The organism is Pseudomonas sp. NPDC086251, from assembly GCF_044746405.1.
In the GTDB taxonomy this organism is placed as follows: Bacteria; Pseudomonadota; Gammaproteobacteria; order Pseudomonadales; family Pseudomonadaceae; genus Aquipseudomonas.
This window is the reverse complement of sequence record NZ_JBIVBY010000041.1, coordinates 1-51,848: the sequence shown is the minus strand read 5'-3', so window position 1 is coordinate 51,848 and position 51,848 is coordinate 1. Positions and strand designations below refer to the sequence as shown.

Annotated in this window: 46 protein-coding genes; 13 read left to right on the top strand and 33 right to left on the bottom strand. The window is 62.0% G+C overall.

All coding sequences use genetic code 11. The features are described from left to right. Nucleotides 1-394 precede the first annotated feature (394 nt). From ACIPL2_RS31105 to ACIPL2_RS31010, 20 genes are all read right to left on the bottom strand, one after another. Nucleotides 395-1,261: a CsgG/HfaB family protein gene (locus ACIPL2_RS31105; RefSeq protein WP_401363499.1), complete on the bottom strand. Its 867-nt coding sequence runs from the start codon at nucleotides 1,259-1,261 to the stop codon at nucleotides 395-397. 31 nt (nucleotides 1,262-1,292) lie between these two features. Then, nucleotides 1,293-1,712, bottom strand: coding sequence for a curli assembly protein CsgF (locus tag ACIPL2_RS31100; protein WP_059408192.1), 420 nt, complete (start codon nucleotides 1,710-1,712; stop codon nucleotides 1,293-1,295). Next, a complete protein-coding gene (gene csgE, locus ACIPL2_RS31095; RefSeq protein ID WP_401363494.1) occupies nucleotides 1,709-2,101 on the bottom strand; it encodes a curli production assembly/transport protein CsgE in 393 nt (130 codons plus the stop codon). Before csgE ends, ACIPL2_RS31100 begins: the two co-directional genes overlap by 4 nt. Nucleotides 2,102-2,105: 4 nt before the next feature. Continuing rightward, nucleotides 2,106-2,645 (bottom strand): type II secretion system protein, encoded by a 540-nt coding sequence (locus ACIPL2_RS31090; protein ID WP_401363491.1) that lies wholly within the window; start codon nucleotides 2,643-2,645, stop codon nucleotides 2,106-2,108. Further along, nucleotides 2,620-2,994 (bottom strand): type II secretion system protein, encoded by a 375-nt coding sequence (locus ACIPL2_RS31085; RefSeq protein ID WP_401363489.1) that lies wholly within the window; start codon nucleotides 2,992-2,994, stop codon nucleotides 2,620-2,622. The genes ACIPL2_RS31090 and ACIPL2_RS31085 overlap by 26 nt, the downstream gene beginning before the upstream one ends. A 4-nt stretch (nucleotides 2,995-2,998) precedes the next feature. Further along, nucleotides 2,999-3,472: a type II secretion system protein gene (locus ACIPL2_RS31080; protein ID WP_401363486.1), complete on the bottom strand. Its 474-nt coding sequence runs from the start codon at nucleotides 3,470-3,472 to the stop codon at nucleotides 2,999-3,001. A 2-nt stretch (nucleotides 3,473-3,474) separates the two neighbouring features. Then, on the bottom strand, nucleotides 3,475-5,313 hold the full coding sequence (locus tag ACIPL2_RS31075; RefSeq protein ID WP_401363484.1) for a secretin N-terminal domain-containing protein: 1,839 nt from the start codon (nucleotides 5,311-5,313) through the stop codon (nucleotides 3,475-3,477). Then, the gene (locus ACIPL2_RS31070) at nucleotides 5,310-5,828 is read right to left on the bottom strand and encodes a hypothetical protein (RefSeq protein WP_401363481.1); all 519 of its coding nucleotides are present in this window, start codon (nucleotides 5,826-5,828) and stop codon (nucleotides 5,310-5,312) included. Before ACIPL2_RS31070 ends, ACIPL2_RS31075 begins: the two co-directional genes overlap by 4 nt. Next, nucleotides 5,828-6,376 carry a GspMb/PilO family protein gene (locus tag ACIPL2_RS31065; RefSeq protein ID WP_401363478.1) on the bottom strand — a complete coding sequence of 183 codons (549 nt, stop codon included), beginning with the start codon at nucleotides 6,374-6,376 and terminating at the stop codon, nucleotides 5,828-5,830. Before ACIPL2_RS31065 ends, ACIPL2_RS31070 begins: the two co-directional genes overlap by 1 nt. Continuing rightward, nucleotides 6,363-6,908 carry a PilN domain-containing protein gene (locus ACIPL2_RS31060; RefSeq protein WP_401363475.1) on the bottom strand — a complete coding sequence of 182 codons (546 nt, stop codon included), beginning with the start codon at nucleotides 6,906-6,908 and terminating at the stop codon, nucleotides 6,363-6,365. The genes ACIPL2_RS31065 and ACIPL2_RS31060 overlap by 14 nt, the downstream gene beginning before the upstream one ends. Before the next feature lies 1 nt (nucleotide 6,909). Then, nucleotides 6,910-7,713 carry a hypothetical protein gene (locus ACIPL2_RS31055; RefSeq protein WP_401363472.1) on the bottom strand — a complete coding sequence of 268 codons (804 nt, stop codon included), beginning with the start codon at nucleotides 7,711-7,713 and terminating at the stop codon, nucleotides 6,910-6,912. Continuing rightward, complete coding sequence (locus ACIPL2_RS31050) at nucleotides 7,694-9,400, bottom strand: GspE/PulE family protein (protein ID WP_401363470.1); 1,707 nt, start codon at nucleotides 9,398-9,400, stop codon at nucleotides 7,694-7,696. Before ACIPL2_RS31050 ends, ACIPL2_RS31055 begins: the two co-directional genes overlap by 20 nt. Before the next feature lie 83 nt (nucleotides 9,401-9,483). Beyond that, nucleotides 9,484-10,017 carry a response regulator gene (locus tag ACIPL2_RS31045; protein WP_401363468.1) on the bottom strand — a complete coding sequence of 178 codons (534 nt, stop codon included), beginning with the start codon at nucleotides 10,015-10,017 and terminating at the stop codon, nucleotides 9,484-9,486. 221 nt (nucleotides 10,018-10,238) lie between these two features. Then, on the bottom strand, nucleotides 10,239-11,192 hold the full coding sequence (locus ACIPL2_RS31040; protein ID WP_401363466.1) for a peptidylprolyl isomerase: 954 nt from the start codon (nucleotides 11,190-11,192) through the stop codon (nucleotides 10,239-10,241). A 13-nt stretch (nucleotides 11,193-11,205) separates the two neighbouring features. After that, nucleotides 11,206-12,756, bottom strand: a complete 1,551-nt coding sequence (locus ACIPL2_RS31035) for an ABC transporter substrate-binding protein (protein WP_401363464.1) — start codon at nucleotides 12,754-12,756, stop codon at nucleotides 11,206-11,208. 8 nt (nucleotides 12,757-12,764) lie between these two features. Next, nucleotides 12,765-13,385 carry an SCO family protein gene (locus ACIPL2_RS31030; protein WP_401363462.1) on the bottom strand — a complete coding sequence of 207 codons (621 nt, stop codon included), beginning with the start codon at nucleotides 13,383-13,385 and terminating at the stop codon, nucleotides 12,765-12,767. After that, nucleotides 13,382-14,038 carry an SCO family protein gene (locus ACIPL2_RS31025; protein WP_401363460.1) on the bottom strand — a complete coding sequence of 219 codons (657 nt, stop codon included), beginning with the start codon at nucleotides 14,036-14,038 and terminating at the stop codon, nucleotides 13,382-13,384. Before ACIPL2_RS31025 ends, ACIPL2_RS31030 begins: the two co-directional genes overlap by 4 nt. Nucleotides 14,039-14,051: 13 nt before the next feature. Next, nucleotides 14,052-16,004, bottom strand: a complete 1,953-nt coding sequence (locus ACIPL2_RS31020) for a YncE family protein (RefSeq protein WP_401363457.1) — start codon at nucleotides 16,002-16,004, stop codon at nucleotides 14,052-14,054. 154 nt (nucleotides 16,005-16,158) lie between these two features. Further along, nucleotides 16,159-21,990: a manganese-oxidizing multicopper oxidase MnxG gene (gene mnxG / locus ACIPL2_RS31015; RefSeq protein WP_401363454.1), complete on the bottom strand. Its 5,832-nt coding sequence runs from the start codon at nucleotides 21,988-21,990 to the stop codon at nucleotides 16,159-16,161. Between the two features lie 391 nt (nucleotides 21,991-22,381). Further along, on the bottom strand, nucleotides 22,382-22,990 hold the full coding sequence (locus ACIPL2_RS31010; protein WP_401363451.1) for a lytic transglycosylase domain-containing protein: 609 nt from the start codon (nucleotides 22,988-22,990) through the stop codon (nucleotides 22,382-22,384). Between the two features lie 195 nt (nucleotides 22,991-23,185). On the opposite strand from ACIPL2_RS31010, the gene gspG reads away from it, so the two are divergent. The 3 genes from gspG to ACIPL2_RS30995 all read left to right on the top strand — a co-directional run bounded on the left by gspG (nucleotide 23,186) and on the right by ACIPL2_RS30995 (nucleotide 25,660). Next, entirely contained in the window at nucleotides 23,186-23,620 is a 435-nt protein-coding gene (gene gspG, locus ACIPL2_RS31005) for a type II secretion system major pseudopilin GspG (RefSeq protein ID WP_401363449.1), read from the top strand. A 14-nt stretch (nucleotides 23,621-23,634) separates the two neighbouring features. Then, nucleotides 23,635-24,822, top strand: coding sequence for a type II secretion system F family protein (locus ACIPL2_RS31000; RefSeq protein ID WP_401363446.1), 1,188 nt, complete (start codon nucleotides 23,635-23,637; stop codon nucleotides 24,820-24,822). A 160-nt stretch (nucleotides 24,823-24,982) separates the two neighbouring features. After that, entirely contained in the window at nucleotides 24,983-25,660 is a 678-nt protein-coding gene (locus tag ACIPL2_RS30995; protein WP_401363443.1) for a hypothetical protein, read from the top strand. A 154-nt stretch (nucleotides 25,661-25,814) separates the two neighbouring features. On the opposite strand, the gene ACIPL2_RS30990 is transcribed toward ACIPL2_RS30995, so the two are convergent. From ACIPL2_RS30990 to ACIPL2_RS30965, 6 genes are all read right to left on the bottom strand, one after another. After that, a complete protein-coding gene (locus ACIPL2_RS30990; RefSeq protein ID WP_401363440.1) occupies nucleotides 25,815-26,711 on the bottom strand; it encodes a LysR family transcriptional regulator in 897 nt (298 codons plus the stop codon). 194 nt (nucleotides 26,712-26,905) lie between these two features. Next, a complete protein-coding gene (gene ycaC / locus ACIPL2_RS30985; RefSeq protein ID WP_008032694.1) occupies nucleotides 26,906-27,532 on the bottom strand; it encodes an isochorismate family cysteine hydrolase YcaC in 627 nt (208 codons plus the stop codon). Nucleotides 27,533-27,602: 70 nt separating this feature from the next. After that, nucleotides 27,603-29,441 carry an amidohydrolase gene (locus ACIPL2_RS30980; RefSeq protein ID WP_401363437.1) on the bottom strand — a complete coding sequence of 613 codons (1,839 nt, stop codon included), beginning with the start codon at nucleotides 29,439-29,441 and terminating at the stop codon, nucleotides 27,603-27,605. Further along, the gene (locus tag ACIPL2_RS30975) at nucleotides 29,438-30,049 is read right to left on the bottom strand and encodes an antibiotic biosynthesis monooxygenase (protein ID WP_401363434.1); all 612 of its coding nucleotides are present in this window, start codon (nucleotides 30,047-30,049) and stop codon (nucleotides 29,438-29,440) included. The genes ACIPL2_RS30980 and ACIPL2_RS30975 overlap by 4 nt, the downstream gene beginning before the upstream one ends. Next, nucleotides 30,042-30,458, bottom strand: a complete 417-nt coding sequence (locus ACIPL2_RS30970; RefSeq protein ID WP_401363431.1) for a DoxX family protein — start codon at nucleotides 30,456-30,458, stop codon at nucleotides 30,042-30,044. Before ACIPL2_RS30970 ends, ACIPL2_RS30975 begins: the two co-directional genes overlap by 8 nt. Nucleotides 30,459-31,579: 1,121 nt before the next feature. Beyond that, nucleotides 31,580-32,503 (bottom strand): LysR substrate-binding domain-containing protein, encoded by a 924-nt coding sequence (locus tag ACIPL2_RS30965; RefSeq protein ID WP_401363428.1) that lies wholly within the window; start codon nucleotides 32,501-32,503, stop codon nucleotides 31,580-31,582. 159 nt (nucleotides 32,504-32,662) lie between these two features. Here ACIPL2_RS30965 and ACIPL2_RS30960 point away from each other — a divergent pair, with 159 nt between their 5' ends. Beyond that, nucleotides 32,663-33,103: a helix-turn-helix domain-containing protein gene (locus ACIPL2_RS30960; RefSeq protein ID WP_401363425.1), complete on the top strand. Its 441-nt coding sequence runs from the start codon at nucleotides 32,663-32,665 to the stop codon at nucleotides 33,101-33,103. Nucleotides 33,104-33,361: 258 nt separating this feature from the next. Here ACIPL2_RS30960 and ACIPL2_RS30955 read toward each other — a convergent pair whose 3' ends face one another. Beyond that, nucleotides 33,362-34,186, bottom strand: a complete 825-nt coding sequence (locus tag ACIPL2_RS30955; RefSeq protein ID WP_401363422.1) for an alpha/beta fold hydrolase — start codon at nucleotides 34,184-34,186, stop codon at nucleotides 33,362-33,364. A gap of 31 nt (nucleotides 34,187-34,217) precedes the next feature. Beyond that, the gene (locus ACIPL2_RS30950) at nucleotides 34,218-34,793 is read right to left on the bottom strand and encodes a flavodoxin family protein (protein WP_401363419.1); all 576 of its coding nucleotides are present in this window, start codon (nucleotides 34,791-34,793) and stop codon (nucleotides 34,218-34,220) included. Between the two features lie 373 nt (nucleotides 34,794-35,166). Between ACIPL2_RS30950 and ACIPL2_RS30945 the strand changes: the two genes are divergently transcribed. After that, entirely contained in the window at nucleotides 35,167-37,971 is a 2,805-nt protein-coding gene (locus ACIPL2_RS30945; RefSeq protein WP_401363416.1) for an ATP-binding protein, read from the top strand. Here ACIPL2_RS30945 and ACIPL2_RS30940 read toward each other — a convergent pair. Further along, a complete protein-coding gene (locus ACIPL2_RS30940) occupies nucleotides 37,936-39,414 on the bottom strand; it encodes an ATP-binding protein (RefSeq protein WP_401363413.1) in 1,479 nt (492 codons plus the stop codon). The two genes, ACIPL2_RS30945 and ACIPL2_RS30940, sit on opposite strands and share 36 nt — an antisense overlap. 184 nt (nucleotides 39,415-39,598) lie before the next feature. Further along, a complete protein-coding gene (locus ACIPL2_RS30935; RefSeq protein WP_401363411.1) occupies nucleotides 39,599-40,549 on the bottom strand; it encodes a GlxA family transcriptional regulator in 951 nt (316 codons plus the stop codon). 280 nt (nucleotides 40,550-40,829) lie between these two features. On the opposite strand from ACIPL2_RS30935, the gene ACIPL2_RS30930 reads away from it, so the two are divergent. Next, nucleotides 40,830-41,552 carry a pirin family protein gene (locus ACIPL2_RS30930; RefSeq protein ID WP_401363408.1) on the top strand — a complete coding sequence of 241 codons (723 nt, stop codon included), beginning with the start codon at nucleotides 40,830-40,832 and terminating at the stop codon, nucleotides 41,550-41,552. A gap of 101 nt (nucleotides 41,553-41,653) precedes the next feature. Here ACIPL2_RS30930 and ACIPL2_RS30925 read toward each other — a convergent pair whose 3' ends face one another. Then, nucleotides 41,654-42,529 (bottom strand): LysR family transcriptional regulator, encoded by an 876-nt coding sequence (locus tag ACIPL2_RS30925; protein ID WP_401363405.1) that lies wholly within the window; start codon nucleotides 42,527-42,529, stop codon nucleotides 41,654-41,656. 112 nt (nucleotides 42,530-42,641) lie between these two features. On the opposite strand from ACIPL2_RS30925, the gene ACIPL2_RS30920 reads away from it, so the two are divergent. The 3 genes from ACIPL2_RS30920 to ACIPL2_RS30910 all read left to right on the top strand — a co-directional run bounded on the left by ACIPL2_RS30920 (nucleotide 42,642) and on the right by ACIPL2_RS30910 (nucleotide 46,175). Further along, nucleotides 42,642-43,871 (top strand): YbfB/YjiJ family MFS transporter, encoded by a 1,230-nt coding sequence (locus tag ACIPL2_RS30920; RefSeq protein ID WP_401363402.1) that lies wholly within the window; start codon nucleotides 42,642-42,644, stop codon nucleotides 43,869-43,871. Nucleotides 43,872-44,027: 156 nt separating this feature from the next. After that, a complete protein-coding gene (locus tag ACIPL2_RS30915) occupies nucleotides 44,028-45,026 on the top strand; it encodes an NAD(P)H-quinone oxidoreductase (RefSeq protein ID WP_401363399.1) in 999 nt (332 codons plus the stop codon). Between the two features lie 195 nt (nucleotides 45,027-45,221). Continuing rightward, nucleotides 45,222-46,175: an alpha/beta hydrolase gene (locus ACIPL2_RS30910; RefSeq protein ID WP_401363396.1), complete on the top strand. Its 954-nt coding sequence runs from the start codon at nucleotides 45,222-45,224 to the stop codon at nucleotides 46,173-46,175. On the opposite strand, the gene ACIPL2_RS30905 is transcribed toward ACIPL2_RS30910, so the two are convergent. Both ACIPL2_RS30905 and ACIPL2_RS30900 read right to left on the bottom strand, forming a co-directional pair. Continuing rightward, nucleotides 46,147-47,961, bottom strand: coding sequence for an ABC transporter ATP-binding protein (locus ACIPL2_RS30905; RefSeq protein ID WP_401363393.1), 1,815 nt, complete (start codon nucleotides 47,959-47,961; stop codon nucleotides 46,147-46,149). The genes ACIPL2_RS30910 and ACIPL2_RS30905 overlap by 29 nt on opposite strands. Continuing rightward, nucleotides 47,958-48,992, bottom strand: coding sequence for an AraC family transcriptional regulator (locus ACIPL2_RS30900; RefSeq protein WP_401363390.1), 1,035 nt, complete (start codon nucleotides 48,990-48,992; stop codon nucleotides 47,958-47,960). Before ACIPL2_RS30900 ends, ACIPL2_RS30905 begins: the two co-directional genes overlap by 4 nt. Before the next feature lie 180 nt (nucleotides 48,993-49,172). On the opposite strand from ACIPL2_RS30900, the gene ACIPL2_RS30895 reads away from it, so the two are divergent. From ACIPL2_RS30895 to ACIPL2_RS30880, 4 genes are all read left to right on the top strand, one after another. Further along, on the top strand, nucleotides 49,173-50,024 hold the full coding sequence (locus ACIPL2_RS30895; RefSeq protein ID WP_401363387.1) for a 3-hydroxybutyryl-CoA dehydrogenase: 852 nt from the start codon (nucleotides 49,173-49,175) through the stop codon (nucleotides 50,022-50,024). Next, nucleotides 50,011-50,670, top strand: a complete 660-nt coding sequence (locus tag ACIPL2_RS30890) for a TetR/AcrR family transcriptional regulator (protein WP_401363384.1) — start codon at nucleotides 50,011-50,013, stop codon at nucleotides 50,668-50,670. The genes ACIPL2_RS30895 and ACIPL2_RS30890 overlap by 14 nt, the downstream gene beginning before the upstream one ends. Nucleotides 50,671-50,760: 90 nt before the next feature. Beyond that, nucleotides 50,761-51,174: a VOC family protein gene (locus ACIPL2_RS30885; protein WP_401363381.1), complete on the top strand. Its 414-nt coding sequence runs from the start codon at nucleotides 50,761-50,763 to the stop codon at nucleotides 51,172-51,174. A 133-nt stretch (nucleotides 51,175-51,307) separates the two neighbouring features. Next, on the top strand, nucleotides 51,308-51,736 hold the full coding sequence (locus ACIPL2_RS30880) for a hypothetical protein (RefSeq protein WP_401363378.1): 429 nt from the start codon (nucleotides 51,308-51,310) through the stop codon (nucleotides 51,734-51,736). The last annotated feature ends 112 nt before the right edge of the window (nucleotides 51,737-51,848 follow it).

The window sequence follows — 51,848 nt, the reverse complement described above, 5'->3', positions numbered from 1 at the left end:
CCTTGGTTACTTGGGGCTTTTCCAAGTGACACGCCGTAAGGGCGTAACCCATAGCCGCCGTTACCGCAGAAATGGATATGTACACCTGAAAGAGATTGGTCGGCTACCAGGCCGCCATCGCGAGCAGGCTCGCTCCCACAGTTTGATCGGAGTACACCTGTGGGAGATTGGTTGGCTGTCAGGCCGTCTTCGCGAGCAAGCCCGCTCCCACATTTTTGAACGGGGTAGATCTGTGGGAGATTGGTTGGCTGTCAGGCCGCCATCGCGAGCAGGCTCGCTCCCACAGTTTGATCCGGGTACATCTGTGGGAGATTGGTCGGCTGCCTTCGCGGGCAAGCCTTGCTCCTACAAAGGCAGAACGCAGACACCAGGTCGGCCCGAAGGCCGCCTCGGTTCACTCTTCCTCGCCCTCAGGCACAACCTTGTTCTGCGTCAGATACCGATCCAGCGTCTCATTCTGCGGTGGCGAAGAAGTATCCCCGGCGACCTGCCACAAATGCCGCTCGATCCCCTGCGCCAGCATATGCCCCACCGCCGCTTCGATCGCCGACAGCACACACAATTGCGCCGGTTCGTTAGTGGTATAGCCAACCTCAGCTTCCAGCAACTTCTTGAACTCGATGAACTTGAACACCCCGGCACTGCGCGCCACAGAGTAGATCGTCTTGCTGGTCATCACGTTGGCCAACACCTGCCCGCTGCGCACATCCACCGCGCGCAGGTTCACCGTGACCTGGTCCACGCGATACTCCCGGGAGATATCGATACCCAGATAACGCGCCCCTTCCCCACCGCTGCGCACGTTGGTGTCGTAGGCAATGATCCCGCCCTCAAGCATCATGTTCGCCGCCTGCAACGGCGGCAGTTCACCCTGGATATTCACCGGCGTATTGGGCTTTTTCTGCGAAGCGCGGATGATCTTGCGCTCGGTCAGCAGGTTCTGCAGCCCTTCGCGTTCCAGCACCACGAACCAGCCGCTGGCCTGCAAGGCGTCCATCAACATACTCGCCGCGCCCTGGGTCACGCTGGTGGAAAACGAACTGGCCGGCGTCGGCTTGTATTGCCCGGTCTGATCACGGAAGCCGTACACCACCGCCATCAACCGGCCCTTGGGTCGTGGCATGTTGATCAAGTCGTAATACGTCGAGGCCCTCGGGGTCAGGGTCGGGGTTTTGGAGTCCTGCTCGGCCGACATCGGCTCGCGCAGACTGCACCCTTGTAATGCCGCCAACATCAGCCCTAGCGCAATTATTTTTTTCATGTCCTTAACTCCCCATCGACCCAAATCCCCGTCAAGGGGCCAGGCCATTCACCTGGATTTCCGAAACTTCACCGGTCGCTCGGTCCGTGACTTCAATGGTCAGCGCACCGGAATCGTCGACGACGTTGACGATGAAGGCGTCGGTGGACAGGCTCCCCGTGTTGCCGGTGGAGATGTTGTCCATCAACTGCCCCAGCAGCCTTGATTGCAGCTGGCTGGTGAAGCGCTCCAGGGCCGAAGTACCGGCCACGGAAGTGCGTTTCTTCAAGTCCGGATCGTCGTAGTCGTTTTGTGCCTGGGCGTTATTGAGCAGCCAGGTGCCGTTCAACGGGTTGCCGCCGAACGAAGGGTTGATGGGCGTATAGACCAGCTCCGTCGCCTGGACCAGGCTGCAACTGCCCAACCCGAGCAACCAGAGCCCGAGGTGCCGCGAGAGCGTTTTCGTTTTCATAATTCGTCCCTCTCAAGGTCCGTGGTGTCCTGCAATAAGGTTTCCAGTTTGCGCTGGACAATCTGCCCGCGAACCCAGTCGGCGGCGTCATAGGCGTCGTCCTTGAGTTCCACGGTGTTCGGCGGCAGGAAGCGCCGATAAACCAGTCGCTGCTGATATTCCACGGTCACCAGGCTGCCCCAGCGCGCCGAAGGTCGTTCGCGTACCACCAGGTTGAAATCCATCGGGCTGGTGGCACGCAGGCGTTCACTGAACGAGTAGTAAAAGTCGTGGCCGATGTGCGAAATCGTGTCATCGATGATGAAACCGAGCATTTCGTCCTCTTCGGCCGCCGCCGCAAAGGACGTCGTCAGCATCAGGATCAGGGCCGCCAGCCAGTGCCTGTTCATGGCATCACCTCCCTAGCGCCTGAGGCGTGGCTGACTGATTTTTCGCAGGTCCCGACGTGCCATCGAGGAAGGCTTTCTCGGCCACGAACTGCCAGTCCTTGTAACTCGCCATGCCCGTGAAGTCCGACCACTGACTGGGGAAATCCGTCTGTTTGAGCGGCGTGTCCGTGGAGGGACTGTTGAGCCCGGTGATGCGTCCGTCGAAGCCGCGCATCAGCGTCCATTCGCCGCCCCCGATCGGGTCCGGGTACAGCTGACGCAAGTGATGTTTGGGCGACGGGAAACGCTCGTCCTGCAGCAGGTCCGCCAGCTCTTTCGGGTACTGCGCCAGGCCCGGCGAACTGCGGTAATAGCTGCGCAAGGCCTGGGCGTACTGGGTACCGACCCAGAGCAACTGGCGTTCGCGATCACGGCGCGAAGCCGTCGACCACAACTCGCCGGCACTGGCCAGGCCCATGCCCATCACCATGATCAGGAACAGCACGCCCAAGTAAGTGAAGCCCGCCTCGCTGGAGGCCTTACCACTCGGAATAAAGGCTGCCATCACGCGCCCTCCCTGTGGCACCGCTTTTGATATCGGCGACCCCGCCCGCTACGCCGTCCGGCGGTGCCACCAGGACCCAGAGGTCTTTGCGTTCTGCGATCGGGTCCATCGGCGGGTTGCGCAGGTAACGTTGCTCCACCAGTTGCTCAAGCGAATCGGGATAACGCCCAGTGTCGCCGTAGTAGTGGTCCAGCGCCTCGCGCATCGCCGACAGGCTCTGGCGCAACGTGGTCTCTTTCGAGGCCTCGAGGCTGTTGAAATAGCGTGGCAAGGCGATGGTCATCAGGGTCGCGATGATTGCCATGACCACCATCAGTTCCAGTAGGGTAAAACCCTTTTCCCGACGCATATGCTCACCACTCCTTGTACGCGATGCCGTTGAGCCCCTTGCCCCGGGCCTTGGAGTAAACGTCAAAGACGTCTTCGCCCTCCCGCGGGTTTTGAGCCGAGCTGTCATAAGAGCGCAGGCCCCAACCACCGTCGTCGTCACGCTTGACCGGTGCCAGCGGGTCATGGGGCACGCGCCGCAGAAAGTAGAACTTGGCCCCCTTGGCGCTGCGCACATCGCGCACGCCCTCGACCAGCACTTGCAGGTTCGGCGGATAGCCGCTGCTGTTCAGCGACTTCTCGATGTAACCGGCGTCGAAGGCCCGTTTGTAGGCGTCGATGGCATCGCGAATCTGGTACAGCGCCGCCCGCAGATCCTGCTCTTTACCCCGGCGCACAACGGTCTCGGTCAGCGGCGCGGCCATGCCGGCCAACAGGCCGATCAGGGCCAGCGTGACGACGACTTCGATCAGGGTGAAACCGCGTTCCGAGGCTTTCATGATCAGCGCTTCTCGACGACAACAGTGGTATTGGCGGAAGCGACCGGCCGATCGATGGGCTCAACCTGAGGCGGCTCTTGCATCCGACGGTCCGGCGCCTGAATGTGCATGCTGGTTTCGGTGCCGGTCGGGAATTCCATGTCCGACGGGCTCTGGTACGGCAGGTTGCGCACGATCCGCGGAGTGATCGACAGCACCAGTTCGGATTTGCTGAGATTGTCCTTGTTGCTGCCGAACAGCCGGCCCAGCCCGGGAATGTCGCCAAGGCCCGGGATCTTGTTGCCGGTGGCGCCATGGTCGTTGCGCATCAGGCCGGCCAGGATCTGGGTTTCGCCGTCATGCAGGCGCAGCGTGGTCTGGGCATTGCGGGTATCGACCTGAACCGGAATCGTGCCCTGGCGGGTCGGTTCCAGCGGTGTGGCGTTACTCACTTCCAGGGCGATCTTGATCGCCACTTCGTTGTTCAGGTGCACGGTCGGTTGCACTTCGAGCTTCAGACCGACGTCCAGGTAAGTGACGCTTTCGGTGATCACCGGGCCTTGGGTCGAAGGCACTGAGGTGGCGCTGATGATCGGCACCCGCTGACCAATGTGGATGCGCGCCTGTTCACGGTTGCTGACGCGAATCACCGGGCTGGCCAGGGTGTTGATGTCGTTGTCCTGCGCATTGATCTTGGCTTGCGGCGATGGCGAGATCGTGATCCGGCCGGAGTTGATGCCTTTCAACTGATCGAGGAGCTGCACCGGAGAGCCGTCGCTGTTGACCACGCCGAACGTGTTCGGCCATTGCAGGCCAAGGTCGAGAATCCGCTGGGTGGCGACTTCCATCACCTCCACTTCCAACACCACTTCCGGGTTGGACTGGTCCTGGGATTGCAGGAGTTTTTCGGCCATGCGCACGGCGTCTTCGGTGTCGCGCATAGTCAGGGTATTGAGGCGTTCATCGACGAACACGTCGCGGGTCTTGAGCATGGTTTTGATCATGTTCAGCGCGGTGTTGGAATCGATGCTGGTCAGGTAAAAGGTGCGCATCACCAGCTCTTGGTAGTCCTTGAGCTTCTGCGGCGAGTCCGGGTAGATCAGCAAAGTGTTTTCGTTCACCACTTTCTGGTGCAGCTGGTTCTGTTGCAGCAGCAATTCCACGGCGTCTTCGATGCGCACGTCGCGCACGAAGATGGTGGCTTTCATGTCCGGGCGCAGGTCCTTGTCGAAAATGAAGTTCAGGCCGGCGACCTGGGACAGCACTTCGAAAATGGTCTTCAGGTTGGCGTCGCGAAACTCCAGGGTCACCGGCCGTTCAAGACGGGTGCGCAGTTGCGGATAAGGCACCACGTTGCGGCTCTGCACCAGGCGCACGTTGCCTTGCAGTTCCAGTGCTCCTTCATTTTGCGGGTCCAGTTCGAGGATCTGTTTCACTTGGCGTTCGGCGCCGTAGATGTCGCCGCGACGCAGGTCGCCACGGGCCAGTTCGAGTTTTTCATCGAGGCTGCGCATGTGTTCGAGCTGGCGCAGTGCGTCCTGTGCGCGGCGGTTATTCGGCTCGATGGTCAACACCCGGCCGTAAGCCATGCGGGCAGACGCAAAGTCACGCTGGGTGCGATCCATGTCAGCCTGGGTCAACAGCGCCGTCACGGCGCGGGCACGGCCGCTGTTCAGGGCCAGGTGCAGCTCGGTGTCTCGTGGGTTTTCCTTCAGCCCTTCCTGGATACGGGCCAGGCCGGCTTCGTACTGCCCCGACTCCATCAAATCACTCGCCTCTTCCCTGGCGACCTGCGCCGAACTGCACGCGGCCAGCCCTGCACAAAGGCAAACAAGGCTCATCAGCAAACGGGATCTGTTCATTGCGCGCTCCCCACAGACAAGGTCTGGGCCAAATGCAGAGGCAGGTAGACAAAGCTGAGTTCCACATCGGAAATCCCTTCGATCCGCCAGGTGTCGTCGATCACATCCCCTTTGCGCACGACGTATATTTTTTCGCCGTTCTGCAAAAACACTTGCAGGTCGGTGCGGTCATTCAGCTTGCCGATAAACTGGAAAGGCATCGGCGGTGCAGTGGGGACTTGCACCACCGGGGTCAGGTTGACGGGTTGTTCGTTGACGCTGGCGAGCACCGGTGCAGCCTTCCAGCTGCGGGCGGCGAACAGGTCGCCCGCCGGGCTCAGGTCCTTGATCACCGCCGGTTTGCCGGTGGCAGCAGCGGCCGGCAGTGCGCCGCGGGTTTTGCTTTTTTCGGGTACGGCGACCGTGGCGACGGCCACCTCGCCGTCGTCTGCCGGCTGGAAGTAATCAGGCCCCCAGGTCAGCGCCGCGGCCACGCCGAAGAACGCCACCCAACCCACTACGCGTTTGGTATTCATCATGACCTCGACAGGTAAAGGGTCATGCGGATCCGCCCGGTGAGGTCGGTGTCGGCGATTTTTTTACGCTGAAACTCCACGTCCTCCACAACCACCGCCGGCAACTGGCCGAGCAAGGCGTGCAGGAACCGCCGCAGTTGCGGATAGCTGCCGCGCACCGGCAGCAGAATCTGATAGCGGGCCAGGTGCGTCTTCGGGTCGATGCCCAAGGAATATTCGCCGCGCGCCAGGGTGATGTGTTCCTGGGCCGCCAGCGCATAGATCTTGTCGATGGCCACGGTGGCCTGCGGCTGGGACGGCAACTTGCTGCGGAAGTCTTCGAGCTGACGCTGAGGCACCACTGGCGCGGCGACCGTGCCGTCTTCAACCTTGGCCAGGTACTCGCCGGCTTCGCGAGTCTGCTGGCTGAGCGTTTGCAGCGAGTGCCAGTCCGGCATCAGGCCAACCAGGCCATACATCAGCGCCAGCACCAGCATTGCCAGCCCTGCCAGACCGGGAATGCCCAGGCCTTGCAGGTATTCGTGGACGATCAATCTAGGGATTTGCATCACCGATCTCCCAGCTAGCCGACAGGTTGAATTGCACCGGGTGTTCCGGCACGTTGGCGACAATTTCGTGGCTCAGCAGCGACACATCGGACAGCTCGTCGCTGGCTTCCAGGCGCCGGTGGAAGTCGAGCATCGCTTCCAGGTTTCGCGCTTCGGCGCTGATCCGCACCTGACCTTTGCGCGCATCCGGGGTCAGGGTCAGCAAGGCAATGTCATCGCGCGGCATGGCTTCGAGCATGGCGAACAAGCGTTCCCACGGCCGGCGCAGTTGCTGGGACACCTTGCGCATCTCGGCCAGGTTTTGTGCCTGTTCGCGGATTTGCGCCGGGCTCAGGCTGAGCTTGCCGCCGGTGTCGCCGGTCAGTACGCGCTGGGCCGTTTGCAAATGGCCTTGCTGCTGCTCGGTGTGGTCACTGAGGTGTTGTTGAATGAAGACGCAGGTCAGCGTCAGCACCACGCCACCGGCCAGCAGGCTCCATCCCAAGGGGCCCGAGCGGCGGCGCGGCTGAAAGTCGAGCATCAGGGCGCGCATGTCAGGCCACCGCCCGGGACATGACGTACAGGCAATCGCGTACGGCACTCCGGTCTTCTTCGAGGGTGCGCAACTGCACGCCGGGCACCTCGGGGTGCGAGTCAATGCGCGCCGGGGCATGCAGGTAAACCGTCAACGGCCGTTCGCTGGTGGAGGCCTGCAATTGGCTTTCGCGGCCGATCAGCGCGGTCAGCGCGGCGTCGCTGTCGCTGCTGCCGACCGAACGCACCGACGTCCAGCGCCCTTCGCGAGCCAGCAACATCACGCTGCGCACGGGCTCGGCGACCACGAACAGGAAGTCGCCGGCCTCGAAGCTTTTATCGAAGTGGTTGTACGCCGCCATCAGGTATGGCTGCACCGACCGCAGGCGCAGGCCGCGCCCGGTGGCCAGCGTGCGCAGATGCGTCAGCAAGTCTTGCGGCAGCGCCGTGGCGACCCGGTCGTAACCGGCGGGTTCCGCCGACAGGACCATGCTCCAGGGTTGGCTCGGCACACCGTAAAGGTCTTCGAAGCACAGCCGGGCAAACCCGAGCAACTCATCGGGGCTGCTGATGTGTTCACTCCATGGCACCAGGCAAAATCGGCTGAAGTGACCGGAGATCACCACACTCAATTCGGCACCGGGACGGGTGTGTTCACCCAGTAAATGATCGAGGGTCTCCAGGGCCACGGCCCAGGCATGGAAGCCTTCGTCGATAAAGCCGACGCTGCCCAGCCACAGGGTTTCACTGCCCTGGCGCTGCCCCAGGCCGATACCGCTGGCGCCGAGCACGGCGACATAACGCTCACGAGATAAAAGTGACACGATTAATCTCCTCGAGTGTGGTCCGGCCTTCTTGCACCAGCTCCAGCGCCGACTCGCGCAACAGGCGCAAGCCACGGCTGCACGCCAGGGCCTTGATTTTCGAAATGGGTTGGCGCTCGACGATCATTTGCCGCAACTCGTCGTCCAGGTGCAGCAACTCGGCGATCGCGGTACGCCCGCGATAACCAGTGCCCCGGCAATGGCCGCAGCCCTTGCCGTGGACGAAGTGGTAGTGATCGACCTTCTGCGGATCAAGCCCGGAGAGGCGCAGTTCCTCATCGGTCGGGTAGCTCGGCGCGCTGCAACTGGCGCACACCAAACGGATCAAGCGTTGGGCCAGCACTGCATTGAGCGCGGAGACCAGGCTGTACGGGTCGATTTCCATCTGGGTGAAGCGGCCGATCACGTCGAACACGTTGTTGGCGTGGATGGTGGTGAACACCAGGTGGCCGGTGAGCGCCGACTGCACGGCGATTTGCGCGGTGTCGGGGTCACGGATTTCACCGACCATGATCTTGTCCGGGTCATGGCGCAGGATCGAGCGCAGGCCGCGCGCAAAGGTCAGGCCTTTTTTCTCGTTGACCGGGATTTGCAGCACGCCCGGCAGTTGGTATTCCACCGGGTCTTCAATGGTGATGATCTTTTCCACGCCGTGGTTGATCTCGGTGATCATCGCGTACAGCGTGGTGGTTTTGCCGCTACCGGTCGGGCCGGTCACCAACACCATGCCGTAGGGTTCGGCCGCCAGCCGGCGCAGATGGCGCAGGGTTTCGTCTTCGAAGCCCAGGGCTTGCAACTGCACGCCGCAGACCTTGTCCGCCAGGTCCTGTTTGTCGAGCACCCGCAACACCGCGTCTTCACCGAAAATGCTCGGCATGATCGACACCCGGAAGTCGATCTGCCGGCCACTGATGCCAATTTTGAAACGACCGTCCTGCGGCACACGTTTTTCGCCGATGTCCAGTTCGGCCATGACCTTGACCCGGGAAATCACCTGCTCGGCGAATTCGCTGCCCTGGATTTTGCTGATGTTGTTGAGGACGCCGTCGATCCGGTACTTGATCACCAGGCCGCTGCCGGTGGTGCCCAGATGGATGTCGCTGGCGTGCATTTTCAGCGCGTCGTAAAGGGTCGAGTTGACCAGTTTGACGACGACGCTGGCGTCTTCGCTGATGCTGGTCAGGGACAGGCTTTGCAGGGTATCGAGTTCGACGTTGATGTCGGCCTGGGCGTTGAGCGATTCCACCGCGTGGAAGCTCTCTTCGTGGCGCGCCAGATAAGCCTTCAGGTCATCGGCATGCACCAGGTACAGCGGCGCGCCGTGCAGGCAGTCATCGATCCAGGCCAGACGGGCCGTGTCGAACGGGTCGGCAAACACGCCGATGACCGCCTCGTCGTGCCGCAGCAGGATGAATTCGCGCTTGATGCATTGGGCCAGGGTGACCCGGTCGAACACCGGGGTGGCTTGAAACAGGCTGTCGGTGTCGAGCACCGGATAATGCAGGGTAGCGCCGAGGCACTGGATGAAAGGCATGGGGCCCAGTTCGCACAACACCCCGAGGGCTTCCAGTACCCGTTCGCCGGTACTGGCGGCCCGGGAGCGTGCCTGGGCCAGTTGCTCACTGGTAAATCGAGACGCTACACAGTCCAACAGCGCCGGTTCGACGGCAAGGGATAGACGGTCCATGGCATGCTCTCCAACGCCGGGGGCTTTGAGCCCTGTCGACGCGGCGAGCAATTACGGCGGTGCCGGAACGTCTCGTCGCGCCACTACTCCCCGGTGAGCAATTGTTCGTCGTCTGGTGCCTTGGAGGTCGATGAAGTTCGTCGACGATCCGCCAGCACCCAACTGCCGTCGTACAACTGCAGCGGGAAACTCTCGGTCCTGCTCTGGCGTCGTTCGACAAAACCTGCGGATGTGCTCATGCCTGCCTTGGGTTCGCGCTGCATGCCCAGAAGGTCGCAGACTGCTCGGGCCAATTCCGCCATTGGAAAGGGTTTGAACAGGATATGACTGACGCCCAGTTGCCGGGCCCGCTCACAGACTTCAGCGGTCGGGTGCCCTGTGATCAGTACAAAATGACAATTCCTGTTCTGGCGGACAGCATCGAGCACCTCAAAGCCTTCCATGTCGGGCAAGCGGTAATCGAACACCATCACATCGGGGGCAAACTTCTCGGCTTCACCGATACCCGTCGCCCCATCATGTGCAATCCGGACGTCCAACGCTTGCGCCTGAAGGTAATCCTTGAGGTTTTCGGCAAGGAGTTGTTCGTCTTCGACAACCAGTACTTTGTTTAACAAGGTCGACTCCTTGAACCACAGGTCCGATGTTCCAGCCCTGGGAGTACGCGCCTTACTGAGGCTAACGCACACTTCATGCCAGGCCGGGCGCCGGTTTTATTACCGTTGCACGTCTTTGATTTCCATGAAAAAACCATTTCGTCCAGATTCCCCGTCCCCCAAAGACGGGGGAAGCGTACGGAGAGGCTCTGAAGCTTTTCCCCACTATTGGGGGGGAACCTTCACTCATCGTCAATCCGTTCGATGCGATTGCTTGATCGCAGCTGCGCCAAGGCCTGTAGACGAGCCTTGAGCTGTTGCTGTCGGGCAAGATAAGTCCTGACCATTTCAAGCCCCTGCTCTTCTGAGACATTGGCCGCCTCCCAGTGGTTCTGCAAATAAATCAAATGCCAGCCAACGGCCGTGCGCACCGGTTCGCTGACGGCGCCCGGGGCCAGGGCAAAAGCGGCCGCCTCAAACTCCGGGTACATGCGCCCGCGAGGAAAGGCGCCCAGATCACCGCCCTCCGCGGCGGACGCGTCTTCGGAACCGGCCCGGGCCACGCTGGCAAAGTCCTGACCCTGACTGATTTTCACCCGCATCTCCTCTAAGCGTAGTCGCGCCGCCTCAACTGTGGCGGAATCGGCGCCCTGAGGCACTTTGACCAGGATGTGCCGGGCCTGGACTTCTTCGGGCCGGCTCATCTCGGCGCGGTGTTCAGCATAGAACGCGCGGACCTGTTTTTCGTCCGGGCCGGTGACCTTGGTCAGTTCGGCGAACACCTGCTGGGCCGCCAGCTCGCGACGGGTGTACTCGGCAAAACCGGCCTCGTCGAACCCGGCATCCTGCAGACGCCGGGCGAACACCTCGGCGCCGCCCATGGCCTGGCGGGTCTGATCGACCTGGCTTTGCACCGTGGCGTCACTGATCACCAGCCCGCGCTTGACGGCTTCCTGCCACAGCAATTCCTTGTCGATCAAGGCTGTCAGCGCCGCCTGCCGCAAATGCTTGTAGGCCTTGGGATTACGAATGCTGGCCACCGCCCGGCCCTGATCCTCCAGGTACTCGGCGAAGTAACGCTCGAGGCGAAACGCGGAGATTTCCTCACCATTGACCCGCGCGGCGGCCGGGCCATTATTGCAGAACGCCATGGGAACCCACATCGTCAGCAGGATCAGCAGCGTGTTGAGCTTCATCATCGACCTCCCATCAAGGTGCGGCGGCAATCGGTTTATAAGGGGCGACCAGGTAAAAACGCTGGCCGGGCAAGTCCACGGTGACGATATGCGCGCCACGCAAACCCAGGCGACGACCCGGCCCGAAGCTGATCAGCGGGGTCAGCCCGGTATCAAAGTCATGCAGGCCTTCCAGGGCACTGATCAGTTTTTCGCGGCTGGCATCGCGGCCGGCCTGCTTCATGCCTTCGCTGAGCAGCAGCATCGAACTGAACGCGCCGACTTGCAGCACCGCGTGTTCGCCGCCAAGGCCCTGGTGTTCGCGCAATTGGGTCAGGGCCAGGCGTCCGGCCAGCGTCCAGTCACTGGGCACGAACGGATACGCCAGGAATACCCGCTGGGAAAAACCACTGGGCACCTGAAACAGATCGCCTGCCACCTGGTTCGACGCGGCGAACAGGTAAGGCACCTGCCCCGCCCTCTGCAAACGTTCGGCGAGTTGACTGAAACCACCGCCGCTGCCCAGGTAAAACACCGACCGCGAGCCCAATGGCAGTTCGTCCTGCGCCGAGGCATAGGCTTTGAGGGTGACCTTCTGCCAGGCATGGTCCTGCAAGTACTGGCCGAGATTCTGCGCCGCCAGCCGTTGGCTCGGCTCGTCCGGGTAGGTGATCAGCGTCGGCCCCTGGAGCACGCGCAAACTGTCGGTGGCGTAATCGGCCAGGGCGATCAGTTGCTCGCGCAAGCCCGGCAGCGGTTCAAAAATCTGCCGACTGGACTGCGCCGAGCCCAGCAGCGACAGCGGTCCGATCAGGGGTATTCCGGCCCGTTCCAGGCGCGCGGCCAGGTCCGAGTCCAGTGCCGGTACCAGTGGCGCGATCAGGGCGAACACCTGTTCCTGCTCGATCAACCGGTCCAGCGCCTGCTCGGCACTGGCGCGATCGGGGCCGGGGTCGAGGATGGTCAGGCGTAATTGCCGGCCATGAATCCCGCCCGACTGGTTGATCCGCGCCACACTGCCGTTGAGCACCGCCGCCACCGTGGCGCCCTCCTCGGCCAACGGTCCCCGCGCCGGCAACAAGGTGCCCAGGTGCAGGCTGTCGGGGGTCAGGCCCGGGTCGCGCTCATCTGCTAAGCGCTTGAGGTAGGCCGTGAGGTTGCGCTGATCATTCATCGACAGCACGAATCGCGGCATCGCCGGGTCGAGCCGATTGTTGCCGGGGTCACGTCCTTCCTGAATCGCCCGCGCCAACGTGCCCTCGGTATAGGCCGGGTAACTGCGGCCGTTGATTTGCTGCTGGCCGTAGTGACTGGTCAGCCGCGACCAACTCAGATCCGGCGGTCGCACCCCGCCTTCGGGTCGCCCCAGGCCATCGGCGCCGTGGCAATTGGCGCAGGGCAGGCTGCTGGCCGGCAGCAGCATATCGGCCGCGCCGACCCGGGCCATGATCGGCTCACCACTCCCGGACAGCCCCTCGCGGTACAGCCGTTTGCCGGCGCTTTCGCTGGGGCTCAGCGGCAACGCCTGGGCGGTAAGGCTGATGCCACCGAGCAGGAACAGGACGAGGGCGAGTGCGCTTTTCATGGCGCGACTCAACGACCGACCACAGGCATTGTCAGCAACTGCAAGCGCTGGGCAATGGCGGCAGCCGGGGCATCGGGACGGATCTTGCTCCAGCGTTTATTGGCCACGTCCCCCACGATCAACTGCGTGGAATGCTGTTCGGGGCTGGGCACGATCTGGCCGATGCGCCCCAGTACGAGGTCCATCTGGGCCTTGTCGCCCGTAAGAAAAAGCCAGTGGGGCCCATTGACGCCCTGCTTCAAGGTGTAAGCCTTGAGCACCGCCGGGGTGTCCCGCAGCGGATCACTGGTAAGGGAGATGAAGGTAATGCCGTCGGCCTTGTCACCCAGCACCTCGCGAACTTCCTTGAGTTTGCGGGTGATCAGCGGGCAGGCATCGTTGCAACTAGTGAAAATCACGTTCAGCAGCACCACACGGTTTTGCAGCGCATCGCTATAGAAACGCAAGGTATTGCCGTCCTGGTCCTGCAACGGTGTGTCGGTGAACCAGGTTTTCGCATCGCGTGTACCTGTGGCCGGTTGTGCGGCGGTCACGGCGGGCGCGGAGAGTGCGTGCCCTTCGTGGGAAAACGCCATACAGCTGACAATACAAAAGCACATGGTCAGGAGGATCAAAAAGAGCGCTTTCATGGCTGTTGCTCCATGGCGATGGCGGTGTGTTTGGCGTGGGTGTTGCGCTGGCCACTGAGTTTCTCGACTTCACGGGTCAGCACGGCCGGGTCGGTGAAGCCGTAATAGCGGGTCCAGTGGCGACTGTTGCCGTCCCCCACCAGGATCAGTGGCTGATGGCTCTTGAAGTCGCCGCTGAAGGTGCCGAGGCCCTTGAGGGTTTCGTTGATCGATTGCGAGCTGCCGGTGAGCCAGCTCCAGCCCGGTCCCTTCTGGAAGTTGCGGGCGTAGTCGTTCAGGCGCTTGGCGTCATCGCGCTGCGGGTCGATGCTGATCGACACCAGTTGCACCTCACTGCCCACCCGTGCCCCAAGCTGTTTCTGCACCTTGCCCATGATCGACGACACCACCGGGCAGACCGTGGTGCAACTGGTGTAGATGAAACTCATCACCACAATCTTGTTGGTCACCAGATCTTTTTCCAGGCGCACCGCTTTGCCGTTCTGGTCCTCCAGCGTCACGTCGGCGAATTTGACCTGGGCGCTCTCCGAACGGGCGGCTTTGGCGGGCATGTCATGCCCGGCATGCTCATCCGCCGAGTGGGCCAGGGCTTGCCCGATACCGACAGCCAACAGGCAGAACGTCAGCAGTCCACGATGTGCAAATCGGTTCATGTCGAATTCCTCTTCAGTGGGCGTCGCCGGGCAGGACCCGAACGCTGGCAAAAGTCTGGTCGTCGAAACTCGCCCCCAGGGACGCCGCACGCACGTGCAGGTACCAGGCACCGCTCTGGTCGAGGGTCACCGGGGCTTCATAGATGCCGTTGCCGACATCCAGCGCGGCGACTTCCTGGGTCCGCGACGTCGGGGCGCGGAAGTAGCGCACCTGCACGTCCTTGACCCCGCTGCGCTGCGTCTTCTGTTTGCCCTGGACGATGCGAAAGCGCACGACATAAGGGCTGCCAAGGGTGGCGATGGAGCTGTCGAGCAGGAACTCCACTTTCGGTGCTCCAGCGTGCTGCACGCGTGTGGTGTCCGGTTCCACCAGCGTGGTGAAGCAATGGATGATGTTCGGTTGATTGAGCAGGAAGGCCACGTCGAAACGCCCGGCGGCCGGCAGCTTGATCCGCGCGCTGTACAGCCCCGGCTCGACTTCGCGCAGGCTGCGGTCGATGACCATCGCCGCGCGCGCCACTTGCCCGCGATTGGGGTAACCGGACATCGGCGCGTTCATGCCTTCGGCGTAGAAGTAGGTGGTGTTGTCCACCGGGTTGACCACGAACACCGCGTTGTCATCACGCGACACCGCCAGGCTCGATGCCAGCGGCAAATCGCCGGCCAGCCGTGGCGCCTGTGGCCCGGCCTCGAAACCCTGGCTGATTGGCGTGCGGCCCTCACCGAGCGACGACAGGTTGATCATCGTCACCTTGGCCGAGGCCAGGCCGCGCACGTAGGCGTAGGCCTTGGTGAACACCACTTGGTAGGGTTCGGCGGAGACGTCCAGTTGATGGATCAGTGAATCGGTGGCGGCGTCGATCACCGAGGCCTGGTTCTCCAGGGTATTCAGGACGATGCCGAAACGACCGTCGGCGCTGAATCCCATCGGGCCCAGGCCTTGTTTCATCTTGATCACCCGGCGCACGGCGAGGCTGGCGGTATCGACCACGGTCACTGTGCCGTCCTTGCCATCAGCCACGTACACCGCCTGGGACAGCGGCGAGTACGCCACCGACAACGGATGCGAGCCGGTCTTGAGTTGTTTGCTGAGGGTCAGGCTGGCGATATCGATGATGCTCAGGGTGCCGTCGTCGCGGTTGCTGACGAAAGCGTAACGGCTGTCTTTGCTGAAGGCGATTTCGTGGTGACCGGCACCGGTGGCCAGGTGTTTGAGGGTTTTCAGGCTGCGAGTGTCGATGACCGTGACCCCGGATTCGTCGGCGGTTTTCGCGTTGTTGCCGACCCACAGCAGACGTTCGTCCGGTTGCAAGGCCACGCGCACCGGGTTACTACCGGCGGCTACCGAGTCGATCACCTTGAACTGTTCGCTGTCGATCACCGCCACTTCCCCGGCCGTGGGCATCGAAACAAACACGCGTTTGTTGTCCCTCGGGGTGACCCAGTCCATCGGCGGTTGCTTGATGTCGATCCGCGCCATGGTGCTGGTGATACCGCCCACCGACACCGAAGGATCGACCACCGTGACGCTGGCATCGCGGTTCATCACCAGCAGGAAGTAGCTGTTGAGGTCGAGCAGCGGCCGCGCGCCGATGCTTGATTTGAGAAACACCCCGACCCGGGATTTGCAGCTGCGTTCGCGCCCTTGGGCCTGGTCGGCGGCGATGGTTTCCGGGTCGAGCCAGGCACCGGGTGCGACACCGGACAGTGGCTGGCCCGAAGCGCTGTCAGTGACCCGAAAACGCACGTCGGCGAAGCCCCCTTCGCGCAGCACGCCGTCCTCGGCCAGCGGCTTGACCTCAAGCGCCACCGACACCCCGTCGCGCTCCAGTTTCTGGCCGGTCCAGGTGTCTGGCAGCGCGATCTCGCTGAGCATGTCCGGCGGGGTCGTGCGCCATACCCCCAGCCAGATCAGCGCCAACCCGACAACCAGCGCACACCCGGCGATTTTGATGGTCCTGTTCATGTCGCATCTCCCCTTACAGATCCTTGTCTGCCTTTCCCCTTGTAGGAGCGAGGCTTGCCCGCGAAGGCGTCATCGGCCACACCTCCAACACCGAGGTGAACCCTTCGCGGGCAAGCCTCGCTCCTACAGGGGCGGTGTCGCCCCTTTCCGGCGGTTACGGCGCGGGGGCCGGTTCAGGTTCGTTGGTCACCCGCAGCAATCCCCACAGCCCGGCGGTGTTGCCGTAGGCGGCGTAATCACGGAACAGGTAGTCGCCGGGTATCGCATTGCTGCCCCCGGCGCTCGGGTGCATGAAGCTGAAGTGCGCCGCCGGCAGGATGCTTTCGTGGGCACCGATGTACATCGACATCGGGTTGTAGCCGAACCGCACCGAACCCACCCCCGGCGAACTCATCGGATACCCACCGGTATCGCTCTTCTCCGACTGGAACGGGTTGAGCGACCAGACGTGACCGTCAAGCTGGAAGGTCGTGCCACGGCTGCCACCGGTAGGCAACATGATGTGCGTGCGGAACGGTTGCCCCGGCTTCACATACAACACCGGCGTCTGCGGATCGCCGCCCACCAGCGCATTGCTGTACGCCATGTGCGCGTTAGGCACGTCGCCGTAACCATGACCATCGGCATGACCGAATGGCGCGTCCGGTGGCAGGCCGAAGCGGAACCACATCGGCTCGGTCTTGTAGTTGATGGCCATGCTCGAGTTGTCCTGCGGATCGGTCGGTACACCGGCCTCCGACGCAATACCTTCCACCGGACGACCATTGGCCCAGCGCATGTTCAACGCCTTCTGCCAGACCATCGCGAAGTCGCGGTAAGTGGTTTGCCCCGGCGCAGTCACCGTTGCCGTCACTTTGCGGGCATCGTCAACCCAGGTCGCGCCAATCGGCAGGATGCTCATCGCACCGCCAAGGCCTTTTTGTCCCTGCTTGATGACGTCCGCCGGGGTGAAGTTCAGCCCGCCGAACTCCACCGCCGTGGCGTTGATGTTGTCGACACTGCGGCCCAGTTGCGTGATCGGCTTGCCTTCACGCTCCAGGTGCCCGGCGTAGTACTGATAGGTACGCGTCGGGTACGCGCCGGTGTTGCCAACACGGGGCGGTACGGTCTGGATCGGGTTGGCGCCGACGTTGGTGCCGTCGGATTTGGTGATGTCGTACGCCAGCAGTTGCGCGTGCAGGCCAACGTGGCTGGACGGCCGCATCAGGTTATTGCTGAAGGTGGTCGAACCCTCGCTACCGTTGCGGTCACGCTTGACCATGCCCATCACCGAAGCCGTCTGGGTCAGGTCCGGCATGACGCTGGGCAGCCGGTTTTCCAGGGTGATGTTGATGCAGTCACCGGCCGCTGCACGCAGCACCAGCGGTTCGACGGGGACACCGGGTTTGAGCTTGCCGGTGATCGGATCGAGGTCAGCCTTGCGCACATAGAGGATCGCCGTCGGGTCATGCAGCGGCCCGCTTTGCCCGCCGATGGTGAAAGTCGTTCCATCCTCGGGATCATTCACCGTGACCTGAGGAATGCTCACGGGCCGCGAGTTGTACACCAAGGTCCCACCCGCCGCATTCAACGGCCCGCCGACGTGTTGCCCAAGCCCTGCCGGGTCGCCGATGGCCAGGCTCAACGGGTTGCCGAGGATGTCGTTGGCCAGCGCCGCGACCACTTCATAGTTGCGTTGCACGGTCGGACGGGTGCCGATGCCGTTCGGGTTGGCACCGATCCGCGGGCAGCTGCCGTCAAACGCCACCGTGTTGCGCATACCGGCCGGTTTCGCGTTGTTCGGCAGCGCGAACAGGTCGCTGCGCTGGGCCGTGTAGTTGCGCATCACGCCCCAGATTCCGCTCCAGTAACCTTCCAGGGACGCGTCCATCGAGTACAGATAATCACCCGTGGTCGCCGCCGAACTGGACAGCATCGAGACCGGCGCAATGAAGCCCATCTGTTCGGAGATCCCGATCATCTGCGACGAGCGCCAGCCAGAGTTGGAGCTGTTGCCGTAACCGGAACCGCTTTGCAGCCACTTCACGCCGTGCAGGGTCACGTTGTGCTCTTCTTCGTGACCGCCGGCGTGCACCCGCAACCGCACATTGTCACCGGTGTAGGTGCGCAGCATTGGGGTGAACGGGTCACCCGGCTCCGCGCCGCCCTTGTTGATGTGCGGCGGGAACAGCGTGGTGCCGCCGGTTGGGCCGGTCGCTGCAGTGACCAGGTTTGGCGCCAGGTTCATCGCCGGGATGGCGCGATCGGTGCGGCTTTGCATGGCGTACGCCAAGTCACCGCCGAGGCCGTCAGCCTGCATGCCGCGCTTGCCGTCCGGGCCGACCTTGTTCGGGTCGTACACCCGCAGGGCCAACGGTTCGTTGCGGTAGTTGACCACGAACATGCCAGGGTCATCGACCGAGATGGCTTGCGGGCATGGCCGGCTTGGGCAGCCGGGCGTCAGCCCGCCGCGGGCTTCGATCACCTGTTCAAGCAGCGTCTCGGCTTCCTTGCGCACTGGCGGGTTGATCGCGTAGCGGAAGCTGTCAGCGGTGGCCGGGAACGCTTGCGGGTTTGGCACGCCGTTCGGGCCAGCGCCCACGTACACACCGGCTTCATAGGCGTGCTGGAAGTCGCTGTATTCGAGGAAGAACTCACGGAAGCTGTCGTTCTTGCCGTCACCGTCCAGATCACCGGTAGAGACCACCGCTTGCCATGAAGTAGGCCCGCCGTCCTGCCGCGCGCCGCTGTACAACGGCTCGCCGGTTTCGGCGTGGAACCAGGTGGAACCGGCCGGTTCAGCCAGCACGGTGGCGTACAGGCCAATCTGCTGGTGAGTCGATGGGCCCAGGTGGTCGTGGGTAAAAATGGTCCCCAGGCCACGGTCGACACCTTTGGCGTTCACCACCGGATCGACAAACCAGCGCTGCATGGCCGTGCGCGCCCCGACCCAGTCGGCCCGGCCATATTGGCCGAAGAACGGGTGATTCTTGGCCTTCGGACAGGCCGGTGTGCCGTCACGCGGATCGGTGCCTTGGCACTGGTTGAACTCGCGAATGGCGTGGATGCGCTCTTGCACCGCGCCGGGGGAAAGCACGCCGTCCTCGTAGTTCCAGCCGTTGGCCGAACCGTCGGCCGCGGTCAGGTCCCATTTCGGCAGGTGAATATGCTGGCCGATCACGTCCGTCGGCGTGCGCACCTGATAGTCGTCCATCTCATAGGTGGCCGGCACCAGGTTGGTTTGCTGGTATTGCACGCAGTCGAACGTGTTCATGCGCATCACCAGCGGTTCTGGCGGACGCTGCTTGTTGATCACTGGCCAGGCGTCTTCCCACAGCGCCAGAATCCGCGCTTGCGGGAAGTGATAACCGACCTTGTTGTAGACCGCATCGAACTGAATGTTCGCGGCTTTGTAAATCCGTGGACGGTCGGCGGTGAAGGTCGAGGAACCGGTAAAGGACATGCCGTCGACCCGTTCGCCGCTGTTGAATTCGCCGGTGCCGGCACTGCTGGTCAGGCGTTTTTGCCGGTCGTCCATGCACGGTTCATAGTACGGCGCCCCAGCAATCGGTAAGGCGCCGTTGGTGCGGAAGTTGCGCGCCACCACTTGATTACCCGGCAGCACGGCGAAGCTTGGGTGGTCTTTTTTGGCGTGGAACGCCATGGCCGCCTGTTCGACTTCGGTGCCCTCTTCCGGCATATAAATCGGTTTGGCGCGGGTCACTTCCTTGGAGAAATCCAGGGACGTGGTGATAGTATTGGCCTGGCCACCGGCGGAGAAACCGTCCAGGGAGTGGCGCCCCAATCCGCCGTCCCAGCCACCGGACTGAGCCGGGTCGAGGTTCGCCCACAAGGCGTTGCCGCTGGTCTTCAAGGCCTGGGCCTTGGCGGCGTCGAGCATGTCCAGCGGCGGTGTTGGTGGACGTTGGCCGACCGAACTTTCCATGCCGCCGATCCAGAACGGATAGCCAGGGTTTTTCAGGCTGCCGTCAGCATTGCGGTTGGCTTCGCTGCGATCCACCAGGGCCAGCGAACCGATGGCTTGAGCACCGCCGTTGCCGCCATGATGTTCGCCGTCGTCGTCCTCCTCGTCATCGTCGTCATCACCACCGGCCACCAGGGTTTCGCCGATCTTCGGCACGACCGCAACCTTGCCGGGCATCGGCGCCATGGCTTTGCCCGGCAGCGGCACGACCGCAGGAATCGGCGTACCGGCAATGATCTCGCCATCGGGCAAGGCCCGGGCGCCCGCCGCCGGTTTACCGCTGCGCAACGCATAAGGTTCGCGGTGATAACCGTCGGCGCCCTGCTGCGACACCTCAAGTTTGGTGCCTTCTTCAAACACATCGTGCACCCGCCACATGCTCCACATGCCTTGGGCGAAGTGCGGGTAGAAGTGGCAGTGATAAATCGCATCGCCGGCGACGCGGTTGCGGTTGCCCGAACCACCGTTGGCGATTTCATAGGTGTAGCCGGCGCCCGGACCAATGCCTTGGGCGTCGACATAATCGGAGTTGTCATCGTTGGGGTTGAACAGCCACTGGTGCCCGTGCAAGTGGAAGATGTGTTGCTCATGGCCGTTGTGGGTGTTGCGGAATTTGACGAAGTCCCCGATGTAGCTGTGGTTGACGTTGGACGGCTCGGACGGGTACAGCGCCATGGTCGCCTTGACGCCGACCTGATCGGCCCTCGGTGTCTGGCCAGGAAGAATGCCTTCCAGACCGGCGTTGGCCGGCACGTCCACCAGCATTGCGACGTCGCCGACGGTGTGCGAGCTGAGGAAGAATTCTTCATAGGCGCAGGACAGGCAGTCGTGCATCGGCCCCACGCCCAAACGGTTGGCGACTACTTCGGCGCCCATGCCGCCGGAGCCGTAGTTGATCATGAACGAGTCGCGGGTCGGCTCCAGCACGTGGGCCATCACCGGGTCTGCAAAGTAGGCCGGGAATGCCTGGGTCGCGGCGGTTTCATCCTGGAATTGCGAGGCGAAATCGCGGAACGGTTCCAGCCGATTTGGCAGTGCCGGGTTGCGTTTGCCGATGGCTTCCAGCGGATAGGTCGACGGCGGGAAGCTGCCATCGGCGTTGCTGCCCATCACGATCGCGTCGCTCTCGCTGGAAATGATTTCATTGCCGTCGACCATGTTGATGATCGGCGTGCCGGCCTTGCCTTCGCGGATCCACGGCTCGCGCTGCGGGTAGCGCGCCTGGTAATCGACGATCGGCTGCCCGGCCGGCGTGCGGCCAGCGCTGGCCAGACGCATTTCCTCTTCGGTCACGGTGTTGCGATAGGTGCGGCCGCCCTTGGGCACCACCACCACTTCGCCGAAAAGGCCGTTGGCGACGTTGCCCGCATCCCCTTCACCGCCGAACGTCGCGCCACGGCTGCTGGCGGCAAACGCCCCTTCGCGCTCGGCGTACAAGGTATAGGAACGGGTGGCGCCCGGAGGGATCAAGGTATTGGCGTTGCGCCCGGTATAGGAGGCGATGTCGTCGATGCTGTTGACCGCCTGCATGCCGTTGACCTGGAAGCCGACATGGCGGTCGGTGACCTGCTCGTCGACCTTGAACTCGTCTTCGTTGCCGACGGCGACTTCACCTTCAATCTCACCTTCTTCCTCTTCCCCACTTTCGTGGCTGCCAGGGTTGGCCTGATACGCCAGCAGGTTCTGCAGGTTGATGGTCAGGCAATCTCCGGCGGCGACGCGCAGCACCAGCGGACGCGGACGCTTGTCGGGCCGCAGCGAGACTTTGCCCGGCACCGCCGCACCGCCCTGGGCCAGGGACATATTATGGTCATCGACCACATCGCGGCGCAGGGCGAACATCATGCCGTTGACGTTCTGCGCGCCGAGGCGGTTGAACATCAGCGGCTGGTCCAGTGCCACGACGTTAGCCACCAGATTACGCTCGCAGCGTGCCGCTGCCTCTGCCAGCTCCATGCCAACCATCGAAGCTACCAAGAGCAGGAATTGTAAAAGGGTCGGAGCGTAAGGTATGCCGGTCATGATCACGGGCCTCGCTGTGGGTGCTCACAGGAATAATTCTCGACAAATCCGCTAGAGCAATCCGCATGCCATAAATAATTCGGTTAATTTTCAATTAGTTACAGATATCACTTAACAACTCGGGGGATATTCCCCCACTTATTCCCCACTTTCCTGACCGCCGATAACGCCTATCCCGTAGCAACCCGTTCCCTGTGTAGCAGCTGTCGAGCCTGCGAGGCTGCGTTCGGCTGCGCAGCAGTCGTAGAATCAGCCAGCGCGGTGTTTCAGGTAGACCGCGTCATCAGGTTTCACGACGGCTGCGCCGCCGAACGCAGCCTCGCAGGCTCGACAGCTGCTACAGGATCGGGGCGGTCCTGGCGTGTTGCCCCACATGTGGGGAAATCCCCAATCACAGTGGCGCGTCCACGGCCAGGCCCTGCAAACGCCGGTATTGGCGCAGGACACTGGGCACATAACGCTGGGTTTCGGCGAACGGCGGGATCACCCCGCCACGGCTGAGCACCGCTTGCGGCCCGGCGTTGTAGGCCGCCACGGCGAGGCTGATGTCGTTGTCGAACATGGTCATCAGGCGCTTGAGATAACGGGCGCCGCCCTGGATGTTGGCCTTGGGGTCGTAGACATCGGCCACCCCCAATTCCCGTGCGGTGTCGGGCATCAATTGCATCAGCCCGCCCGCGCCTTTGGCTGACGTCGCGCCAGAGTTGTAGCGAGACTCGGCCTGGATCACCGCATGCAACAGCGCCGCCGGTAAGTGATTGGCCGTGGCCGCCGCCGAAACCAGCTCGGCATAGGGTTGCGCGGCGATCATCTGCGGTTGCTGATCGAGGCTGACCAGCGCCTTTTCGGGCTCATGAATCACCCGTTCATACGTGCGGCCGGGACGGTGGACATTGGACAAAACGTAGCTGCCCTTGGTGTCCACGGAAACGAACACATCGGCCTGAGCGACGCCGGTCAGCAGCAGCCAGCCGAGCAGTCCTGTGGTGAGTGTTTTCATTTTTTTGCCTCCCCTGACCGGCCCCGAAAAATGGGGGTATTGCCCCAATGGCCGGTAGTAAACCAGCCATACGCAAGCACTGTGCCGAAAGCCCGAAGGCCTGTATTTCAGGGGTTGCAGAAGGATGTCCGGGGGTGAGCATGGCAATTGCATAGGCCTTTATTGCGACCCTTCTGCCGACTCTGTGAGGTCATCATGAATCAGCGTGTGAATCGTGCCCCGCGTACCCAAAGCGGGTTCACCCTGCTCGAACTGTTGGTGGTGCTGGTGGTGCTGGGGCTGTTGGCCGGCATCGTCGCGCCGAAGTATTTCGCCCAACTGGGCCGCTCCGAAGTGAAGGTGGCCAAGGCGCAAATCGAAGGCCTGGGCAAGGCGCTGGATTTGTACCGTCTGGAGGTCGGCCATTACCCGTCGACCGAACAGGGCTTGCAGGCGCTGGTCACCGCGCCCAGCGATGAAACCAAATGGACCGGCCCTTACCTGCAGAAGAAACTGCCGCAGGATCCGTGGGGCCGTAACTACACCTATCGCTACCCCGGCGAAAACGGCGAGTACGACCTGCTGTCCATGGGCAAGGACGGCCAACCCGGCGGCGAAGGCGAGAACGCCGAAGTCACCAGTTGGCAATGACAGGAGTGGCGACCATGCGCTTTCATCTCAAGGCTGTGGGCAAGGCCGGTGTGGTGTCGATGACCGTCGAGGCGCCCGGCCACAGCGAAGCCCGGCGCATCGTCGAAGACCAGGGCCTGCGGGTGGTCAGCCTGCACGCCGAGCGGCACTGGCGAGCATTGCGCCTGCAAAAGCGCGAGACCTTCAACCTGGTGTTGTTCAGCCAGGAACTGACCACGCTGCTCAACGCCGGCCTGCCGTTGATCGATGCGCTGGAAAGCCTGGCGGAAAAGGAAAATGCGCCACAGGCGCGTAAAACCTTGAGCGAACTGGTGCGCCTGCTGTACGAGGGCAAATCGTTCTCCCAGGCGTTGGCCCAGTTGTCGGCGGTATTCCCGCCGCTCTACGTGGCGCTGGTCCAGTCCAGCGAGAAAACCGGTGCCGTGGGCGATGCCTTGGGCCGCTATGTCAGCTATCGCCAGCGCATGGACGAGGTTCGGCAAAAAATCGTCAGCGCATCGATCTACCCCTTGCTGTTGCTGGTGGTGGGCGGTGGCGTGGTGTTGTTTCTGATGGGCTACGTCGTGCCGCGCTTCAGCCTGGTGTTCGAAGGGCTGGGGTCGAACCTGCCGTGGTTGTCGCAAATCCTGATGAGCAGCGGGATGTTTCTGCACGCGCATCAGGCTGAATTCTTCGGCACGTTTGCGGCCATCATCGTCGCCCTCGGCTTCCTCCAGCGGCAACCGGCCTTTCGTCGAGGCGTGGACCGGGTGATCGAAAAACTCCCGGCGGTTCATCAACGCATCTTCATGTACGAACTCGCGCGTTTTTATCGCTCCCTGGGGATTCTGCTGCAAGGCGGCATCCCGCTCGTCACCGCCATGGGCATGGTCCGCGGCCTGCTCACCGTCGCCTCCCGTGCACGCCTGGACCAGGCTTGCGAACGGGTGCGCGAAGGTCAATCGCTGTCCACCTCGCTGGAACTCAATCACCTGGTGACGCCGGTGTCCCTGCGTTTGCTGCGTGCCGGCGAACAGTCCGGCAACCTCGGACAGATGATGGAGCGCAGCGCCGACTTCTACGACGAAGAAATCAGCCGCTGGATCGAATGGTTCGTGCGGCTGTTCGAACCGCTGCTCATGACCTTCATCGGCCTGCTGATAGGGGTCATCGTGATCCTGATGTACATCCCGATTTTCGAGTTGGCCTCCAGCATTCACTGACCCGGAACAGGGTCGCCCTGCACGATGCAATGCCTATTTTCGTTGCAACCGAATAAATCCGTTCGTTGCGGTGTTTACCAACGTTCCAACTGAATTTATGAATGCAGCACGTTGCATTGTTCATCAACGTTCCAATCTGAATAAGAAGACGGAGAACGACATGCACATCAACAAGCTTTTACTGGCAGTCGCTATTGGCGCAGTCTTGTCGGCGTCTACCGTATTGATACCGGACAGCCTGTCCGGTGTTTCGAGTGCTCAGGCCAAGGATGGTGGGGGTGGCGGAGGTTCTGGTGGCGGCGGCGGGGGCGGCTCCGGTGGTGGAGGCGGTGGTGGCGGCAATGGCGGTGGCGGAGGCGGTTCTGGCGGTGGTGGCGGCGGCGGCGGCGGCGGCGGTGGAAACGGTGGCGGCGGCAATGGTGGCGGTCACGGTGGAAACGGCGGCGGCAGCAGCGGCAGTGGTCACGGTGGAAGCGGCAGTGGCGGCAACAGTGGCAATGGCGGCAACGCCGGCAGCGGTCACAGTGGCAGCGACCATGGTTCGGGGCATTCCGGCAACACCGCTTCATCCTCCGGGCGCAGTGGCACCCACGCCGAACCGGGTGACGATCACGGGGTCCATCAAGCAGGCGAAGTCGGCCACAATCGCGGCGTTCATCACGCCGGTGAAATCGGCGACGACCACGGCGTGCATCGCGCCGGCGAAATCGGTGACGACCACGGCGTACATCGCGCCGGCGAAATCGGCGATGACCACGGCGTGCATCGCGCCGGCGAAATCGGCGACGACCACGGCGTGCATGTCGGTGGCGAGCCTGGCGACGACAAACGGACCTGACAACCGCTGATGGTCAATCAACCCACAAAACCCTGTGGGAGCGGGCTTGCTCGCGAAAGCGGAGTGTCAGATGACATCAATGTCGACTGACCCACTGCCTTCGCGAGCAAGCCCGCTCCCACATTAAATCGCGTGGATGTCACAGGCAGCCGATCTACAAAACGTCCTCCGTCTGATCCAGCCGCTCGCGCAAAAACTCGATCAACGCCTGCACCGGTCGCGAACGCTGACGGTGCTGCGGATACACCGCCGATAGCGTCAGTGGCTCAGGCCGAAACTCATCCAGCACCGGCACCAGCCGCCCGTCCTTCAACGCCGCACCGACAATGAACGTCGGCAAGTAAGTAATCCCCATCCCGGCAATGGCCGCGTCCCTGAGCAACTCCCCGTTGTTGACTCGCATCCGCCCGGTGACGTTAACCGTCAACGGCTTGCCCGATCCTTCGAAACGCCATTGCACTTGCCGCCCGTGGCCATAAGGCAGGCAGTCATGCGCGTGCAAATCTTCGGGTTTGAGCGGCGTACCGCGTTCAGCCAGGTAAGCCGGACTCGCGCAGTACACCCGCTGAATGGAGGCGATGCGGCGCGCAATCAGTGTCGAGTCTTCCAGAATGCCAATGCGCAACGCCAGGTCGTAGCCCTCGCCGAGCAAGTCCACCGGGCGATCGCTCAAATCCACTTCCACTGTGACATCGCGATAACGCTGCAAGAACACCGGCAACAGAAGCCCCAGATGCGCCAGCGCAAACGACAACGGCGCGCTCACACGAACGGTCCCGCGCGGTTCGGTGGTCTGGCCGGCGATGCCCTGCTCCACTTGCTCGACTTCACTGAGCAGGCGCAAGGCCGACTCGTAATAACTCTGCCCCAGCGGCGTCACGTCCAGGCGCCGGGTCGAGCGATTGAGCAGCCGCACGCCCAGGCGCTCTTCCAGCTGCATCAGCCGTCGGCTGACGAATTGCTTGGACAGACCCAGTTGATCGGCCGCTGCGGTGAAGCTGCCAGAGTCCATGACCTGGCAAAACATGCGCATATCTTCGAACGGATTCATTGTCACGCCCTGACTGACAGTCAGAGCCTTTATAGCCGCTTTCTCCCTTCCCGACACCCTATTAACGGATATCAGCGCGCCTGTAGGAGCGAGCTTGCTCGCGATGGACGTTAACGATAACGCGTGTTGGCTGGATAAACGCGTCGCCTTCAGGTCCATCGCGAGCAAGCTCGCTCCTACAGGGATCAGTGTTTTTACTTGGAGGTGAGCACCGAATAGCTGTTCATCAGGTTGCGGTAGTTGGGAATGCGCGGCGACAGCAGGTTCGCCAGGCCTTCCATGTCGTTGCGCCAGTCGCCTTGCAGCTCACACGCCACCGAGAACCAGTTCACCAGTTGTGCGCCGGCTGCCGCCATGCGTGCCCAGGCTGCCTGCTGCACGGTTTCGTTGAAAGTACCCGACGCATCGGTCACCACGAACACTTCAAAACCTTCCGCCAACGCCGACAGTGTCGGGAAGGTCACGCACACGTCGGTCACCACACCCGCGATGATCAGTTGCTTACGGCCCGTGGCTTTAACCGCTTTGACGAAATCTTCGTTGTCCCAGGCGTTGATCTGGCCTGGACGCGGGATGTATGGCGCGTCCGGGAACTGCTCTTTGAGCTCTGGCACCATCGGGCCGTTCGGGCCGTTTTCGAAGCTGGTGGTAAGGATGGTCGGCAGCTTGAAGAACTTGGCCACGTCGCCCAGGGCCAGCACGTTGTTCTTGAATTCGTTGGGCGAGAAGTCCTGCACCAGTGAGATCAGGCCGGTCTGGTGGTCGACCAGCAGCACAACGGCGTCATCTTTGTTCAGGCGTTTGTACGGAACGTTGCTCATGTGAAACTCCTCGATGGATGGATGTCGCTTAAGGCGCCGGCACACTGGACCGGCGCTTTTTTAGTAATCGTCAGAAGGCAAAGCACGAGCAACCGAAGGCGCCCCAGAACCCGGCGAAATCGCTGACCGGCGCGTTCGACAAGCGCGCCCGATCATGGCTGTGGGCATGCACGCCGCACGGTCCACTGCAATGGTGAACCTGCGCCTGCATCGGTGAAGTCGGGCGCCAATGCCCCGGGACTTTCACCACCGGCGACCAGTCCGGAAGCACTGGCACGCTGGCCGGGCCGAGCTTTTCGAAGTCGCCGGCGGCGTACACCACCTTGCCGCCGACCACGGTCAACACCGACTCGATCCACTTGATCGCTTCTTCATCGACGCTGAAAAAGTCCGCACTCAGGGCCGCGACGTCCGCCAGCTGGCCGACCTTGATCATGCCCTTCTTGCCCTGCTCGGAAGAAAACCAGGCGCTGCCATGGGTGAACAACTCCAGCGCGGTTTGACGTGACAGGCCCTCGGCGTGCAGTTCCAGGCCACCGACGGTGCGACCACTGACCATCCAGTACAACGAGGTCCATGGATTGTAGCTAGACACCCGAGTCGCGTCGGTGCCGGCGCCCACCGGTACACCTTCGGCGAGCATGCGTTTGATCGGCGGCGTCGCTTCGGCCGCTTTGGCGCCATAACGCTCGACGAAATATTCACCCTGGAACGCCATGCGATCCTGAATCGCAATGCCGCCACCGAGCGCCCTCACCCGCTCGATGTTCTGTGGGGTAATGGTTTCCGCATGGTCGAAAAACCACGGCAGGCCATTGAACGGAATATCGCGATTGACCTTCTCGAACACGTCGAGCATGCGGCTGATGGATTCGTTGTACGTCGCGTGCAAACGGAACGGCCAGCGCTGCTCGACGAGGTGGCGCACCACCGGTTCCAGTTCGTCCTCCATGGTTTGCGGCAGGTCGGGGCGTGGCTCGAGGAAGTCTTCGAAATCCGCCGCCGAGAACACCAGCATTTCCCCGGCACCGTTGTGCCGCAGGTAGTCGTCGCCCTGGTGCAGGGTGACGCTGCTGGTCCAGTTCTTGAAGTCAGTCAGCTCTTCCTTGGGCTTCTGGGTGAACAGGTTGTAGGCGATGCGAATGGTCAGTTGCTGGTCTTTGGCCAACTGCTCGATCACCTGGTAATCGTCCGGGTAATTCTGGAATCCACCGCCGGCATCGATCGCGCTGGTGAGGCCGAGACGGTTGAGCTCACGCATGAACTGACGGGTCGAGTTGACCTGATACTCCAGCGGCAACTTCGGCCCCTTGGCCAGCGTCGAGTACAGAATCATCGCGTTGGGCCGCGCGACCAGCATGCCGGTCGGGTCACCATTGGCATCGCGCACAATCTCGCCCCCCGGCGGGTTCGGCGTGTTGCGGGTGTAGCCGGCAACGCGCAACGCGGCGCGGTTGAGCAAGGCGCGGTCATACAAATGCAGGACGAACACCGGGGTGTCGGGTGCGGCCTGATTGAGTTCTTCCAGGGTCGGCATGCGCTTTTCAGCGAACTGGAATTCGTTCCAGCCACCCACCACGCGCACCCATTGTGGCGTCGGCGTGCGGTCGGCCTGATCCTTGAGCATGCGCAAGGCATCGGCCAGCGACGGCACGCCTTCCCAACGCAGTTCCAGGTTGTAGTTCAGGCCGCCACGGATCAGGTGCAAGTGCGAGTCGTTGAGGCCGGGAATCACGCAGCGGCCCTTCAGGTCAATCACCTGAGTGCCCGAACCGCGCAGGGCCATGGCCTCGGCATCGGTGCCGACCGCGACGAAGCGGCCGTCGCGGATGGCCACGGCACTGGCACGCGGGTTTTCCCGGTCGACGGTATGAAATTGGCCATTGAACAAAATCAGATCGGCGTTCATCGCGTTTCCTTGGAGGGAGTGGAATGGGACAGCCAGGGCGCGAACAATCGGGTCGCCATGGGCATGAACAGGTACACCACCGAGACCACGATGGTCAGCGTGATCAGGAACGTGGCGACCACATAATTGGAGAGCACCGCGTTGAGCCGCAGCACCGGCCCCCAGATCAGCGGCACCAGCAAGGTGTGCGGCAGAATCACCAGCAACGTCACCACGGCCTGCTTCCAACGCGGCGGTGGCGTGGCAGCGTCAGCCTGCGGGGCGAACCAGAACTCATTGACCGGATTGACCTCGGTCTGGTCGCCGTCCGCGAGCATCGGCGTCGCTTCGTTGACCAGCGCCAGCCGTTGCGGCGAGTCGAGCCAACGCTGCATGGCGTCGGTGGAGCAAAAGCGCAGCACGCAGGTGTACATGTCGAGACCGGCGTTCTTGCCCCGCATCACGTCCACGCCCAAGTGTCCTTCCTGCTGCCCGGCGACACTGACAATGTTGCGCAACCAGGCCGCATAAGGCACTTCAAAACCGGCCTTCACCCGGTGTTTGATCACCAGGGTCACGACTTCCTCGAAACCCCGTGCGGGTGTGTCGATTGCGTTGGATTCAGGCATAACGAAAGGCTCCGGCAAATCGGTGATTGATCGCCAGCCGTCCCGGCCCGGCAATGAAAAGGCTGGTGAACAGAATCAACAGCAGCCAGCCGAACTGCCCTTCATCGATGCTCCATTGCGGATGCACAATCACCAGCGCCACCAGTAGCAGAAACAGAATGGGCAAGCACGCCAAACGCACCAGCGCCCCGGCGATAATCAGCAACGGGCACAGCACTTCGGCGAAAATCGCCAGCATCAACGTGAGGTTCGCCCCCAGGTGAAAAGGGTCTTCGATGCGTTGCAGTTCCGCGCTGTAGTTAAGCAGCTTCGGCAAACCGTGCACCCACAACAAAAACAACCCACCGCTGACCCGCAGAAACAACAGCCCGAAGTCCTGGGCCCGTTCATTCCATCGCGAAGTGTTCATGGCCTGACCTGTACAAAAGAAAAACCACCGGCAAGGCTTCGCCGGGACCGATTCGATAGTGCCGGGGCGGGAGCGGGGAAAATTGGATGTACGTGCTCTTTTTGCGAAGGCGGAGTGTCAGCCAACATCTCTGCTGAATGAACTACCGCAATCGCGAGCAGGCTCACTCCCACAGTTTGATTGCGGGACATCAGCAGGAGATTGGTTGACTGGCCGGGCGCCTTCGCGAGCAAGCCCGCTCCCACAGTTTGATTGCGGGACATCAGCAGGAGATTGGTTGGTTGGCCGGGCGCCTTCGCGAGCAGGCTCGCTCCCACAGTTTGATTGCGGGACATCAGCAGGAGATTGGTTGACTGGCCGGGCGCCTTCGCGAGCAGGCTCGCTCACACAGTTTGATCGCGGGACATCAGCAGGAGATTGGTTGACTGGCCGGGCGCCTTCGCGAGCAAGCCCGCTCCCAAAGTTTGATTGCGGGACATCCGCAGGAGATTGGTTGGCTGGCCGGGCGCCTTCGCGGGCAAGCCCGCTCCCACAGTTTGATCGCGGGACATCAGCAGGAGATTGGTTGACTAGCCGGGCGCCTTCGCGAGCAAGCTCAGCTCCTACAAAGAAGCGAGAAAGCCGAAAAGCCGAAAAGCCAAGCGACGTACCGCTTCGCTCCCCACCACTCATCAGGCCGAGCGTTAGCTCGCCTTCAGCTCTTGATCTTGCTTTTGATCTGCCCGCCCCTTCGGCAGGCTGAGTGGAGGTGTTCATCCGGGGAGTGGCGCGCAGCGCCGTTCGACGCAGTCGAACACGCTGCATGTAGGTCGTCGCGAAGCAGACCGGAGGGCAGTGTCCCCGGATGAATACCGGAGCGAAGGAACGCCGAGCCTAAGCGAGGGGCCGGACGCCGGGGCGAGCGTTTTTTTGCTTACTTTTTTGAGGCGTTTGTCAAAAAAGTGAGTCGCCGTAAGGGCGAAACCCTAAGCCGCCGTTACCGCAGCAATGGATATGTACCCCTGAAAGAACATGGTCGGCTATCAGGCCGCCATCGCTGGCAGGCCAGCTCCCACATTGGACGGTGTACATCTGCGAGAGCTTGGTCGGCTATCAGGCCGCCATCGCTGGCAGCCCAGCTCCTACAGGGCCGGGATGTTCAGCGGCTCCGACATAAACTGACCAATGCGCCCCCGCAACCACCGCTCCGCCGGATCATTGTCATGCACCCCACTCCAGGCCATCGACAACTGCGCCGCCTCAATCGGAAACGGCGGATCCTCCGCCCGCAACGCACACCCCTCAACCAACGCACACGCCGCATAATCCGGCACCGTCGCAATCATCTCAGTCCCGGCCAGCAACGCCCGCAACCCACTGAACTGCGGAACCCCCAACACCACCCGCCGACAGCGCCCGATCTTGGCCAGATCAAGGTCAATGTTGCCGCTCAAATCCCCCGAAAACGAAACCATCGCATGCGGCCGCGCACAATACTCATCCAGCGTCAGCGTCCCCGGCCGCTTATCGCCGCGCAGCACCTTGCACGGAATGTCCCGCAGCTTCTTGCGCTTGGCATTCGCCGGCAAATCCGTGGTGTAACTCACCCCCACCGAAATCTCCCCGGACGCCAGCAACGCCGGCATCAACAGATAATTCGCCCGACGCACCACCACGATGATCCCCGGCGCCTCCTCCCGCAATTGCGTCAACAACGGCGGAAACAAACCGAACTCGGCATCGTCCGAAAGACCAATGCGAAACACATCGCAACTGGTCGCCGGATCAAACTCCTTGGCCCGACTGACCGCACCCGAGATCGTGTCCATCGCCGGCTGCAGCTCCTTGAGAATCGCCAACGCCCGCCCCGTCGGCTCCATCCCGCGACCGTTGCGCAACAGCAACGGATCGTCAAACAGATCGCGCAGTCGTCCCAGCGCCGCACTCACCGCCGGCTGGCCCATGAAGAGTTTTTCAGCGACACGGGTCAGATTCTTTTCGAACATCAACGCCTCGAAAATCACCAACAGGTTCATGTCGACACGGCGCAAATCGTTACGGTTCATAGGCACGGTTCCCTTGTGTATTCAGCCAGGCGCGAGGATGACAATTGTGTCTGACTTTACTCAAGACTGCCCACCACGAACGAGGAATTAACAACGTTTAACTCGCCTGCCAGAGCCCCTGCGCCCAAGAATTGAATCCCACCGACACGGACATTTGCCATGGCTCACTTTCAGCAAAATTCCGCCCGAACAACCGTCACTGAAACGCGCAAGAAAACCACCGGCGGCCTGACCCCGTGGCGCGAACACCTGGCCAAGCAACTGATCCTCGACCGGCTCGGCGAAACCGTGGAAGTGACCGAACTGGCACGCGCCTGCGCCCTCTCACGCAGTCACTTTTCCCGCGCGTTCAAGTGCAGCACCGGGCTGTCGCCCCAGGACTGGATTCGTCAGCAGCGCATCGCCCGGGCCAAGCAACTGATCCGGGACACCGACCTCAGCCTCACGCAAATCAGCCTCGAATGCGGCTTTTGCGATCAGGCGCATTTCTGCCACATCTTCACCCGCAGCGAAGGCATCAACCCATTCGCCTGGCGTTGCCGCGCGGCGCGTTCCCAGCCCCACCGCCCCACCTTCACCGCTCAACTCCACGCCTCATAAATCCCGACGCCGCACACCCCGTAGCAGCACTGCATCCGGCCCTGTAGGAGCTGTCGAGCTGTGCGAGGCTGCGATCGGCTGCGAAGCAGTCGTGAAATCAGACACTGCGGTGTGTCAGTAGAAACGTGCATGCAGGGTTTACGACTGCTTCGCAGCCGATCGCAGCCTCGCACAGCTCGACAGCTCCTACAGAGCCGAGCGCAGCCTCGCAGGCTCGACAGCTCCTACAGAGTCGGATGCAGGCTGCGCCGGGGCACATTAACCCTTGAGGAATGCCAGCAGATCAGCGTTGAGCTGGTCCTTGTGGGTATCGGTCAAACCATGGGGCGCGCCGGGGTAAACCTTCAGCGTTGACCCCTTGACCAGGTTTGCCGACGCAATGCCCGCCGCTTCTATCGGCACCACCTGATCCGCATCGCCATGCACCACCAAAGTCGGCACGTCGAATTTTTTCAGGTCTTCGGTGAAATCGGTTTCGGAAAACGCCTTGATGCAGTCATAGGCGTTCTTGTGGCCGGACGTCATGCCTTGCAGCCAGAACGCGTCGATCATGCCTTGGGAAGGCTTGGCGTCAGGTTTGTTGAAGCCGAAGAATGGACCGCTGGCGAGGTCGATGTACAGCTGCGAACGGTCGGCCAGGGACGCTTGGCGAATGCCGTCGAACACTTCGATCGGCAGGCCACCGGGATTGGCGTCGGTCTTGAGCATCAGCGGCGGCACCGAAGAAATCAGCCCGGTCTTGGCCACGCGGCCGGTGCCGTGGCGACCGATGTAACGCGCCACTTCACCGCCGCCGGTGGAGAAGCCGAACAGTACGGCATCTTTCAGATCCAGCAATTCGATCAACTGCGCCAGGTCATCGGCGTACGTGTCCATGTCATTGCCGAACCATGGCTGGCTGGAGCGGCCATGGCCGCGGCGGTCGTGGGCGATGATCCGGTAGCCTTGGGACGCGAGGAAAATCATTTGCGATTCCCAGCTGTCGGCATTCAGCGGCCAGCCGTGGCTGAAGACGATGGGCTGACCGGTGCCCCAGTCCTTGTAGTAAATCTCGGTGCCGTCTCGGGTGGTGAACGTACTCATGCGATGTTTCCTTGGCGAGTGGGTGGGTGAATCAAACCGGTGGGTGGCTCATGCGTTCGGCCAGGCGCGCCACCCGCTCTCCCAGGTGGGCGGCGGTGTGGCGATCTTCAGGAGGTGGGGCAAGGTCGGGGGACTGTTCGACATTCGATTGGGCCATGGCGCCCAGCGAGCTGCCGAGGCGATTCAGCTGGCCATCGAACACACCGATGCTGCTGCGCGCCGGCAGCAGGTCGAGGCCGACCCAGATCATTGAGTGTTGCGCGGCGAACACCGCCATCTGCAACAGGGTGTTGAGTTTGTCGCCGCACAGGCAGCCGGAGTTGGTGAAGCCGGCGGCGAGCTTGTCGCGCCACGGCTGGGCCAGGTAGAACGCGGCGGTGGCATCCATGAACCCCTTGAAGGGCGCCGAGGCGCTGCCCATGTAGGTTGGGGCGCCGAAGATGATGGCGTCGGCGCGGTGCAAACAGTCCCAGTGTCGATCCACATCCTCGACCGGAATCAACTGGCAGGTGCTGCCCAGGTGCCGTTCCACGCCCTGGGCCACGGCGTGCGCCATGACTCGGGTGTGCCCGTAGCCACTGTGATAAACCACCACCACGTTGCTCATTCCGGCGTCCTCCAGACAAATCAAATCCCTTGTAGGAGCTGTCGAGAGAAACGAGGCTGCGATCTTTTGATCTTTAAGAATGCCGAAGATCAAAAGATCGCAGCCTCGTTTCTCTCGACAGCTCCTACAGGATTGGAGTAGACCGGACACACGACGAGTTAAACGTTGTTAATTCTCCCTGGCGCGCTAAAAGCCCCAACGCTCTCTTTGTCGCCCTCGCGACCAATAGATACTAGGCTGTGGACGGCGCCGGGAAATCCGCAGTCGCAGCGAACACCCGACAGTCACCCGATCAGCGCATTGCGCTGATCAAAAATCCTGAGGAAACTGCTCGGAAACCGCGTACTAGACGGATGCAAGCAGGAGTGACCCGTTGACCCTTTCCCCCGAACAGGCCATCCATTTCGGCCCCTACCGGATCTACCCTGGCCAACGCCTGGTGATGGAGGCCGACCAGCCCCTGCGCCTGGGCCGGCGCGCCATGGACATCCTGTTGATCCTGCTGGAACACGCCGGCAATGTGGTCAGTAAACAGGAGCTGATGACCCGGGTCTGGCCCAAAAGCGTGGTGGAAGACATCAACCTGCGGGTGCACATGGCGGCCCTGCGCAAAGCCCTCGGCGACGGTCAGGCCGGCCAGCGTTACATCGTCACCGTGGCCCATCGCGGCTATAGCTTTGTCGCGCCGTTTTCGCTGGAACAGACCGAGCAACATCCCGAACACCAGGGACAGCCACCGAGCCGCCACAACCTGCCCGTGCGGCGCACGCGCCTGATCGGTCGCCAGACCCTGGTCGACAGCCTGGTGGTCCGGCTGTCACGCCAGCGCTTCATCACCCTCGTCGGCCCCGGCGGTATCGGCAAGACCACCGTGGCCCTGCGCGTCGCCGAGCAGTTGATCGGTCGTTACCGGGACGGCATTCGCCTGTTGGACCTGGCGCCGATCAACGACCCGATGATGATCACCGCGCATCTGGCGACGCTGCTTGACCTGTCGTTGCACGATGCCGAACCGATGAGCGGCCTGGCGACCTTCCTGCGCGAGCGGCAGATGCTGCTGGTCATCGACAACTGCGAACACCTGATCGATGCCGTTGCGCTGCTCTGCGAATGCATCCTGCGCGGCGCGCCCGAGGTGCACATCCTGGCCACCAGCCGCGAGAGCCTGCGGGCCGAAGGCGAGTACGTCGAGCGCCTGGAGTCGCTGGACTGCCCACCGCCCATCGCGGTGCTTGACCGCGCCCAGGCCATGACTTTTTCGGCCCTGCAACTGTTCGTCGAGCGGGCGATGGCCAGCCACGACAATTTCGACCTGAGCGATGACGAGCTGCCACTGTTGATGGAAATCTGCCACCGGCTGGACGGTATTCCGCTGGCGATCGAACTGGCCGCGGCGCAGGTCGGCCACTTTGGCTTGAGTGGGTTGTTGGTGCAGCTGCAAGGCAGTTTTCGCCTGCTCACCCAAGGCTGTCAGACCACGCTGGCGCGGCATCAGACCCTGCGCGCCACGCTGGACTGGAGCTTCGACCTGCTCAGCCCCTGCGAACAAACCTGCCTGCGGCGATTGGGCGTATTCCGTGGCGGCTTCACGCTGGAGTCAGCGGCGGCGGTGATTGTCGGCGAACACATCGAGCCGAGCGAAGTGTTTGGCTCGATCACGCAACTGGTGGCCAAGTCCTTGTTGAACGTCGAGGTGGGCGACGAAGAGGTGTTCTACCGCCTGCTCGACACCACCCGCAGCTACGCCCTGGAGAAACTCGACCAGGCCGCCGACCTGCCGGGCACTCGCGAACGCCACGCCGAACGCTGCCTCGCGTTGATGCATCAGGCCCAGAACGATTGGGAGCTGATCCCCACCGGCCTGTGGATCGAGCGGTATGCCCGCAGCCTGGAAGACATTCGCTCGGCCCTCGATTGGGGCTTGAATGCTGACGGGCCGCCGATGTTGGCGATCCGGCTGACGGCGACCTCGACACCGCTCTGGCAGGAGCTGTCGCTGCTCAAGGAGCACGGCGTTTATGTGCGCAAGGCGCTGGCACTGCTCGATTCGGCACCCGAACCCTGCCCCCGGTTGAAAATGGCCCTGAAGCTGGCCCTCGGCAGTTCCTGCTATCACACCCAGGGCGGCACCGCGGAAACCATCGAAGCGTTCGTCAGCGCCAGATTCCTGGCCAAAGGCTGCAACGATGTGGCTGGTCAGCTCCGAGCGGTTTCCGGGCACATGGCCGTCAATCTCAGTTGCGGCAACTACCAAATGGCGCTGGCGCAGAGCCTGCAATTCGACCGACTGGGCGTGAACGGCGATGCCGTGCTGTCGCTGAGCACCCATCGCTTGCGGGTGCTGGCCCTGCACTTTGCCGGGGATCAGCAACAAGCCCGGGAGAATGCCGAACAGGTCATCCAGCGCATGGCCCAGAGCGGGCACCTCAACCGCTTCACCCATGGTTTTGGCGTGCAGTACGATCAGAGCGTGGCAGCCCTGACGATTCTGGCGCGCATCCTCTGGTTGCAGGGCCACCCGGAACAAGCCTGGCGCACGGCCCGACAGGCACTGGACATCGCGATCCAGATCAACCACGGCACGTCCATTTGCTACACCCTGGCCTTGTCCGGCTGCCTGATCGCCCACTACAACGGCAACACCCGGACCGCCCGCGACCTGTTGCGGCTGCTGTTGGAACAAGCGCAGAAACACTCGGTGCTGCTGTTCTACACCTGGGCCCGGCACTACGCGCAGGTAATCGACCAGGCTGAAGCGCAATTGCCCACGCCACCGGGTGGCGGTTTGATCAAGGAAATCATGGTCACGCTGGACAGCGGTTTCGTCGATGACGCCTTGCTGCAACGCGCCGACAGCGGCACGGCAGGCTGGAGCACGGCGGAAATTCTGCGGGCTCGGGCCGCCACGCTGTTAGCAGATCATGACCCGGAGAATGCCGACGCCGCCGAGGCGATATTGATCAGGGCGTTAAACGTCGCAAAACGCCAAGGCGCCCTGGCCTGGGAACTGCGCAGCGCCACCTCGCTGGCGCAGCTCTGGCAGCGTCAGGGCCACTGTCAGCGAGCCCATGAGCTGCTGGCGCCGATCTACAACCGGTTCACCGAAGGTTTTGCCACACCGGACCTGACGACCGTCCGGCGCCTACTCGACGCCTTGCAGCGTCACTTGGCCGCCTGAGCACCAGCGCGCCTGGCTGGTGTAGCGCGCGTAACGCCTCTCAAAAGTGCGTAAGTCGCCACTGTGCTCAAGCTTCTCAAGCGCATAGGTGCGCGTGGTGTTGAGAAAACGGTAACGGGGCACGCCGTTGCCCTGCTCCAGCGACAGCAACGACTTGAGCGTCAGCCCTTCCACCACATCAGCCAGGGTCGAGGGCAACAGCGCCGCGCAACTGATCACGCCAATCGCCGCGTCCAGCGTGAACGCCAACTTGAACACCGCCAGGCGCTGCAACACGGTTTGCTCCAACAGGCTCAGCCGTTCATAGCTCCAGTCCAGCGCGGCTTTGAGCGTCTGATGCCGGGGTACGGCGGTGCGTCGGCCTTGGGTCAGCAGCTGAAAACAATTGTCCAGTTGCGCTTGCAACCCCACCAGCGCCAGCGCGTCGATCTGCGCCGCCGCCAGTTCAATGGCCAACGGCAAACCATCGAGTCGGCGACAAATCTCGCGCACCGCTTTGAGGTCCTGCTCGCGCAGGGCAAAGCCTTGCTGACGCGCTCGGGCCCGGCTGACAAATAACTGCACCGCCGAATAGCCCATGACTTCGGTGACACTGTGCAACGCCGAGGCTGGCGGAACTGCCAGGGCCGGCAAACGCTGGACTGTTTCTCCCGCGGCCAGCAGAGGTTCGCGGCTGGTGGCCAGGATCGACAGCCGTGGCGCCAAAACCAGCAGGTCCTCGATCAACGTCCGGCAGCGCGTTCGCAGATGTTCGCAGTTGTCGAGGACCAGCAACGTATGCCGCTGCGCCAGCACAGCCAGGGTCGTTCCGACCTCCAGCTCAAGGGTGCGCGTCAGGTGATCGACCACCTGCGCGGGATCATCAATCGACGCCAGATCCACCAGCCAGACGCCGTCCTGATAATGCTGCAACAGCAGTTCGGCCACGCGTAATGCGACCGTGGTCTTGCCGATTCCGCCCGGCCCGACCAGGGTCATGAAACGCCGAACCGGCAACTGTCGGACCATACTGCCAACGACTGAGTCTCGACCGGTGACCGGCGTGAGTCGCGCTGGCAGATTGTGCTGAAGCTTCTGCACGGTCGCGATCGGCGTGCCTTCGCGCTCGCTCAGCACCGGGGCGATAAAGCGGTAACCGCGTTGGGGAATATTGACGATGTAGCGCTGCCCGCCCTGGCCGTCGCCAAGGGCACGACGCAAAGCGGCGATGTGCACGCGCAGGTTGATTTCTTCCACCACCGAGGTCGGCCAGACGTGGGCAATCAGTTCGTCCTTGCTGACCACCTCACCGGCGCGCTCGACCAGCACCTGGAGGATATCCAGGGCGCGCCCGCCCATGCGCAGCGGCCGATCACCTTCCAGGATCAGCCGTTGCCGCAGGTGAAAGGCGTAGGGGCCAAACCGCAGCACCGCATCGCAGTTGATAGCTCTGAGACAGTTCATGCACGTTCACGTGCTGAAACCTGGCCCGGCGTTCAGTGCAGAACAATCCATCGCACCCGCCCTCCAGACTCCCGCACCTCCATTGCAAAGCATTCACCGGTATCTTGGCAGGCCTCGGTGACGGTACAACTGTCGCGGTGGGAGCGTCACGGCCATCAGGGTGCGCGCAACGGACAACTTTGCTCTAACTGAACTGTTCGCGGTACTGGCTCGGGGTCAGGCCAAGCTTTTCACTGAACAGAAAACGCATGTGCCGCACGCTGCCGAAGCCGCTTTTGAAGGCCACGGTCTTGAGCGGCAGGTCGCTGGTTTCCAGCAGACTCCTGGCGCGGTCGATGCGCGCACTTTGCAGGAACTCCATCGGCGTCATGTTCACTTCCCGGGCAAACACCCGAGCGAAATGCCGTGCACTCATGTTCGCCAGGCCGGCCATGCATTCGACGCTGAAGGCTTTATCAAGGTGTTCAAGCAGGTGGTTTTGCACGCGAGTGACGGCCGTTTCCTGAGGGGCCACTGCGGCCGTCAATGGGCTGAACTGTGCCTGCCCGCCCTGGCGTTTCATCACCACCAGCAGCACTTTGGCCACGTCCTGGGCGACTTTCTTGCCGTGGTCCTCAGCCACCACGGCCAGCGCCAGGTCGATGCCGGCGGTGACGCCGCCGGAGGTAATCAGGTTGCGGTCCATTACGTAAATCTGATCGTTCTCCACCATCGCCTTGGGAAAACCTTTGATCAACCGTTCGGTGTAATGCCAGTGCGTGGTCACGCGATAACCGTCCAGCAAACCGGCGTGCCCCAGCACGAACGCGCCGGTGCAGATCGAGCCATAGCGTCGAGCCCGGCTGACCGCACCCGGAAGCCAGCGGAGCAACCGAGGATGTTTTTCGTCGTAAGCACCCGGACCACCCGGCACCAGCAGTAAGTCATAGCTCGCACCCGCCTGATCAATGTGCAGATCGGCGTGGACGCTGACGCCGTTGGAGGCCCGCAGCGCGCCGGGCTCGCTGCCGATGGTCAACAGCTCATAACGGTGCTCCTGCGCCAGATAACGATTGGCGATGGAGAACACCTCCATGGGACCGGCTATATCGAGCAGGAGAAAGTCCGGAAACAACACCATTGCCACGGTTTTCATGGGTTCAAATTCCTGTAGGAGCAAAGCTTGCTCGCGAAGGCTGCAGTACATTCAACATAACCGGTGACTGACACACCGCTTTCGCGAGCAAGCTTCGCTCCTACAGGGGTTTGTTTTAGGCACCGGGATGCTGTGGCGGAGGAGGATACCTGAATCAGCGCCAAATACTGTCAACCTCAAAGGGACAGTCTTTCAATTTACATCTACTTATTGCACTCACCAGTAAACATTAACCTTCTCCTCACTCGGACGAATCAACGTCCCCACAGGAGATTTCATCATGCTGACCCTTCGCAAAGCTTCCGATCGCGGTCTGGCCAATCATGGCTGGTTGAAGTCGTTCCATACCTTTTCCTTCGCCAGCTACCGTAACCCGAAAGAGCAGGGTTTTTCCGACTTGCTGGTGATCAACGATGACCGGGTTGCCGCCGGCAAAGGCTTTGGCCAGCACCCGCACCGCGACATGGAGATTTTCTCTTATGTGCTCGAAGGTGCCCTGGAACACAAGGACACGCTCGGCACCGGCTCGGTGATCCGCCCCGGTGACGTGCAACTGATGAGCGCCGGCAGCGGCGTGGCCCACAGCGAGTACAACCACTCGGCCACCCGGCCGGTGCACTTCCTGCAAATCTGGATCGTGCCGGACGTCAGTGGCGCCAAACCGCGTTATCAGCAAGAGCATTTCAGCACGCAAAAGAAACGCGGGCGTCTGCAACTGATCATCTCCCCCGACGGGGCCAAGGGTTCGCTGAAAGTGCGTCAGGATGCGCGGGTGTATGCCGCGTTGATCGACGGCAAGGAAAGCGCCGCCCTGGAGCTGGCCGCCAATCGTTACGCTTATGTGCATGTCGCTCGCGGCAGCGTTGAACTTAACGGCGTGCAGTTGCAGGCAGGCGACGGCGTACGGGTTCGCGATGAGCAGGTGCTGACCCTGAGCAACGGCGTGGATGCCGAAGTGCTGGTGTTCGACCTGCGGCCTCAAGAACTGCCGGAAATGCCATAACGATCGAGAGATCGCAGCCTCGTTTTACTCGACAGCTCCTACAGGCGTACGCAACCCCTGTAGGAGCTGTCGAGAGAAACGAGGCTGCGATCTTTTGACTTTCATTCCCCCGTCCCGGAAAACCCCGCAACAATCTCATCAATCACCACCCGCACCCGAGCGGTATGCCGCAGGTCCGCGTGGGTCACCAGCCAGATGTCATACGGCACCGGGCGCGTACGCTCCGGCCACAGCCTGACCAACCCGTCCCTCTCCCCCATGTACAGCGGAATTTCCCCCAGCCCGATCCCCGCCGCAATGGAGCGGCGCACCAGCAGGCTGGAACTCAGGCTCGCCACAATCCGGCCACGGCCCAGGGGTTCCGAGACCAGCGTCATATCCTTGTGACCCTGCAAATACGGCTGATAAACTACCAGGTCATGCCCTTCAAACGCCGATCCCGGCTCTGGCATGCCGTGACGCTCCACATAGTCACGAGACGCAAAAAGCCCCACCGGCCAGCGCGCGATGCGTCGGGCGATCAGGTCCGGGTTATCCGGCCGGGTATTGCGCACCGCGATATCGGCTTCGCGTTTCGCCAGGCTGAGAATCTGCGTCGAGGCGTCCAGCTGCACCCGCACCTCGGGGTGTTGTTCATGCAAGCGCGCAATGGCCGGGATCAGGAAATCGATGGCCAGGGAATCCGTGGTGCTGACCCTTACTAGCCCGGTCAACCGGTCGTCGAGCCCTTGAATCTGCCGCTCCAGCTCCAGCGCCGAATGCTCCATTTTTTCCACGGAGCGCAACGCCGCTTCGCCGACCGCCGTCAACGCATAGCCCTCGGAAGTACGAAGAAACAGTGTCGCGCTCAAGGACTTTTCCAGTGCCGCAATCCGTCGGCCGACCGTGGCCTGATCAACCCCCAAAACCCGCGCCGCGCCGCGCAATGTCGATTCGCGGCAGACCGCGAGAAATACCCGTGCGTCATCCCAATTCATACGGCTCTCCTCTGCTGCATATACGCATCACTGTAACGTGAATTCGCAGCGTTATTGCATCAAAGAATCTCGATATGCTGAGCACCAGAGTAAAACCCACAGGACATTTCCCATGCATGGCACACAGCATCCCTCCGAGACACCGCGCAGCGCGATCTGGCTGCCGATCTTCGCCGGCCTCAGCGCCAGCCTGGTCAGTATTGGCCTGGCGCGCTTTGCCTACACGCCGTTGATTCCATCGTTGATCGAGGCGCACTGGTTTTCCGCCAGCGACGTGGTCTACCTCGGCGCGGCCAACCTGATCGGTTACCTGATCGGCGCATTGATCGGCCGACCGCTGGCCCAGCGCACCTCCAATAAAACCGCCTTGCGGCTGATGATGCTGGCCGTGACCCTGGCGTTTTTCGCCTGTGCGTTCCCGTTGTCGGTGTTGTGGTTCTTTGGCTGGCGTCTGCTCTCGGGCGTTGCCGGTGGCGCAATAATGGTGTTGGTGGCCGCGACCGTGTTGCCCCATGTGCCGGCATCTCGCAGAGGACTGGCCAGTGGTGCGATATTCCTTGGCATCGGCCTGGGCATTGCCGGATCGGGCACGATTGTGCCGCCACTGCTGAGCCTTGGCTTGCGCGACACCTGGTTGGGCCTGGGCCTGCTGTCACTGATCCTGACCGCAGCGAGCTGGTTTGGCTGGCCGTCATCCACGCACCATGAGCCCGCCACCGTGCAGGGCAATACGGCGCAGTCACCGACCCCTCCGAGTATCTATCTGTTGTTCGCTCAATACGCGTTCATGGCGGCAGGCCTGGTGCCGGCCATGGTGTTTTTGGTGGATTACGTGGCCCGTGGGCTCGGTGCCGGGCCGCACGTCGGAGCGCTGATCTGGGTGATGTACGGCCTCGGCGCGATCGTCGGGCCGGTGAGTTATGGTTTCCTGGCCGATCACTGGGGTGCACGGTTGAGCATTCGATTGGTGCTGGTGGTACAAGCGATTGCGCTGGGCCTGTTGTCGATCTCCAGTTCCTTCATGGCCCTGGCCTTGCTGGCCGTGATCCTCGGCTCGTTCCCGCCGGGCATCGTCCCGCTGGCGTTGGCCCGGGTTCACGAACTGATTCCGCAGCACCATCAGCAGCAAATTGCCTGGAGCCGCGCCACCGTGTCGTTCGCCACGTTCCAGGCCATCGCCGGGTTCGCCTACTCCGCCCTGTTCAACGCCAGCGGTGGCCATCACGCCTTGTTGTTCATTATCGCTGGCGGGGCCATTGTCGTGGCGTTGCTGTTGGAACTGGCGATGCGGTTGCTGAGTCGACCGAACGAGGGGGTCTGTGTTCAGCCAACCATCGTATGAACAAAACAGACCCTATGTGGGAGCGGGCTTGCTCGCGAAAGCGTAGTGTCAGACACCCACACTGCAGGATGTGCCGCCGTCTTCGCGAGCAAGCCCGCTCCCACACTGGATCGGTGCATCGAACTGAATCATTCGTACTCAAAACAGGTACCCCAAATGACCCTGCCCCAAACCATGACCCTGATTGAAATCACCCAGCCCGGCGGCCCCGAGGTTTTACAGCCGCGCCAGGCACCGGTGCCAACCGCTGGCGTAGGCGAAGTGCTGATCCGCGTGCATGCCGCCGGGGTCAATCGTCCCGACGTGATTCAACGGTCCGGCAAGTACCCGATGAAACCCGGCATGAGCCCGATCCCCGGGCTTGAGGTGGCCGGCGAAGTGGTGGCCATCGGTGCAGGCGTCACCGACTTTATCCTCGGCGATAAAGTCTGTGCCCTGACCAACGGCGGCGGCTACGCACAGTATTGCGTCGCACCGGCCGGCCAGACACTGCCGATCCCCGAGGGGATGGATTGGGTGCAAGCGGCGGCAGTCCCGGAAACCTTCTTCACGGTGTGGGCCAACCTGTTCGACATGGGCGGTGCCAGTAAAGGCCAGCGCGCGTTGATCCACGGCGGCACCAGTGGCATCGGCACGACCGCGTTGATGCTGTGCCGCGAATTCGGGGTCAAGGCGTTTGCCACGGCGGGCAGTGAGGAAAAGTGTGCGGCGATCCGCAAACTGGGGGCCGAGGCGATCAACTATCGCGATCAGGATTTCGTCCAGGTCATCCAGGAAAAAACCGCCGGCAAGGGCGTCAATGTCATCCTCGACATCATGGGCGGCTCGTACCTGAACCCGAACATCGCGGCGTTGGGCATGGAAGGTCGACTGGTGATGCTGGGCTTCCTCGGCGGCGCTCACGCCAAGGACGTCGACCTGCTGGCGATCATGAGCAAACGCGCGATCATCACGGGCTCGCTGTTGCGCCCGCGCACCCCGGAAGAAAAAGCCTCGATCGCCGAACAGCTGCGCGAGTATGTCTGGCCGGTCCTCGCCGCCGGGCGTTGCCTGCCGATGATCGATCAGGTCTATTCGCTGACCGATGCGGCACAGGCTCATGCGCGGATGGAAGCCGGCGATCACATCGGCAAGATCGTGTTGCGCGTGGATTGACCCGCAAAACCTCTGTAGGAGCCGAGCTTGCTCGCGAAGGCGGATTCACATTCACCCTGAGTGTCGACTGACACACCGCCTTCGCGGGCAAGCCTCGCTCCTACAAGGGGCGGTGAACGGCTGTCGAAATTTTTCCCGCCCCCGGCAGGCTTCTGTTAAAAACGGTGCTTCATGTTTTTACCGTGGATGACACCCGTGCCCTCTTCCCTTCTCACTCGCCTGCGCCAACGCTGGCTGCCGCTGCTATGCATGGCCGCACTGGTCGTCGGCCTGCCGGTGAGTTGCGGGGTGCTCAAGTACAAAGAGCGCGAGTTGCTGTTTCGCATCGAACCGGGCACGGCCGGCTGGTACCGCGGCTTGCCGCAGGACGTTCAGGAGTTCGACATCACGCCGGCGAGTTTCAAGGCCGGGCAAAACCTGCATGCCTGGTGGTGGCCGGCCGCGCGCCGCGATGCGCCGTCGATCCTTTACCTGCACGGCGTGCGCTGGAACCTGACCGGCCAGGCATTCCGCATCGAGCAATTGCGGGCCATGGGCTATTCAGTGCTGGCCATCGACTACCGCGGGTTTGGCCAGAGCAAGGGCGACTTGCCGTCAGAGGCCAGTGTTTACGAAGACGCCCGAGCCGCCTGGGAGCGTTTTACAGCGATGCAACCGGACGCCAACAAACGCCTGATCTACGGGCATTCCCTGGGTGGCGCGGTGGCCATTGATCTCGCAGCCGACCTGGCCGCACAGGCGAAAAAAGACCACGGTGCCATACCGGCGCGTGGCCTGGTGATCGAGTCCACATTCACCTCACTGGGCGATGCCGTGGCGCAAGTGGCCGACAGCAACCTGCCAGTCAAGTGGCTGCCGGTGCGTTGGCTGCTGTCACAGAAATTCGATTCCATCGACAAGATCGTCGACATAGACATGCCACTGTTGGTGGTGCATGGCTTGGCCGATCCGTTCATGCCCTCGCGGTTCAGCCAGCAGCTGTTCAATGCCGCCAACCAACCCAAGCGCCTGTTGCTGATACCCGGCGGTACGCACAACAACAGCATGAGCCTCGGTGGTCCTCAGTATCGCCAGGCACTCGATGGCTTGATGAAAGCCAAACCAGCGCAGATGGCCGGGCCTAGCGGTAACCTCGGGCTTGCAGGTTAAACAACTGCGCGTAACGCCCGCCCGCCGCGACCAGGCTGTCGTGATCGCCACGCTCCAGAATCGTCCCCTGATCCAGCACGATGATGTGGTCCGCATTGCGCACGCTGGAAAACCGATGCGAGATCAACAAGGTCATGCGGCCTTCGGTGTGCTCACTGAAATGCTCGAACACCGCCGCTTCCGCCGCCGGGTCGAGCGCCGAGGTCGGCTCATCGAGAATCAGGATATCGGCGTTGCGCCGCATGTAAGCGCGGGATAAAGCAATCTTCTGCCATTGCCCGCCAGACAGTTCCTGTCCACCGGCAAACCAGCGTCCCAGTTGCGTGGCATAACCTCGATCCAGGCGTTCGATAAACGGCGCGGCCATGCCCTCGGCCGCCGCGTCTTGCCAGCGCTGTTCATCGTTGAACGCCAAAGTATCACCGACGCCGATGTTCTCGCCGACGGAAAACTGATAGCGGATGTAATCCTGAAAAATCACCCCGATACGCCGGCGCAGCGCCTCTTCTTCCCACGCCTGCAAATCGCTGCCATCGAGCAGAATGCGGCCCTGATCGGGACGATAAAGGCGGGTCAGCAACTTGATCAGCGTGGTCTTGCCTGAACCGTTCTCCCCCACCAACGCCAGACTGTGCCCCGGCACCAGATGCAGATCGATACCCGCCAGTGCGGCACGACTTGCCCCCGGATAGCTGAAACCGACGTTCTCGAAACGCAAACCATCGCCGGGCAGCGCACCGACCGTAAGACTGCCGGTGTCGGTGACTACCGGTTCCGCCAGGTATTCATAGAGGCTGGACAGGTAGAGGCCATCTTCGTAAAGACCGCTGATGGCGCTCAGGCTGCTGCTCACCGCTGACTGTCCCTGCTTGAACAGCACCAAATACATGGTCATCTGCCCCAGGCTGATAGTGCCGTGGACGGCATCGATCACCACCCAGGCATACGCCAGATAAAACGCCCCGGTGCCCAGCAGCCCGAGCACGAATCCCCAGCCATCACGGCGCAACGTCAGTCGACGGTCTTCGGCGTAGAGTCGGGCGAATGTCTCGCGATAACGCGTCAACAGCAGCGGCGCGAAACCGAAAAGCTTGACCTCTTTGATGTAGCCCTCATGGGAGAGCAGCGTCTCGATGTACGTCTGCTGCCGGCTCTCCGGTGCACGGCGGGTGAACAGCCGAAAGGCGTCCCCGGAAAAATGCGCTTCGGCAAAAAACACCGGCAACGCACCGACCACCAACAACACCAGCGCCCAGGGCGAAAAGTGCACCAGTAACACGCCGAAGCTGATCAACACGATCAGGTTCTGGATCAGCCCCAACGACTTCATCACCAGGGCCAATGGCCGCGTCGACGCTTCTCGCCGGACCCGGACCAACTTGTCGTAGAACTCCGAATTCTCGAACTGCACCAGCGACAACGTCTGGGCCTTCTCCAGAATCATCGTGTTGACCTTCTGCCCCAGTTGCACCCGCAGCAATGATTGCTGGACCGACAGCGCACGCTGGGTCCCGGACAACAACGCGAGCACGCCGGCCTCAAACAGCACATAACGCAGCACCGGCCACATCGGCGCGCTGCCTTGCTGCGCATGCAATTGCATGGCGAACACCACTGCATCGACGATACGCTGGCCCAACCAGGCCGCCAGCGCCGGCAGCACCCCGGCGATCAGCGTCGCCAGTACCAACCCCAGAAACAACCCGCGAGAGGTGCCCCAGACCAGCAGCAGGGCACGTCGCGCCTGGTCGAGCAATGAGGCAACGCGATCGAGGCTGACGCTCATTCAGCCGGCCCCGCGGCGAGCCGTTTGTCCTCAAACCGCGCCCGGTAACGGCCCGGACTTTCCCCCGTCCACTTCTTGAACGCCCGATGGAACGCGCTTGGTTCCTGGAAGCCCAGTTGCTCGGCAATATCGCCGATGCTCGCCCGGCTCTGGCGCAATTGCTCGAAGGCAACGCCACGGCGCACCTCGTCCTTGATCTCCTGGTAGGAACAGCCTTCCCGTTCCAGCTTCCGGCGGAAGGTGCTGGGGCTCAAGTGTTGTTCCAGGGCGAAATCCTGCAAGGTCGGCCAGTCGCTGTAATGGCTGTTACGCAGGCGCTGATGGACCTGCGATGCCAGGCCATGCTGGTTACGGAAACGGATTACCAGCCATTGCGGCGCGGTGCGCAAAAACACTTTCAGCGACGCCAGATCCTGAACCACCGGCAGGCGCAGGTAGTGACTGGCGAACTCGATTTCAGTGCGCTCGGCGCCAAAGGTCAGGTTGGGGCCCCAGAGCAAACGGTCATCGCTGAGGGAGATGCGCTCATGGCGAAAATCCGCACGATCGATGGGGATACGTCGTCCGCCCAGCCAGCACAGCAGGCTGATCATCAACACCAGAAACGTCTCCTCGCCCAAACGACTGACGTCACGGTTGGGCGAGCGGTTCTGCAAGCTGATCACCGCACGCTTGCCGCGCACCGTCAGCGTGCCGCGAAAGTCGTGGAGGAACAGCGCGAAATTGGCCAGGCATTGGCGCATGGCCTTGTGCAGATCAGGCTCCTGAATCAACGCGCGGCAGATCAGGGCAAAACTGCCCGGCGGCATGCCATGGGAGTCGAGCCCGAAGAATTCGTCGTTCAGCTCGCGAATCTGAATCAACCATAACGCTGCAAATGCGCTGGCCGGTACCCGCGCGGTGGGTTGCGCCATCAACGCCGGGTCGATGCCTGCTTGCTCAAGCGCAGCCTTGAGCCGCTGCGGATCGTCCCCCAGCCCATGGAGCATTGCCTGCACGAAGTAGACGGCAACCGAGTCCTTTTCCCGCATGTGAACGCTTCTCTCCCCATTACCTGAATGGCAAAAAACACCAGTGCCGTTGAACAGTTCCGGCATAGGACAACCGCCCTGCCGGCTCTAGACTCGCGGCCAATAGTACGCCTTCGGCCGTTGCGGCGGCCAAGGTATTGCCGTGCTGTTCGCACGGGATTGATCAGAAGGACTTCGAACATGAACTTGCAAAACATCGGCGTGATCGGCGCAGGCACCATGGGCAATGGCATTGCGCAAGTCTGCGCCCTGGCCGGCTTCAACGTGACCTTGCTCGACATCTCCGAGAGCGCCCTGCAAAAAGCCATCGCGACGGTCGGCAAAAACCTTGATCGACAGGTCGCCAAGGACACGTTGACCGAAGAGCAAAAGCTTGCCGCCCTCGACAGAATCCGCACCAGCACCGATTACAGCAGCCTGCAAAACGCGCAACTGGTGATCGAAGCGGCGACCGAAAACCTCGACCTGAAACTGCGCGTGCTGCAACAGATCGCCGCACAGGTCAGTACCGAGTGCGTGATCGCCTCCAACACCTCGTCGCTGTCGATCACCCAACTCGCCGCCAGTGTCAGCCAGCCTGAGCGCTTCATCGGCCTGCACTTCTTCAACCCGGTACCGGTGATGGGCCTGATTGAAGTCATCCGTGGCCTGCAAACCAGCGACGCCACCCATGCCCTGGCGCTGGACATGGCCACCACCCTCGGCAAAACCGCAATCACCGCCGGCAACCGTCCGGGGTTTGTGGTCAATCGGATTCTGGTGCCGATGATCAACGAAGCGATCCTGGTGTTTCAGGAAGGCCTGGCCAGCGCCGAAGACATCGACGCCGGCATGCGCCTGGGCTGCAATCAGCCCATCGGTCCGCTGGCGTTGGCGGACCTGATCGGTCTGGACACCGTCCTGGCCATCCTAGAAGCGTTCTATGACGGCTTCAACGACAGCAAATACCGCCCTGCTCCACTGCTCAAGGAAATGGTGGCCGCCGGTTACCTGGGACGCAAAACGGGGCGCGGCTTCCATGCCTATGCCTGAGCGCTGCTCACGTTTCGCCGAATACCGGGACAAGGTGCTGGAGCTGTTCGCCAGCAAGGGCTTCGGGCAGGTCGGCATGCGTGAGCTCGCCACGTGCCTGGGGCTCGCTCCAGGCTCGCTGTATCACCATTACCCCAGCAAACAGCACTTGCTGCTCGACCTGATCGAGGAGTTCTATGAAGAGCTGTTGGCAACCTTGGGCCGCATCGAGCAAAAGGCCCCGGCTAAACGCGACAGGCTGCCTGCCCTTATCCGTGCGCACCTGAACCTGCATCAGGAAATGCCTTGGCATTTTCGACTGGCGGAGCGTGACAGCGGCTGCCTGAATGAAGAGCAACAGGCACGTGTCCAGCAGTTGCGCGAGCAATATGAGCGCAAGCTGTTGCAGATGCTCGGGGTCCGATCGCGGTTCAGTGAACAGGGCCTGCTGGCCGCCGGGCATGCGATTGCCAACTTGCTCAACAGCGCGCCCGGTTGGCTGGCGCAGCATTCGCTGGATGAGCAGGCGCGTGATGAGCTGTTGGAGAATCTGGTGAGCGGAGGCATTGAGCGCTTGCTGGCACCCCGGCGCGTGCAGGAAGCGATAAGCCTTGCCCAACCCATAGAGAAAACATCTAAAAAAATCCTCCTGCACGCCGCGATTTAGCGCTTTGCTACCCGAGTCAACGTCCATCGGAATTCACTGACGAACCAGACGTCAAACCGATGTGTACCCTCAATGACCGGGAGCGCAAACATGAAAATCAATCCCTATCTGATCTTCAACGGCGACTGCAAAGCTGCCTTCACCTTCTATGCCCAAGCCTTGCAAGGCCAGATCGAAATGATGATGACGTTCGGTGAAAGCCCGGCGCGCGAGCATTTTCCGGCGGACCTGCACAACCTGATCATCCATACCCGCTTGTCGGTGGGCGACCAGGCGATCATGGGCTCGGACACCACGCCGGATCGCCCCACGGATGAAATGGCCGGCTGCTCGGTCTCGCTGAATGTCGACAGCATTGCCGAGGCGGAACGAATTTTCGCTGCATTGGCGGAAGACGGCAGCGTACAAATGCCACTGGAAGCCACATTCTGGGCGGCGCGTTTCGGAATGTTGGTCGATCGGTTTGGTGTGTCGTGGATGGTCAATTGCGAAAAGGATCAGTGAAATTGGCTGCTGACACTTTTCGCCAGGCATGAAAAAGCCCAACCTGAAAAGGTTGGGCTTCTGGCAACTCCGGGTCCGTCTGCTACCGTCAACAAGCCACCCGTTTGTAGCGGATTCTTCGGAGATCAGCCCTATGTCGGCTTACAACGCGTCTTGGTTCACTCGTTTCAAAATGTCATTGCTGGCAGGAGGTCTCGCCGCCGCTTTCCTCGCGCTCAGTGGTTGCGCCACCGTCGATGCGCAGACCACTGCTTATGTGGGCGTCGAGCATCCCGCGCCGACGCTGGCCAGCGAGGTCGTCGTGTTGCGCACTGAGCCCCTGCGCCCGCATGTTCGGCTGGGTGAAGTGCTCATCGATGCCAGCGTCGAACCCGCCCCGCCCATTACCGAGGTCGAACAAAAACTCCGTGAGGAATCCGCCAAGCTCGGCGGCGATGCCGTGGTGGTGGTCTATGACCATATCCAGGCGGTGGGCGCCTACGTCAGAGGAGGCGTATGGAGTCGAGACGTCGAAACCATCGAAGGCCGAAAACTCAAAGGCATCGTGATCAAGTATCGGTAAATCACTTTCCTGCGGACAAAACAAAACCCCTACCTGCGTACGCAGATAGGGGTTTCGGAATTTAATCTTGACGATGACCTACTCTCACATGGGGAAACCCCACACTACCATC

Coding starts and splice junctions, on each gene's coding strand:
- ACIPL2_RS31105 (WP_401363499.1), bottom strand. CDS start 1,261: ATGAAAAAAATAATTGCGCTAGGGCTGATGTTGGCGGCATTACAAGGG.
- ACIPL2_RS31100 (WP_059408192.1), bottom strand. CDS start 1,712: ATGAAAACGAAAACGCTCTCGCGGCACCTCGGGCTCTGGTTGCTCGGG.
- csgE (WP_401363494.1), bottom strand. CDS start 2,101: ATGAACAGGCACTGGCTGGCGGCCCTGATCCTGATGCTGACGACGTCC.
- ACIPL2_RS31090 (WP_401363491.1), bottom strand. CDS start 2,645: ATGGCAGCCTTTATTCCGAGTGGTAAGGCCTCCAGCGAGGCGGGCTTC.
- ACIPL2_RS31085 (WP_401363489.1), bottom strand. CDS start 2,994: ATGCGTCGGGAAAAGGGTTTTACCCTACTGGAACTGATGGTGGTCATG.
- ACIPL2_RS31080 (WP_401363486.1), bottom strand. CDS start 3,472: ATGAAAGCCTCGGAACGCGGTTTCACCCTGATCGAAGTCGTCGTCACG.
- ACIPL2_RS31075 (WP_401363484.1), bottom strand. CDS start 5,313: ATGAACAGATCCCGTTTGCTGATGAGCCTTGTTTGCCTTTGTGCAGGG.
- ACIPL2_RS31070 (WP_401363481.1), bottom strand. CDS start 5,828: ATGAATACCAAACGCGTAGTGGGTTGGGTGGCGTTCTTCGGCGTGGCC.
- ACIPL2_RS31065 (WP_401363478.1), bottom strand. CDS start 6,376: ATGCAAATCCCTAGATTGATCGTCCACGAATACCTGCAAGGCCTGGGC.
- ACIPL2_RS31060 (WP_401363475.1), bottom strand. CDS start 6,908: ATGCGCGCCCTGATGCTCGACTTTCAGCCGCGCCGCCGCTCGGGCCCC.
- ACIPL2_RS31050 (WP_401363470.1), bottom strand. CDS start 9,400: ATGGACCGTCTATCCCTTGCCGTCGAACCGGCGCTGTTGGACTGTGTA.
- ACIPL2_RS31040 (WP_401363466.1), bottom strand. CDS start 11,192: ATGAAGCTCAACACGCTGCTGATCCTGCTGACGATGTGGGTTCCCATG.
- ACIPL2_RS31035 (WP_401363464.1), bottom strand. CDS start 12,756: ATGAAAAGCGCACTCGCCCTCGTCCTGTTCCTGCTCGGTGGCATCAGC.
- ACIPL2_RS31030 (WP_401363462.1), bottom strand. CDS start 13,385: ATGAAAGCGCTCTTTTTGATCCTCCTGACCATGTGCTTTTGTATTGTC.
- ACIPL2_RS31025 (WP_401363460.1), bottom strand. CDS start 14,038: ATGAACCGATTTGCACATCGTGGACTGCTGACGTTCTGCCTGTTGGCT.
- ACIPL2_RS31020 (WP_401363457.1), bottom strand. CDS start 16,004: ATGAACAGGACCATCAAAATCGCCGGGTGTGCGCTGGTTGTCGGGTTG.
- mnxG (WP_401363454.1), bottom strand. CDS start 21,990: ATGACCGGCATACCTTACGCTCCGACCCTTTTACAATTCCTGCTCTTG.
- ACIPL2_RS31010 (WP_401363451.1), bottom strand. CDS start 22,990: ATGAAAACACTCACCACAGGACTGCTCGGCTGGCTGCTGCTGACCGGC.
- gspG (WP_401363449.1), top strand. CDS start 23,186: ATGAATCAGCGTGTGAATCGTGCCCCGCGTACCCAAAGCGGGTTCACC.
- ACIPL2_RS31000 (WP_401363446.1), top strand. CDS start 23,635: ATGCGCTTTCATCTCAAGGCTGTGGGCAAGGCCGGTGTGGTGTCGATG.
- ACIPL2_RS30995 (WP_401363443.1), top strand. CDS start 24,983: ATGCACATCAACAAGCTTTTACTGGCAGTCGCTATTGGCGCAGTCTTG.
- ACIPL2_RS30990 (WP_401363440.1), bottom strand. CDS start 26,711: ATGAATCCGTTCGAAGATATGCGCATGTTTTGCCAGGTCATGGACTCT.
- ycaC (WP_008032694.1), bottom strand. CDS start 27,532: ATGAGCAACGTTCCGTACAAACGCCTGAACAAAGATGACGCCGTTGTG.
- ACIPL2_RS30980 (WP_401363437.1), bottom strand. CDS start 29,441: ATGAACGCCGATCTGATTTTGTTCAATGGCCAATTTCATACCGTCGAC.
- ACIPL2_RS30975 (WP_401363434.1), bottom strand. CDS start 30,049: ATGCCTGAATCCAACGCAATCGACACACCCGCACGGGGTTTCGAGGAA.
- ACIPL2_RS30970 (WP_401363431.1), bottom strand. CDS start 30,458: ATGAACACTTCGCGATGGAATGAACGGGCCCAGGACTTCGGGCTGTTG.
- ACIPL2_RS30965 (WP_401363428.1), bottom strand. CDS start 32,503: ATGAACCGTAACGATTTGCGCCGTGTCGACATGAACCTGTTGGTGATT.
- ACIPL2_RS30960 (WP_401363425.1), top strand. CDS start 32,663: ATGGCTCACTTTCAGCAAAATTCCGCCCGAACAACCGTCACTGAAACG.
- ACIPL2_RS30955 (WP_401363422.1), bottom strand. CDS start 34,186: ATGAGTACGTTCACCACCCGAGACGGCACCGAGATTTACTACAAGGAC.
- ACIPL2_RS30950 (WP_401363419.1), bottom strand. CDS start 34,793: ATGAGCAACGTGGTGGTGGTTTATCACAGTGGCTACGGGCACACCCGA.
- ACIPL2_RS30940 (WP_401363413.1), bottom strand. CDS start 39,414: ATGAACTGTCTCAGAGCTATCAACTGCGATGCGGTGCTGCGGTTTGGC.
- ACIPL2_RS30935 (WP_401363411.1), bottom strand. CDS start 40,549: ATGAAAACCGTGGCAATGGTGTTGTTTCCGGACTTTCTCCTGCTCGAT.
- ACIPL2_RS30930 (WP_401363408.1), top strand. CDS start 40,830: ATGCTGACCCTTCGCAAAGCTTCCGATCGCGGTCTGGCCAATCATGGC.
- ACIPL2_RS30925 (WP_401363405.1), bottom strand. CDS start 42,529: ATGAATTGGGATGACGCACGGGTATTTCTCGCGGTCTGCCGCGAATCG.
- ACIPL2_RS30920 (WP_401363402.1), top strand. CDS start 42,642: ATGCATGGCACACAGCATCCCTCCGAGACACCGCGCAGCGCGATCTGG.
- ACIPL2_RS30915 (WP_401363399.1), top strand. CDS start 44,028: ATGACCCTGCCCCAAACCATGACCCTGATTGAAATCACCCAGCCCGGC.
- ACIPL2_RS30905 (WP_401363393.1), bottom strand. CDS start 47,961: ATGAGCGTCAGCCTCGATCGCGTTGCCTCATTGCTCGACCAGGCGCGA.
- ACIPL2_RS30900 (WP_401363390.1), bottom strand. CDS start 48,992: ATGCGGGAAAAGGACTCGGTTGCCGTCTACTTCGTGCAGGCAATGCTC.
- ACIPL2_RS30895 (WP_401363387.1), top strand. CDS start 49,173: ATGAACTTGCAAAACATCGGCGTGATCGGCGCAGGCACCATGGGCAAT.
- ACIPL2_RS30890 (WP_401363384.1), top strand. CDS start 50,011: ATGCCTATGCCTGAGCGCTGCTCACGTTTCGCCGAATACCGGGACAAG.
- ACIPL2_RS30885 (WP_401363381.1), top strand. CDS start 50,761: ATGAAAATCAATCCCTATCTGATCTTCAACGGCGACTGCAAAGCTGCC.
- ACIPL2_RS30880 (WP_401363378.1), top strand. CDS start 51,308: ATGTCGGCTTACAACGCGTCTTGGTTCACTCGTTTCAAAATGTCATTG.